Source organism: Rhodococcus sp. SJ-2, from assembly GCF_053750035.1.
In genome coordinates, this window is the sequence record NZ_CM132340.1 from 4,574,187 (window position 1) to 4,630,815 (window position 56,629).

Sequence of the window (56,629 nt, forward strand, 5' to 3'; positions counted from 1 at the left end):
TCACCGATCTCGCCGGGTTCTCACGTCTCGGCGACGAGGGCGTCGACCTGTTCCTCGTCGACTCCACCAACGCCGAGGTTCCCGGGTTCGTGACCCCGGAACGCGAGATCGGCGGCGTGCTCGACAATGTCATCGGCAAAGCGAAGAACCGTGTCATTGTCGCGTCGTTCGCGAGTCATGTTCACCGAATCCAGCAGGTCGTCGACGTTGCGCATCGCTACAACCGGCGGGTCGCGTTCGTCGGGCGTTCGATGGTGCGCAACATGCAGATCGCGCAGGATCTCGGTTACCTCAACGTGCCGGACGGCCTCGAGGTCAACATCGACACAGCGGCTTCGCTACCGGACGATCGGCTCGTGCTGGTCTCGACGGGTTCCCAGGGCGAGCCGTTGTCAGCCCTCTCGCGAATGGCGCGCGGCGAACACCGCCAGATCAACGTCAAGGAAAACGACCTCGTGGTCCTTGCGTCGTCGCTGATCCCTGGCAATGAGAACTCGGTGTTCGCAGTAGTGAACGGGCTCGCGAAGCGCGGCGCCACTGTCGTCACGCAGCAGAACGCGAAAGTGCACGTCTCGGGCCACGCCTCGGCCGGTGAGCTGTTGTACCTGTACAACGCGGTGCGACCCACCAATGCGATGCCGGTGCACGGCGAGTGGCGGCACCTCCGTGCCAATGCGGCGCTCGCGGAAGCGACCGGTGTGCCGAAGGAGCGGATCGTGCTCGCGGAGGACGGCGTTGTCGTCGACATGGTCGACGGACTCGCGGAGATCGTCGGCCGGGTACCGGTCGGCCATGTGTACGTCGACGGCCTCTCCGTCGGCGACGTGGGCGAGTCCACCCTGTCGGACCGGTTGATCCTCGGAGAAGGCGGCTTCATCTCCATTTCCGTCGCCGTCGATGCCACGACCGGTCGTGCGGTGAGCGCACCGGAGGTCTCGGGGCGAGGGTTCTCCGACGATCCGACTGCGCTCAACGAAGCAGCGCAACTGGTGGACAAGGCACTCAACGAACTCGCCTCGGAAGGCGTGACCGAAACTCACCGCATCGCGCAGGGCATCCGTCGTGTCGTCGGTCGGTGGGTTGCCGACACATACCGGCGTCGGCCGATGATCGTTCCCACGGTCATCGCGGTCTCCTGAGACACACGCCGGGATCGGTGGTGCCGTCGGGCGAGTTGCTCGTTAGAGTGGCGGAATGAGCCTTGCTCGACGTGAACGGCACGCCTTGGTCAAGACGATGTCGGAGGTCGGTCCGGAAGCCCGGACGCTTTGTGGTGACTGGACGACACGCGACCTCGCGGCGCATCTGCTGGTGCGCGAACGCCGCATCGATACGATGCCCGGAATCATGATCCCGGCGTTCGCAGCGCACACAGAGAAGGTCCGCCGCGAGGTGACCGACCGTCAGTGGGCGCACCTGCTCGCCGACATCGATTCCGGGCCTCCCAAATGGTCGCCCCTATATCTCGTCGACTCGGTGGCGAATGCCACCGAGATGTTCGTGCACCACGAGGACGTGCGACGGAGCGTTCCGGGATGGGAACCGCGTCCCCTGCCTGCGGACGATGAGGATCAACTCTGGAAGTATGCGCGGACCATCGGTCGCACAAGCTACGGAGGCAGCGACATCACCGTCGTGTTCGAGCGCCCGGGCGGTGAGCGAGTGACCGTGCGCAAGCGAGGGCCGCGCACCGTCGTATTGAGCGGACGGCCGTCCGAATTGCTTCTTCACGCGTTCGGGCGCGACGAGGTGCGCCTCGAACAAGAGGGGGCCGAGGTGGATATCGCTGAGCTCGCAGGTTCGAGAAGGGGGCTCTGAGCAGCACGTATCGCCGCCGGGGAGTAACCTTCCGGTTCCGTGCTGTGACCAGTGCCGCCGTGTGGGCCCCGTGTTGCTGATGGTTCGCCAGTGGCCCATGCGGCTACCCTGGCGGATATGGCAGGAAAGTCGGGTAGCCGCGCATCGTCCGCTGCGACCTCTCGGTCGCGGTCGGGTACGCGCGCGTCGACCTCATCCGGTCGAGCGGAGGCTGCCGCCACCAGATCGACCTCGTCTGCGAGAACACCCGCCGCGCGTTCCGCGAAGGGATCGACTGCGAAGAAATCGGCGCCGAGGAAACCGGCCGCGAAATCCTCGAGTTCCAAGTCGCCCGGCAAACGTCAGCCTCAGGCTTCCGGTGCGCGTGCCTCGTCCGCGGCGCGTCGAACCCCCGCGAGGCGCCCGAGGGGAGGTTCCGCCGCGCCACCTCGCCGAGCATCGGGAGGACTGCTCACAGCGATCGGCAAGAGCGTCGGTGCCACCTGGTTCATGATCGCCCGTGGACTCGGTGCCACCACGCGGACGATGGGACGTGCGACCGATATCGAACATGGTCACCGTCGTGACGGAATCGCACTCGGTCTCGTCGCGTTCGCGGTGGTTGTCGCAGGTTCCGTGTGGTTCGGCGTAGGCGGACCGGTCGGTGAATGGATCGAAACCGGAGTACGGGCGGTCACGGGCGGGGCGAGTGCCGTATTACCTCTCGTCGCCGTCGGTGTGGCGGTGGTTCTCATGCGGACCGAACCCTGGCCCGAAGCTCGCCCACGCCTGGTACTCGGGTCGCTGCTCGTCGCGCTCCCTGCGCTGGGACTCTGGCACATCGCGTCCGGCTCACCCACCGACGCCGACGGGCGCTCGGAGGGCGCGGGCTTCGTGGGTGCAGCCGTCGGCGGTCCGGTCACCGCCGGCCTGACGGTGTGGTTGTCGGTACCGTTGATGTTGATGGCCATGGGTTTCGGGATCCTGCTGATCACCGGCACCACGATCCGTGAACTACCCGAACTCTTCCGCGATTTCTTCGGCCTGCCCTACCGCGATGACGACGGGTACGGGCATTACGACGAGTACGGCGCATACGACCCCGAGCACGACGGCTACTCAGACCATCTCAATCCCTTGCTCCACGAGGACGACACCGAGAAACCGCGGTCGCGCCGTCGTCGGACCCCCAGCGAGAACTACCCGACCGACGAGTTCGACGGCGACGCACGCACCGAGGTCCTGCCGCTGTGGGACGAGCCGGACACGTCGACGGCGCCCGAGCCGGAACCGGAGCCGGAAGCTCCGAAACCGCGAGCCCGCGCCAAGCCGAAGGCGTCCACAGCCGCGGCGGTGGTGCCGACGCCCGCCCCGCCGGAGCCCGCTTCCGACGTCATGGAGCCCCTCGTTCCGGACCGGGTCGTCGAGGGCGACTACACACTCCCGTCCCTGTCCCTGTTGATGGAGGGTGACCCGCCCAAGACTCGCTCGGCGGCCAACGATCAGATGATCGAGGCGATCACCGAGGTCCTGGAGCAGTTCAAGATCGACGCGGCGGTCACCGGTTTCACCCGAGGCCCGACCGTCACGCGATACGAGGTCGAACTCGGGCCCGGTGTGAAGGTCGAGAAGATCACTGCCCTCGCACGCAACATCGCGTACGCAGTCGCGACCGACAACGTCCGGTTGCTCGCACCGATTCCCGGGAAGTCCGCGGTCGGCATCGAGGTACCCAATTCCGATCGCGAACTCGTACGCCTGTCCGACGTGCTGGGGGCTGCCTCCACTCGGCGCGATCACCATCCGCTCGTCATCGGTCTGGGCAAGGACATCGAAGGCGACTTCGTCTCCGCAAACCTTGCGAAGATGCCGCACCTCCTTGTGGCAGGTTCCACCGGCTCCGGAAAGTCCAGTTTCGTCAACTCCATGCTGGTGTCGCTGCTCATTCGTGCGACACCGGAAGAAGTGCGAATGATCCTCATCGACCCGAAGATGGTCGAACTGACGCCGTACGAGGGTATTCCACACCTGATCACACCGATCATCACGCAGCCGAAGAAGGCTGCAGCCGCCCTGGCGTGGCTTGTCGAAGAGATGGAGCAGCGCTACCAGGACATGCAGGCCAACCGGGTACGGCACATCGACGACTTCAATGCGAAGGTGAAGTCGGGTGAGATCACCGCGCCGCTGGGCAGTGAGCGTGTCTACCGCCCGTATCCGTACATTCTGGCCATTGTCGACGAGCTCGCGGACCTCATGATGACCGCGCCGCGCGACGTCGAGGACGCGATCGTGCGGATCACTCAGAAGGCTCGTGCCGCCGGTATCCACCTCGTGCTGGCCACCCAGCGGCCATCCGTCGACGTCGTGACCGGCCTGATCAAGACGAACGTGCCCTCACGACTCGCGTTCGCGACGAGCTCGCTGACCGACTCGAGGGTCATCCTCGATCAGCCCGGCGCCGAGAAGCTCATCGGTATGGGCGACGGACTCTTCCTGCCGATGGGTGCAGGCAAACCGATCCGTATGCAGGGCGCGTTCATCACCGACGAGGAGATCTCGGCGGTGGTCGAGTTCTCGAAAACCCAGGCCGAGCCCGAGTACAACGAGGGCGTCACGGTTCCGAAGGCCGGCGAGAAGAAGGATGTCGATCCCGACATCGGCGACGACCTCGATGTGTTCCTGCAGGCGGTCGAACTCGTGGTCACGAGTCAGTTCGGATCGACCTCGATGCTGCAGCGCAAACTCCGCGTCGGGTTCGCGAAGGCCGGCCGTTTGATGGATCTCATGGAGACCCGAGGCGTGGTGGGACCGAGCGAAGGAAGCAAGGCTCGTGAGGTACTCGTCAAGCCGGATGAACTCGACGGTCTGCTCTATTCGATCCGGGGCGGTGGCGATGCGGCCGAAGGTGACGCCGGCGGCATGTGACGTGTCGCGGCGTGCGCCGCGTAGAAGATGTGGCACAATCGTGACAGCTGTGGAGGGGAGTATCCCCTTATTCGCGGCAGTCTCGTCAACACGTTCGGCACCGCTGTCGCTCCGGGACTGCCGGTCCGGGATTCGTTCCCGGGCGGGAGAGACCTCCGGCAGGTACGCATACCTACCGGAAGGCCGAGGTGCATATGCACGTCACATTGACGACCTGGTTGATCACGATCGCAGTGATCATCGGGCTGTTCGTCTTCGATTTCTTCGCTCACGTCCGCAAACCACACGCGCCGACCCTGCGGGAATCCGGTTTCTGGTCCGCGGTGTTCATCGCCATCGCGATCGTCTTCGGTGTCGTCGTGTTCTTGGTGTGGGGGCCGACGTACGGCGGCGAGTACTTCGCCGGCTACATCACCGAGAAGGCGCTGTCGGTCGACAACCTCTTCGTCTTCGTCATCCTCATGGCGACCTTCGCGGTACCGCGTGAATTTCAGCAGAAGGTCCTCACGATCGGGATCGTGCTGGCGCTGGTGATGCGCGGCATCTTCATCGCGGTCGGAGCAGCCGCGATCAACGCCTACAGCTGGGTGTTCTACCTGTTCGGATTCTTCCTGATCTACACGGCCGTCAAGCTCATCCGCGACCACGGCGATGAAACCGAGAGTGTGTCCGAGAACAAGATGGTCGTTCTCGCCCGCAAGTTCCTGCCGGTCCACGACGAATACGACGGCGACAAGCTGGTTACCCGCATCGACGGCAAGAAGATGGTCACCCCGATGCTGCTCGCGTTGCTCGCGATCGGCTTCACCGACATCCTCTTCGCGCTCGATTCGATCCCCGCGATCTACGGACTGACCAGCGAGCCGTACCTGGTGTTCACTGCCAACGCCTTCGCTCTGATGGGGCTACGTCAGCTGTTCTTCCTCATCGGTGGTTTGCTCGAGCGCCTTGTCTTTCTCTCGTACGGCCTATCGGTGATTCTCGGCTTCATCGGCGTCAAGCTGATCCTCCACGCGCTGCACGAGAACACACTCGGATTCATCAACGGTGGCGAACACGTGATGGTCCCGGAGATCTCGACTGCAGTGTCGCTGATCGTGATCGTCGGGGTGCTCATCGTCACCACGGTCGCGAGCTTGATCAAGTCTCGAAACGACGACAAGAGGCAGGACGACGAGCCCGGTGACAACACGACCGGGGCGAAGGGTCTCAGTCGTTGAACACACCCATCACCGGATTCCAGCCGGTGATCCGGACGGCGTCGATCAGCGTCAGCTGAGCGAACGGATCCTGCGCCATCAGGTCGTGCGCTGATGCCTCGTCGGCGACGTCGATGAGGATCAGCGCGCCGGAACCGTCGGCCCACGGCCCAGTCGCCCGCACCGTGCCTTTCTCGACCAGATCTCCGAGCCAGGCACGGTGCTTCGGGCGGTGCTCGTCGCGGGCTGCGGTGGTGGCATCGGAGTAGGTGTATTCGACAGCGAACAGGGCCATGGGTTCTCACTTCCGTACAGGATCGAGCGTTCGGGATTCTCGGATCGCGGGAGCTGAACTCACAGGGTGAGCAACATCCGGGTGTTGCCGAGCGTGTTGGGCTTCACGTAGCTCAAGTCCAGGAATTCCGCAACGCCCGTATCGTACGACCGGCACATCTCTGCGAAGACCTCGGAGGTCACCGGCGTTCCGTCGATCTCCGCGAACCCGTGGCGTGCGAAGAACGAGACCTCGAAAGTCAGGACGAAAAGCCGTTCGAGTTCGAGTTCACGCGCGACCTCGATCAAGCGCGAGACGATGAGGTGCCCTGTGCCGCGTCCTGTGACCTGGGGGTCTACCGCGATGGTGCGAATCTCGCCGAGGTCCGACCACAGAACGTGGAGGGCCCCGCACCCGACCAGTTTGCCTCCGAGTTCGGCGATCCAGAACTCCTGAACGGATTCGTACAAGGTCACGAGATTCTTTTCGAGAAGAATCTTCCCGGCGTAGATGTCGATCAGCTGTTTTATTCCCGGCACGTCGGAGGTTCGGGCGCGCCGCACGACAATCCGGTCGTTCGTGTCCTGTTCGTGGGCCGGTGAAGTCATGCGGTGAACAGTAGCGCGTGAATGTACCGATATTGTGGGCGCATGAGCACGCCCCGCCAGTCCGTTGCCGCATCGGGCGGGAGCGGCGCCGCACCGGGACCGAATGCCGGTTCCGCGCACGACCCGGTCCCGCTGTGGAATATCGCCAACATACTCACGGTGCTGCGCATTGCACTGGTACCGGTGTTCCTCGTCTTCTTGTTCATCGGCGATGGGCAGGAGACTCTCTGGCGGCTCGCGGCAGCAGCGGTCTTCGCGATCGCCGCGATCACCGACCGTATCGACGGTCAGCTCGCCCGCAGGCTCGGGCTCGTCACGGACTTCGGCAAAATGGCCGATCCGATCGCGGACAAGGCGCTCATCGGGGCCGCCCTGGTCGGGCTGTCGCTGCTCGGAGATCTGTCGTGGTGGATAACCGGCATCATCGCCGTGCGCGAGCTCGGTATCACCGCACTGCGCTTCGCAGTACTACGGCACGCAGTGATACCCGCCAGTCGTGGCGGCAAACTCAAAACGTTGGTACAGACCGTCGCGATCGGCGTGTATCTGCTTCCGCTGCCCGACGTCGTGGCACCGTTCGCTATGGCTTTGATCGTGCTGGCGGTAGTGCTCACGGTCGTCACCGGGCTCGATTACGTCGTCCAGGCGGCGAGGCTGCGCGCCGGAGTACGTCGCGCCGAACAGGAGCACCTGAACGGTGATCCCGCGTGAGAGCACGTCATGCTCCGGCCGAGGACACTGCGACGTGAGCTGCCTGATGACGAAGCGAACTGGGCATGTTCATGTTTGCTCACCAGAAGGTATGGCTACTCACGCGCTGGGGTTCCCAGGCGGCGTTGTAATGTCTGTGCACCGCGGTATTCGAAGTCCGGTGGATGCCCGGGAACCTCGCGACCGTGTCGCGCGTTGTCGAGGTATAGGCACGACGGACGAAGGAGGATGCGATGGCGCTGTTGTTGCGTGAGGCACTCGGTGACAGCCTTCGGCGCACCCGTGTTTCGCAGAGCCGCACCCTGCGTGAAGTCTCCAGCAGCGCCAGGGTCAGTCTCGGTTACCTCTCGGAGGTCGAACGAGGGCGGAAGGAAGCATCGAGCGAACTGCTCGCCGCGATCTGCGACGCACTCGACGTGCCCCTGTCCGATGTGCTTTTCGACGTCAGTGAGTCGCTTGCCGACCGGGCTCTGCAGGGTACCGGCGCGGACGTGATGATGCCGGGTGGCTACGCAGGCCCGGACGCGGCGCACCCCGAGTCGGGTGTCGAAACAGTCGACGCAGCCCTTCTGAACTCGGACTCGCTGCTTGCCCAGGAGTCGCTCATCACGCAGGAGACTCGCGTGGTGATTCCGGCACCGGCGGCACGGGCGCTCGCTGCGGCATAACATGGATCGCGACCGTGTCGGCCTCGCCGAATACGGACGAAAGCGACACAGCGTGGGTCACCGTCCCGGGGGGTGGCTCGAGTCGCCAGGTGGGATCGCCGGATCGGTCGAGTCGAAGGTGACCGGCACGGCGAACCGGAACCGGTGTGCGAGGGTCGCGCACCGGGTCGCGTTCGGCGCGGCGTACAGATGGAGGCGGGATCACACCCATGGCTAATCCGTTCGTCAAGGGTTGGAAGTACCTCATGGCGCTCTTCAACTCCAAGATCGATGAGAAGGCCGATCCGAAGGTTCAGATTCAGCAGGCGATCGAGGATGCGCAGCGTCAGCACCAGGCGTTGTCGCAGCAGGCAGCATCAGTGATCGGCAACCAGCGCCAGCTGGAGATGAAGCTGAACCGGCAGCTGGACGAGGTCGAGAAGCTCAATGCGAGCGCTCGTCAAGCCGTTATGATGGCCGACCAGGCCAGCAACGCCGGCGACACGGAGAAGGCGATCCAGTACACGAATGCAGCCGAGGCGTTCGCCGCGCAGCTTGTCACCGCCGAACAGTCGGTCGAGGATCTGAAGGTCCTGCACGACCAGTCGCTGCAAGCGGCGGCTCAGGCCAAGAAGGCCGTCGAGCAGAACGCCATGGCGCTACAGCAGAAGGTGGCCGAGCGCACCAAGCTGCTCAGCCAGCTTGAGCAGGCCAAGATGCAAGAACGCGTCAGCGAATCGCTGCGGTCCATGGACTCGACACTCTCAGCTCCGGGCACCACGCCGAGCCTGGATGCCGTGCGCGAGAAGATCGAGCAGCGCTACGCCACCGCACTCGGCTCGGCCGAGCTCGCCCAGAACTCGGTACAGGGACGCATGCTCGAAGTGCAGCAGGCCACTGTTCAGATGGCCGGTCACAGCCGTCTCGAACAGATCCGTGCTTCGATGAAGGGCGACGCACTGCCGGGCGGCGCACCGGCGAATCCCGCCGTCAATACTGCAAAGGAACCTCCGAACGCTGCTGGCTCTGCAGGGTCCCAGTAGTCGCGCAACCTCCATCGAGCGGAACTCGACAACCATGAGCACACCCGACGACGGCCGGACCGGAATGACGCCCGGTCCGGCCGTCGCCGCGCTCAGGGAGGTGACCGACGCTGCGGTGGACGTCGCGCGCCGATGGCGTGATCCGGCGGCGAAACTTCGACGAAAGAAGCGCCGTGCACGTCGTCGTGCCGGATTCTTCGGTATGACCGCCGGAACGTGGGGTATCGGCACTGCAACTCTGGTCGCGGCGTCGGCGCCCGAGTGGACGGTGGTCGCTACCGGCGGTGCAACCGCCGTGTTCGCGGTACCGGCGATCTTTGCGTTGCGCACCTTCCGTCGTCTCGACGCGGTTCCACTCCCACCCGCCGCTCCGGCGCGCAGGTCCTTGCCGCCGACCGGATCGGTGGCCCGAGCTGCAATGCAACGGCTGTCGAGTAACGAGCAGGGCCTCGAGCGATTACTCGCCGTCGTCTCCAAGTCCGGTGCAGTGGCGGGTGACGACCTCGAGGAGATCGGAGAGGCCGCCCGGTCGGCGTCGTCGGCGCTCGACAGCGTCGTCGAGGACATCGTGGCGCTCGAATCGGCTGCCCGAGCCAGCGAGGCGGCAGGCGTTCACCTGGGTCCTGCCATCATGGCGGCGGGGCAGCGGCTCGACTCGGGCGTCGACCAATACGAACAGCTCGTCTCCGCTGCTGCGAAACTCGCCGCAGCGCCCGAAGGTACACGGTCGATGGCGTTCCTCGACCGGCAGCGGACCGAACTCATCGATGCGTCGGAACGGCTGGAGAGCTGGGCGCAGTCCTGGCGTGAGATCGAGCAGATCCAGGAACGCCACCGACACTGAACCGCTATTGCGTCGGCGAGAAACGGCCGCGTACAGCTGTCAGTCGTCGACCCTGTCAGTCGTCGACACCGCGTGCCGCGAGCGCCTCTCCCATCGCCTCTGCGGTCATGAGCGCGCCCACTACGACGGGCACGACCAGAGCCCGCAATGAGAAGCCCAGCCCGCGTGCTTTACGAGCCTCGGTGACACGCGCGACCATCGATCCCAACAGCGGAATGCAACGGATCGTCATCACGAGCACGAGTCCCACGCGGTCCGGGTCCACTCCCACCCGCCGAAGCGGCCGCACAGCCGCAACGATCGCGTCGAGCATGTCCGTCATGCGGGTGGTCAGTGTGATCAGCAGGGCGAGAGCAATCGCCAGAAACAGCGATCCACAGATCACGACGGCGCGTTCCCATCCCGCCACGATCATCTGGAAAACCGCGATGATCGCGAGCATCCACAGCAGCGGTCGCAATTGCGTTGTGGCGAGCCGTACCGGGATCCGGGCGAGGGTGTAGGCACCTGCCACGGCGACCGCACAGGGCAGGACCTGCCACGGCTGCCGGATCCACAGCGTCATGACAACGATCGTCAGTGACACGACAATGAGCTTGGCTCCGGCAGGCAAGCGGTGCAGCGGGGAGTGCCCAGGGTGGTGCAGGCCGACGATGCTCACCCGATGAGGTCCCGGTAGAACCTGATCGCCGGACCCGGTGCATCGTCGGCAACGATGCGTCCGGCATCGACGACGAGTACCCGATCGAAGTCGCCGAGCAGATCGAGCTGGTGGGTCACGACGATCAGCTGCTGTCGGAGGTTCGAGAAAGTCCGGGCGATCAGTTTGGTGTTGCGTAGGTCGAGGAGAGTGGTCGGTTCGTCCGCGACCAGGATCTGCGGGTCGGTGACCATGATCGCGGCGAGCGCGAGCAACTGTTTCTGCCCCCCGGACAGGAGGTGACTCGGGTGGTCATGATGCGCGGCGAGACCGAAGTCGTCGAGCACCTGCCGGACTCGCTCGTTGCGCTCGGCTTTACCGAGGGAGCTGCGGCGCAGGGAGAATGCGACGTCCTCTGCGACTGTCGGCATCACGATCTGGTGATCCGGGTCGGTGAAGACGAATCCGACGCGTTTACGGACCTCGCGCCCTTTGCGGCCGGTGTCGAGTCCGTCGACGGTCACCGAACCGGAAGTGGGGACGACCAACCCGTTGATCATGCGTGCGAGTGTCGACTTGCCGCTGCCGTTCGCGCCGACGATGCCGATGCGGGGTTCGGTCAGGACGACGTTCACGTCGTCGAGGACCGCACGCTCACCATAGGCGTGGCGGACCTGCTGGAAACGAATCTCGCTCATCGTGTGGTGCAGCGTTCAGTGCGCGGGGTCGGCGTTGGGCGCGTGTCTGATCGGGGACATGAGCAGGGCGGGATAGGCCCGATGCACCTGGGCGGCCACTGCGGCGGCAACGACGGCCTTGAACAGGTCGCCAGGAAGGAACGCGACGTTGGCTGCGAGAGCGGCCCACACGGTCAGATCGGTTCGCAGCACCATGCCGGCAATTCCGAACGCGTACAGCACCACAATGCCGCCGAGTACATTCGCCGCGATACCCGGGAGGACACGATAGCGGGGAAGCATGCGCGCGCTGAGCCACCCGATCACCGCAACTGCCGGAATCCAGCCGAGCAGGAAGCCTGCCGTAGGGCCGGCGAGCGAGGTGAGTGTGGTCCGTCCCCCTGCGAGTACCGGAAGCGCAAGCCCGAGAAGGATCACGGTCGAGACCGACAGCATGCCCTTACGCGCGCCGAGCAGAGCACCGGCGAGCATGACGCCGAGGGTCTGCAGGGTGATCGGGACGCCCGAGGAACCGATCGTGATCTGGCCTGGCAGGCCGAGAGCGATGATGAGGGCGGCGAATACCGCGATCTGCGCCAGATCGCGGGCGGGGGTCAGGCGGCTCGGGGACACGTTCACTCAGCTTCCGACAGTCGACTTCCGAATTTGAGGACCAAACCCGTCGAGCGTAGGCGGGTGCGGAGACCTCCGCACCACCACCCTGGGTGAACGCCGACCCCGAGTGGTCTCCCCGGCTTCTGCGGGTATCCCCTGATTTTTCCCTGATCTATGCTCTGAGCTGGTGTTTTCTCAACGGTGTCGTGTCAGGATCGTGTGAGTACGACACGGAACGTGCTCAGGCACGAGGCGGGAGAAGACGATGTTCTGGAAGATTGTCGGAGTAGTGGTGCTGGTATGGATCGGGCTTGCGGTGATCGGCGCAGTGTTCGACCACCTGTTCGGGATCCTGGTGCTGGGTGCGATCGCATTCGGCGGTTACATGCTGTACAAAGCCATCTCCGGAGGAAATCGGCGCGACGACATCACGCGGGTCTGAGCGAGACCGCATAGTGGACGCATGGAACCTGTGCCGGAGGACTGGACGAGGGGAATCGTCGTCGTTGCTCATCCCGACGACATCGAGTACGGCGCGGCTGCGGCGGTGGCCCGGTGGACTCGGCAGGGCAAAGACATCCGGTATGTTCTTGCCACCAGTGGTGAGGCCGGGATAGCAAGCTTGCCGCCCGCAGAGTGCGGTCCGCTCCGGGAGGAAGAGGAGCGGGCATCAGCGGCGATCGTCGGCGTCGAGACCGTCGAGTTCCTCGGCCACCCGGACGGGCGCCTCGTCGCGGGACCGGACTTGCGGCGTGACGTGGCAGGAGCGATCAGGAGGCACCGGCCCGAGATGGTGGTGACCGCGAATTTCGGCCTCACGTGGTTCCCGGGCGCACTGAACAGCGCCGACCATCGTGCGTTGGGGCTGTGTGTGCTCGATGCCGTCTCCGATGCCGCCAACGAATGGATCTTTCCGGAACTCGGCGTGGAGCAAGGGTTCGCGCCGTGGTCCGGAGTGCGGTGGGCAGCGGTCAATACTCCGGGCGCGTCCCACGCAGTCGATGTCACCGACACGGTCGACGTAGCGGTGGACTCGCTCGCCGCGCACCGTCGGTATCTCGAGGCCCTCTCCGACACAGACGTCCTGGAACAGGCCCGAGCACAGGTCGAGATGGCTACGGGGCCGCTGCCCGGGTTCCCGGCGGCCCGCGCCGTGGGCTTCGATCTGTACACGTTCGCCGGCTAGACCTGGAGTCGGCGCCTGCGTGCGCGGTGACCGGTGTGCTGCGGCGATCACGATCTGTGGCAGTCTGGGCCGATGCGAGTGGCATTGGTGGCCGGGCCCGATGCGGGACACGCGATTCCGGCCATTGCGCTGAGCAGGCGGTTCGTCGATGCCGGTCATGAAGCGGTGCTCTTCACCGGCGAGCGTTGGTTCGGCGTCGATGTACCCGGCGTGACGGTGGCCCCGCTCGACGGACTGACGCCGAGGGGCGACGACGACGACGGCGATGCGGGTGCGAAGATTCACGCGCGGGCCGCGCACATCGCGACTCTTCTGCTCCCCGGTCTCAGCGCGCTTCTGCCTGATCTCGTCGTCTCGGATGTCATCACCGCGGGTGGCGGTATGGCCGCCGAGCGGCTCGGAATTCCGTGGGTCGAGTTGTCTCCCCACCCGCTGTATCTGCCGTCGCGCGGTCTGCCTCCGATCGGCAGTGGACTCGAGCCCGGGACAGGCCTTGGCGGTCGGGCGCGTGACGCCCTGTTACGCCGCCTCACAGCGCGATCCTTACGGCAGGGGGAACATGAACGTTCCGCCGCACGCGTGGGGATCGGTCTCCCTGCGCGAGATCCTGGTCCGCAGGCGAGGCTCGTCGCAACAGTGCCCGCTCTCGAGGTACCGAGACCGGATTGGCCGTCGAACGCTCACGTCGTCGGAGCGCTGCACTGGGAGCCGACCGGCACGGTCCTCGAACCGCCTCCGGGGGACGGGCCTCTCGTGATGGTGGCGCCGTCGACGGCAGCTACCGGGGTCGCGGGGATGCTCGATGCGGTGTGCGAGGGCCTCGACGGGCTGGGGATGCGTGTCGCGGCCACGATGCTCGACCCGCCCGGAAATGTGCTCCCGGAATGGGCGGTGGCAGGGCAGGGGCGTCAGGATGTCCTTCTTCGTGACGTCGATGTCGTTGTCTGTGGCGGCGGCCACGGAATGCTCGCGAAGGCCTTGAGTGCGGGGGTGCCCGCGGTGATCGTGCCGGGCGGAGGCGATCAGTGGGAACTCGCGAACAGGGCTGCGCGACAGGGGAGTGCAGTGGTGGTCCGGCCCCTCGACGCTGCGTCGGTGCGGGATGCGGTTGCGGAGATCCTGGCCGAGCCGAGGTTCACAGAGGCGGCCAGGCGCGCCGCCGCGACAGCGACCGACGTCGAGGACCCGATCGCGGTGTGTGTGGGTGCAGTTCGCTGATCGGATCGTCGCTGCGGGGGATTCGGTTCGGCCGTTACGGTGGTGTCGTGCGATTGACAGAGTTCCACGAGATGGTCCGAGACGAATTCGGACAGGTGTACGGCGATGCCCTTCTGCGTGACCACATTCTGCTCGAGCTGGGTGGACGGACCGCGGAGCAAGCGATCGAAGCAGGTCAGGAGCCTCGCGAGGTATGGCGGGCGCTGTGTGAGGAGTTCGACGTGCCCGCCGTGCGACGTTGATCGAACACATTTGCATGAATTCGAACAGATGTTCCCCTATGCTGGGTATGTTCGATGGTGAAGGGCGTCTGTTCACAGGCGGCGAATTCATCCACAGCTTCGGCGAGTCCGCGGTCATGGCAGCGAAAGATGTCGGTGCCCGGTTGTAGCGTCGTCGACAATCAGGACGGGACACGATGAAGGGGACCAAGATGGCAGCACAGGCACACGATCGCGAAAAGGCGCTCGAGCTTGCCCTGGCGCAGATCGACAAGAATTTCGGCAAGGGCTCCGTGATGCGCCTGGGTGAGGATGCGCGTCCCCCCATTGCAGTGATCCCGACCGGGTCGATCGCGCTCGACGTGGCGCTCGGTATCGGCGGCCTGCCTCGCGGCCGAGTCGTCGAGATCTACGGGCCGGAATCCTCGGGTAAGACCACGGTGGCACTCCATGCGGTGGCCAACGCTCAGGCCGCAGGCGGCATCGCCGCGTTCATCGACGCGGAACACGCCCTCGACCCGGAATATGCGCGCAAACTCGGTGTCGACACCGACGCCCTGCTCGTGTCGCAGCCGGACACCGGCGAGCAGGCGCTCGAGATCGCCGACATGCTGATCCGCTCCGGCGCGCTCGACATCCTCGTCATCGACTCGGTCGCAGCCCTTGTGCCCCGCGCCGAGATCGAAGGGGAGATGGGCGACAGCCACGTCGGACTCCAAGCTCGCCTGATGAGCCAGGCACTCCGCAAGATGACGGGTGCGCTCAACAACTCCGGCACCACCGCAATCTTCATCAACCAGCTCCGAGAGAAGATCGGAGTCATGTTCGGCTGCTTCAACTACTCCACGAGGGTGCAGTTGGCCGACGGCACGACCGAGAAGATCGGCAAGATCGTCAATCAGAAGCTGGATGTCGAGGTCATGTCCTATGACCCCGCCACCGACAAGATCGTTCCCCGTCGCATCGTCAACTGGTTCGACAACGGTCCGGCCGATCATTTCCTGCAGTTCACCGTCGAGAAGTCCGGTGGCAACGGTCGTTCCCAGTTCGCCGCGACGCCGAACCACCTCATCCGCACGCCCGGAGGCTGGGCCCACGCGGGTGAAATCATTGCGGGCGACCGCGTGCTCGCTATGGAGCCGCACCGGCTGAGTGACCAGCAGTTCGAGGTCGTCCTCGGCTCGCTGATGGGCGACGGCAACCTGTCGCCGAACCGTCGAGACCGCAACGGTGTTCGCTTTCGGATGGGTCACGGTGCGCAGCAGCACGAGTACCTCGACTGGAAGTCCGGACTGCTCGGTAACATCGGTCATTCTGTGCGCACCAACGACAAGGGCGCCAAGTTCGTCGACTTCACCCCGTTGCCCGAGCTCGCCGAGCTTCAACGCGCGGTCTACCTGGGCGACGGCAAGAAGTTCCTGTCAGAGGAGTACCTCAAGGCGCTCACGCCGCTGTCGCTGGCCGTCTGGTACATGGACGACGGCTCCTTCAGCGTGCGGTCGCAGGGGCTGCAGCAACGGACCGCGGGTGGGAGCGGCCGCATCGAAATCTGTGTCGAGGCGTTCAGTGTGGGTTCCCGCGAACGGGTGCGAGACTACCTGCGCGACACTCACGGTCTCGACGTGAAGTTGCGGCATGCGGGTGCCCGCGGAGTCGCGGTTCTCACGTTCACCACTGAAGCGAGCGCGAAGTTCCAGGAGATCGTGGCGCCGTACATGGCCCCGTCGATGGAGTACAAGCTCCTGCCGCGGTTCCGCGGTCTCGGCGCGGTGACGCCGCAGTTCGTCGACCCCACACAACATCTGGTTCCTGCACGGGTGCTCGATGTCCACGTCAAGCCCGAGACTCGTTCGATGCATCGTTTCGACATCGAGGTCGAGGGCAATCACAACTACTTCGTTGACGGCGTGATGGTGCACAATTCTCCTGAAACGACCACGGGCGGAAAGGCTTTGAAGTTCTACGCCTCCGTTCGGTTGGACGTCCGGCGCATCGAGACGCTCAAGGACGGCGGCGACGCGGTCGGTAACCGCACCCGCGTCAAGGTCGTCAAGAACAAGGTGTCGCCGCCGTTCAAGCAGGCAGAGTTCGACATTCTGTACGGGCAGGGCATCAGCAAGGAGGGCTCGCTGATCGACATGGGTGTCGATCAGGGCTTCATCCGAAAGTCCGGCTCCTGGTACACGTACGAAGGCGATCAGCTCGGTCAGGGTAAGGAAAACGCCCGCAAGTTCTTGCTCGAGAACACCGACATACGCGACGAGATCGAGAAGAAGATCAAGGAGAAGCTCGGCATCGGTGCAGTTCTGACCGATCCCGAAGCCGAGGCGGAAGCCGACTTCTAGTCGCAGACTCGAACATCGACGGAGGCACAGACCCCGCGGGTCTGTGCCTCCGTCCATATCCGATACAAGGGCGTGGCCGGGCAACCCTGACAGTTCGGACAAGCTCTGCGGTGGTCGGTCTCGAAAAGTAGTGTCACGCCTTGTGACCACACGACTTTCAGCAAGGATTGCGGTGCTGGCCGGGCTGGGCGCCGCCGCCATGTTCGGTGCCACCGGCACTGCAGCCGCCGACCACACCGAGTACCTGATCGTCCCCGGCCACACCTACACCCTCGGCGAGGGCAATGATCCGCTTTGCGCCGGCCAGATCACCACCTCCATCCGATCACCTCACGATCGTCCCGCCACCGCGCTGGTGTCGATGACGTTCGCGCCCTACCTCGGTACGGCGAGCGGAGGCAAGCCGACGTGCGCTGTGACCGCGTTGGTGAACTGGCACAACCTCGAGACCGGTGCCTCGGGATCCGTACCCGCGTCCATGTCGCACACTTCGCGGGGGCTCGCACCGAGTCTTCAGGAGGGCGGATACCTGGAGATCCACACGGGGCGAGGACGGGTCGTCTTCACCATCGGCACGACGAGTCTGCACCACATCGGAGCGGCACCGCTCGAAGTGTTCGTCCCCTGAGCGCACCGCCGGTCGTCTGGCAGCATCTGTGGAATGACGGTGCGTCCCCTACGGGTGTGTGTCTTCGGTGATTCCTTCGTCGCGGGGGTCGGAGACCCCGCGCATCGCGGTTGGGTGGGTCGAGTCGCGGAGCGTGCACTCGCCGAGTTGCCCGTCGACCTCACGGTCTACAACCTCGGTATCAGGCGCGACACGTCTTCCGATGTGCGGGCGCGTTGGCCGAGCGAAGCGCTCGCCAGGTTTTCCCGCGAGTACGACAACCGGATGATCGTGTCGTTCGGTGTGAACGACACGACTTTGCAGAACGGCACACTTCGCGTCGAACCAGCGGAGTCCGAATCCAATCTCGGCGCGACTTCGTGGATGAGGGAAGCAGATCGGGGCGATGGTGCGCATCCAGGTGCGCAAGGTTACACGGACCTCGCCGACCTCGTGTGCGCGGACATCACCGCCTGGCTCGGGACGTCCGCCGACTCGGTCGGTGGCCGCGTCTAGGGTTCTCATCATGGACGATCCCGAAGATGTCGGACCATCCGAGAACGACGCGCGCACCGCACCCGGTGGCCGTCGGCGTCGGGCCCGCCCCGAACCTGGCGGCGGCACCGAAGCACAGGCCAAGGATGTGTGTCTGAGGCTCCTCACCGATAGGGCCCGGAGTCGCTCGGAACTCGCCACCAAACTCGAGCAGAAGGGCTTTACAGCGGAGATCTCCGAGCGCACCCTCGATCGCCTCACCGAGGTCGGGTTGATCGACGACGCAGACTTCGCCCAGCAGTGGGTGCGCTCTCGGCACCTGTACTCGGGGAAAGGCAAGCGTGCGATAGCACTGGAGTTGCGCCGCAAGGGCATCGACCAGCAGGACGCGGCCGATGCCCTCGACACGATCGACAGTGATTCAGAACGCGAACGGGCCGTAGAACTGGTCAGAAAGAAACTCCGCACCCAGGCGCCGTTGCCCACGGAGGGCGACCGGCGTGAGATCGCGACCGAACGCGACAAGCTGGTTCGACGCCTCGTCGGGATGCTTGCCCGTCGCGGCTACGCGCAGGGGATGGCCTTCGATGTGGTTCGCGACGAAGTGACGGCTTTCGAAGTCGATACTGGCGAACCGCTCGACTGAACTATCCGCTCGTCACCTCACCGAGCGGGGACCGGTGATGTCCATCCCGGGTACTGCCGTCACGGGCACCGGGGCATCCGGCTCACCGTCGGTGGTCGAACCCCGGCGCCTGCTGGACCGCAACCGCTTCTCGAGCCATGTTGCGAAGCGCGTCAGAGCGCTGTTGAGGATGATCATGATGGCGGCTACCACCAGCAGCGACGGAAGGTAGTTCTGGAAGTAGGCACCGAGCTGCTGCCCCGACCGCACCACTTCGACGTAGCCGATGAGGTAGCCGAGTGCCGAGTCCTTGAGCGCGATCACCATCTGCGACACGATCGCAGGCAGCATTACCGTCACGGCCTGCGGCAGGAGAATCAGACGCATGGTCTGGCCCTTGCGTAGACCGATGGCAGAGGCCGCTTCGGTCTGGCCCTTCGGGAGTGAGTTGATGCCTGCGCGCACGATCTCGGCGATCACGGACCCGTTGTAGAGCGTCAGACCGGTCACGACCGCGGCGAGCGCAAGGTAGTCGGACTTGAACAGTCGATACTCCGCGAACACCTGGTACGCGAAGATCATCAGGATGAGGACGGGGATCGCGCGGAACAGCTCGACGATGAACCCGGACACCATCCGAATGGAACGATGCTCCGACAGTCGGCCGATGCCCAGAACCGCCCCCAATACCAAGGCCAGCACGATCGACAGGGCGGCGGCAATCAGCGTGCCCCGGATACCGGGGATCAGGTACGTCGTCCAGCTCGACGACTCGAGGAACGGGTCCCATTTCGCTGCGGTGAGCTGCCCTTGCGAATCCAGGGCGCGGTACACCACGTATGCGATGATGACGAGAACGATGCCCACGAGGACCGACAGCACGCGGTAGAGCGCGCGGGCCTTCGGGCCGGGAGCGTCGTAGAGAACAGTGCCTTCCGAACTCATCGCGCTACCTCGAATCGCTTGCTGAGCCAGCCGAACAGCAGGCCGGTCGGGAGGGTCAGGATCACGAAGCCCACGGCGAAGATCCCACCGATGACAAAGATGGCCGCCTCGTTCTCGATCATCGTCTTCATCAGCAGCGACGCCTCCGCTACACCGATCACCGACGCGATTGTCGAGTTCTTGGTGAGGGCGATGAGTACGGAACCCAGAGGTGCGATGACCGCGCGGAAAGCCTGCGGCAGCACGATGAACCGGAGGTTCTGGCCGAACGTCAAGCCAAGGGAGCGGCCTGCTTCGGACTGCCCGAGGTGGACGGTGTTGATTCCGGAGCGCAGAGACTCGCACACGAAGGCGGCGGTGTAGACGGTCAAGCCGAGGACCGCGAGACGGAAGTTGTTGTCCACCAAGAATGTCGGAGACGACTGCGGTGCGAGATGGATCTGGAGAGTCTGTGACAGTCCGAACAGGCAGAAGATGATGATCAGGGTCAGTGGTGTGTTTCGGAAGATGGTCACATACACCGTTCCGACCGCCCGGGCGACAGGGATCGGGGACACCCGCATGGCCGCGAGGATCGTTCCGAGGATCAGCGAACCGATAGCGGACAACACCGTCAGCTGGATCGTCGTCCAGAACGCTTCGAGCAGCTGACTTCCGTACTTGCTGAACAGATCCACAGGTCAACTCCGGGATCGAGGGGACGGGACACTGGGGGGCAGAACCGGCCGGTCCGTGAACCCGTCACGAACCGGCCGTTCGTACCTCGAACGCTGCGTCGGATCAGTACCGATCGACGGTCGGCGGTTCCGGCAGCGGGTATCCGGACGCGCCGACGGTTGCCTCGAAGGCCTCCGCCCAGGCTCCGCTGTCGATCATCTCCTGGATTGCATCGTTGATGGCAGTTCGCGAAGCGTCGTCGCCCTTGGCCAGGCCGATGCCGTACCGCTCCTCGGTGAACGGTTCACCGACCACCTTGAACGAGCCGGGACTCTGGGCTGCGTAACCGGCGAGGATGATGTCGTCGGTGGTCACCGCATCGACCGCGCCGTTCCGCAGAGCTTCGACACATGCGGAGTAGGTGTCGAACTCCTGTAGCTGCACATCCTGCGCATAGGTGTCCTTGACGTTCTGTGCGGGCGTCGACCCCGTCACCGAACACAGGCGCTTGCCGCCGTTGAGCGATTCCGGGCCGGTGATCTCGGTGTCATCGGCGCGCACCAGCAGCGACTGGCCCGCGATGAAGTACGGACCTGCGAAATCGACCTTCTCCTTGCGAGAATCGGTGATCGAATAGGTTGCGACGATGTAGTCGACCTCGCCGTTCTGGATAAGAGTTTCGCGCTGAGCCGACGGCGACTCCTTGAACTCGATGTTCTCCTCGGGCACGCCGAGCTGGCCGGCCACGTACTTGGCCACCTCGACATCGAACCCGCTGAACGTGCCGTCGGGGTTGCGGAGGCCGAGTCCGGGCTGGTCGAACTTGATACCCACCACGAGGCTGCCGTTCTCGGCCGAGGATGTGACACTACGAGATTCGTCGCCGCCGCACGCTGTTGCGGCGAGGGCGACGGCGATCACGCCGATGCCCAGGCGGATCGAGCGAGACATTTTCATCGAGTACCTCCGGTTGTGGTGTTCGATCGGGCTGTCGTGAACAGGGCTAATGGCTCAGGATCTTGCCGAGGAAATCCTTGGCCCGATCGGATGACGGAGAGGTGAAGAAGGTGGTGGGGTCGGTGTCTTCGACGATGCGGCCGTCGGCCATGAACAACACCCGGTCTCCCGCCTTGCGGGCGAAGCCCATCTCGTGGGTGACGACGACCATCGTCATCCCCTCCTTGGCGAGTGAGGTCATCACGTCGAGAACCTCCTGGACCATCTCGGGATCGAGCGCGGAGGTGGGCTCGTCGAACAGCATCACCTTCGGATTCATTGCCAGGGCGCGGGCAATCGCGACGCGCTGCTGCTGACCGCCGGACAACTGCGCGGGGTACTTGTCGGCCTGGTTCGCGATGCCCACGCGGTCGAGCAAGCGCAGCGCGTTCTCCCGTGCGGTCTCCTTCTTCTGCTTGCGGACCTTGAGTGGGCCCAGCATTACATTCTCGAGGATCGTCTTGTGCGCGAAGAGGTTGAACGACTGGAACACCATGCCGACGTCGGCGCGCAGTGCCGCCAAGGCTTTGCCTTCGGCGGGAAGGGCCTTGCCGTCGACCCGGATCTCACCCGAGTCGATCGGCTCGAGCCTGTTGATGGTCCGGCACAGGGTGGACTTCCCGGACCCCGACGGACCGACCACGATGACCACCTGGCCACTCGGGACCTCGATATCGATGTCCTGGAGGACGTGCAGAGCACCGAAGTGCTTGTTCACGTTCGTCATCGTGATCATCGGAGTGGAGCTGCTCGATCCCTCCGAGGGCTTCGCCGAACCCGCATCCGCTGATGTCATGATCAAGACCCTATGCGGTCGCTGTCCGGAACCTCCACATTTCGTCCCATCGACATTCAACTTTTACAGCGGCAGTGGGGCGAGGCCCGACCGTAGCCGTCCTCGACATCGGTGCGGCGCGGCGGACACCGTCACCGCCGGGGCGGTCGGTTATTCTCGTGAGCTACCCTGAGACGTGTCATTGATCGACGATGTTGCCCCGAACACAGGTGCCCGAACCTATGAGGTCCGCACCTACGGCTGCCAGATGAACGTGCACGATTCGGAGCGTTTGTCCGGCCTGCTGGAAGACGCCGGATTCACCCGCGCCGATGCAGGTGCGGCGCCCGACCTGGTCGTCTTCAACACGTGCGCGGTGCGCGAGAACGCCGACAACAAGCTGTACGGCAACCTGAGCCATCTCAGGCCGGTCAAGGACGAGAACCCGAACATGCAGATCGCGGTCGGGGGGTGTCTCGCGCAGAAGGATCGCGCCACCGTCGTCAAGAAGGCACCGTGGGTCGATGTCGTGTTCGGTACACACAACATCGGTAATCTCCCTGCTCTCCTCGATCGCGCGCGGCACAATCGCAAGGCCGAGGTCGAGATCCTCGAGTCGCTCGAAGCATTCCCCTCGACACTCCCTGCCAAGCGTGAGTCACCCTATGCGGGCTGGGTGTCGATCTCGGTCGGATGCAACAACACGTGCACTTTCTGCATCGTGCCTGCCCTGCGTGGCAAAGAGGTCGACCGCCGGCCCGGCGACATCCTTGCCGAAGTGCAGGCACTCGTCGACGAAGGCGTTCTCGAGGTGACACTGCTCGGGCAGAACGTCAACTCGTACGGGCGGTCCTTCGCCGACCCGGAACAGCCTCGCGACCGCGGCGCGTTCGCGTCGTTGCTCCGCGCGTGCGGCGACATCGACGGTCTCGAGCGTGTGCGGTTCACCTCGCCGCATCCCGCAGAGTTCACCGACGACGTCATTGAAGCGATGGCGTCGACGCCCAACGTATGCCCCCAACTCCATATGCCGCTGCAGTCCGGTAGCGACCGGGTCCTGCGTGCGATGCGTCGTTCGTACCGCAAGGAGAAGTTTCTCGGCATCATCGAGCGAGTCCGTGCGGCGATGCCGCACGCGGCCATCACCACCGACATCATCGTCGGATTCCCCGGTGAGACCGAAGAGGACTTCCAGGACACCCTCGATGTCGTCGAGAAAGCTCGCTTCACCAGCGCTTTCACGTTCCAGTATTCCAAGCGCCCCGGCACACCCGCCGCCGAGATGGACGAACAGCTCCCGAAGGCCGTCGTGCAGGAACGGTACGAGCGGTTGATCGCGCTGCAGGAGAGCATCACGCTGGAGGAGAACTGCAAGCTCGTCGGTACCGAGGTCGAGCTGCTCGTCGCGGCAGGTGAAGGTCGCAAGAACGCCGAAACCGCCCGGATGAGCGGTCGCGCACGGGACGGACGTCTCGTGCATTTCCGGCCCGAAGGCAACATCGACACCGCGGTGCGGCCCGGCGATATCGTCACGATCGTCGTCAGTGATGCCGCGCCGCATCATCTCGTGGCCGATACCCCGATCCTCACTCACCGCCGCACCCGCGCGGGCGACCACTTCGAACAGGGGCGCTTGCCCAAGACGAAACCGATCGGTGTGGGCCTCGGCCTGCCGAGCATCGGTGCCCCTGAACCCCTACCGACACAGATGGGATGCAACGCATGACCACGGGCGAGAACAGTCCGAACATCGACGGGGGCGGGCACGGGGACACAGACCGGCTGAGCGACCACGGGCTCAGAGGCGCCCGCGCCGATCTGGAGGCGGCGGAACGCCGGATCGCCGGTGAGATCGACCCGGGGACTCGCGCGATGTTCGTTGCCGTCGCGGTGCTCGTGCTGCTCGGCTCGTTCAGCCTCCCGCACGCCGGTACAGCCAATGGGTGGGAGGTGCTCTCGTTCGCGTCCGACGCGACAGCCGAATCGATCGCACTTCCGTCCCGCATCTTCACGTGGCTCGTCCTCGTGTTCGGCGCGGTCGCCTCGATTCTCGCGCTCGTGACTCGCAAATGGTTTCTGGCGTGGGTCGCAGCTGCAGGCTCCGCGGTGTCGATCATCTTCGGGTTGCTCACGGTGTGGTCACGCCAGACGCTTCCGGTCGACTCCGACGCGTCGGGCCCCGGAATCGGCCTGTTCCTCGGCTGGCTCGCCGTGATGGTGCTGACCTTCCACTGGGTCCGCGTGGTCTGGTCCCGTACATCGGCGCAGCTCGAGGCCGAGGCCGAGTTGCGGCGTGTTGCCGAAGAAGACGACCGTCGGGGAATGTTCGGCGGCCACCTGAAGTAGTTCGCTCACAGACGACGCGAGCCCCGTCCGGGCCGGAAATCCTGCCGGCACGAACGAGGCTCGCTTTGTTTCGGAGGTGCGGTCAGCGTTCGCCGACGGCGCTTTCCGCAGCTTCCGCCCACTCGCGCCACTGTGCGGCCTGGGCGAGCGCCGCGTCGGCATCCTTGGTGCGGCCCTTCGCCTGTGCCTTCTCCGCTTGTTCCTCGAACTGCTGGACCCGCTCGCGGAACTGGGCAGCGCGGGCAAGGGCTTCGGGGTCGGTCCGACGCCACTCGCTGTCGGACGCTTCACGGACGCGCTTCTCGATCGCCCGGAGACGACCCTCGAGATCGTGCATCCGGTCGCGGGGAACCTTGCCGATCGCCTCCCACTGTTCCTGAAGTTCGCGAAGCCGGGTACGCGCGGCCTCCAGATCGGCCGCGGGGTCGATGCTCGACGCCGACTCGAGCAGCGTCTCCTTGGCGCGGGCGTTCTCCTCGAACTCGGCGTCGCGTTCCGCGGATGCGGCGTTGCGCGCGGCGAAGAAGACGTCCTGTGCGCCCTTGAAGCGCTTCCACAGCTGGTCGTCGGCCTCGCGCGGGGCGCGCCCCGATGCCTTCCACTCAGCAAGCAGATCCCGGAATGCTGCGGCGGTGGCGCCCCAGTCGGTGGAGTCCTGCAGTGCTTCGGCGCGTGCGACCAGCTCTTCCTTCTTGGTCTTCGAGGAGGCACGTTCACGATCGAGTTCGGCGAAGTGAGCGCCGCGACGACGATTGAAGGCCTCTCGTGCCTTCGAATACCGGCGCCACAGCACGTCGTCGGTCTTACGGTCGACACCGCGGATCGACTTCCACTCGTCGAGGATCTCCCGCAGACGATCGCCTGCGGCCTTCCAATGAGTCGAGTCGGCGCCGATCTCCTCGGCCTCGGCCGCCAGCGCTTCCTTGCGGGCAGTGGATTCCGCGCGGTGCTGCTCCTTCTCCTGTTTCTGGACGACCGCTGCCTTCTCCGACTCCTCGATCACACCCGTGAGCCGTGCCGAGAGCGCGTCCAGGTCGCCGATCACCGCCGCGGTCGGCAACGACTCGAGGATCGCTTCGGCCGCCGCACGGGTCTTCTTGACGTCACCGGAGCCCGATGTCAGACGGGTCTCCAACAGTGCGACCTCGGTGGCGAGATCGTCGTAACGCCGACCGAAATGCTCGAGGCCTTCGGCGGCGTCGCCTGCTTGCCACGAACCGATGCAACGCTCACCGTCGGCGGTCAGAACCCACGCGGTGCCGTCATCGTCGACTCGTCCGAACCGGCTCGGGTCGCTTGCCGGTACCGCAGGGGCGTGCGGATGCGTCTGTCCAGGGACCGGATGAGGCTTGGGGGCGTGCTCCGACTCGGTCGGGGCGGGCTTCGGCGCGCCGGGGCGTGGGCCTCCCGGCTTCGGGGGACCAGGACGCGGCGGTGTGCCGGACACCTGCTCGGGCGTCGGGTCCTGTGCGTTCGGGTCGGTCATCGCTACCTCATCTCTGCCGCGCGGCACGGCTGCCTGATCGCATCGCTTACCGCAGGTCCGGTCACGGCATCCGTGATCACGTCCGCCCCCTATTGAAACAGGTCGCGCGCCTGCGGGGTTCCCGGTCCGGTCGACTACCGTTGCCGATGTGTTGATTGCCGCGGTGTTCGTGCCTTCCCCGCCTCTTCTCGTGCCCGAATTGGTCGGACTCGATTCCCCCGAGGCCGACGAGTTGCGACACGCCGTACTCGCCGCGGCGCGTGCGGTCGGCGACGTCGACGAGTGGATCGTGGTGGGTACGGGGACCGAGAGCGAGGAAGTCCCGTCCGACGCCGTCGGCACCTTCCGCGGATTCGGTGCCGACGTCCGGGTTGAGCTCGGTCCCGCAGTGGTTCCGGCCTCAGGGCCTCCGGACGTCGACATGCCGCTTCCTGCGTTGATCGCCGGATGGCTGCGCGAGCGTACAGCGCGGGAAGTTCGCGCCGAGGTACACGTCCTCGCCCGCGACACCGACCCAGGCGCGTGCGCACAGCTGGGCAAGACACTGCGAGCGCATCTCGAGGAAGGCGCCACGCGGCGCGGGCTGCTCATCGTCGCCGACGGCGCTGCAACCCTGACATCCAAGGCTCCTGGCGCGTTCGACGAGAGGTCTGCTGCAGTCGAGCAGAGTCTGGGCGACGCCCTCGCGGCCGGTAGTCCCCAGATCCTGGCTGCGCTCGACGCCGGACTGTGCGCGGACATCGCACTCGAAGGTCGTGCTGCATGGCAGGTCCTGGCAGCGGCGTTCGCCCAGCCTCCGTCCGAGGCCACGATCGAATACAGCGCGGCACCCTACGGTGTGGGATACCACGTGGGGGCATGGCGTCCATGAGCAAGACGGGACATCGTCGTCCGATCGCCGTGGTAGGTCCGACCGCAACGGGTAAGTCGGATCTCGGGCTGGACCTCGCTGAGGCCGTCGGGGGTGAAATCGTCAACATCGACGCGATGCAGCAGTACCGCGGGATGGACATCGGCACCGCGAAACTTCCGGTCGACGAGCGACGCGGGATCACGCACCACCAACTCGATGTCCTCGACGTCACAGAGACTGCGACGGTCGCGCGCTACCAGGAGGCCGCCACCGCCGACGTCGAACGCATCCTCGCGTCGGGCCGGGTGCCGATCGTCGTGGGCGGATCGATGATGTACGTGCAGTCCCTGCTCGACGACTGGCAGTTCCCCGCGACCGACCCCGACGTCCGCGCGAAATGGGAAGCGGTTCTCGCCGACGGGGGAGTGGCCGCAGTGCACGAAGCCTTGCGCCGTGCCGACCCTGCCGCGGCCGCCACGATCCTGCCCACGGACGGGCGGCGCATGGTCCGTGCGCTGGAAGTGGTCGAGCTGACCGGGCTTCCCTTTGCAGCATCACAGCCGGTCGTCGGCGATCCACGCTGGGGCACGGTCATCCTCGGCGTCGACCGCGACACGGCGGATCTGGACGAGCGCATCGAGAAACGCACCGATCTCATGTTCGAACTCGGCCTCGTCGACGAGGTACATGCACTGATCGCGCGTGGACTGCGCGACGGCGTGACTGCACCCCGTGCGATTGGATACTCCCAGGTCCTCGAGTACCTGGAAGGGAAGTGCGACCTCGACTATGCGCGGGAACGGACCTTCATCGGAACCCGACGGTACGTCCGTCGGCAGCGCTCATGGTTTCGCCGCGATCATCGGATCCGCTGGTTCGACGGCGCCGACCCGAATGTGGCTGCCGATGCGCTGCGAGTCGTCGACTCCGAAGCACTGTGAGTCGTCGACTCCGATGCGCTGCGAGTCGTCGACTCCTGGAGCTGAGAACAGCGAAGCTCTCGCTAAGGTTGACGGCATGGAGTTCAGCAAAGGTCACGGCACCGAGAACGATTTCGTCATCCTTCCCGATCCCGATGCCCGGCTGACTCTCACATCCGACCGCATCACGGCCCTGTGCGACCGACGACGCGGTCTCGGAGCCGACGGCGTCTTACGTGTAGCGCGCACCGGAGCGTTGGTCGAGTCGGGTCTGCTCGATGCGGTCCCCGACGGGGCGAGCGCCGGCGACTGGTTCATGGACTACCGCAACGCCGACGGATCGATCGCCGAGATGTGCGGCAACGGGGTGCGGGTCTTCGCGCACTACCTCACCGCGGAAAGGCTGGAAACTCGGAAGAGCTTCGTCGTGGGATCGAGAGCCGGCGGCAAGCCCGTGCGGGTCCACTCTGCCGGAGCGGTCAGGGGCGAGGTCACCGTGGAAATGGGACGGGTTGCACAGCTCGGCGAGTCGTCCGCCACGATCGATGGCCGCGTGTATCCGGGGATCGGCATCGACGTCGGAAACCCGCATCTGGCCTGTGTCGATCCGAATCTCACGGGCGCGAGCCTCGCCGCACTCGACCTCACGTCGCCCGGTTACGACCCCGGCTTCTTCCCTCAAGGCGTCAACATCGAGTTTCTGACCCCGATCGAATCGGGAGCCGTCCAGATGCGCGTGCACGAGCGGGGGGTCGGCGAGACACGCTCGTGTGGAACGGGCACGGTCGCGGCCGCCGCAGCGGCGCTGCGGTACGACGGGGCCGACGCCGGTGTCGTCCGGGTACGGATTCCCGGCGGTGCAGTGGAGGTGCGGATCGAGGACGAGCATGCCTGGTTGAGAGGGCCCTCGGTGCTCGTTGCGCACGGCACCATCAGCGACGACTGGTGGTCTTCGCTCGAGTGAGCGCGTACCTTCACGGGGTCGTCCGAAAAACTCGAATGCACCGAATCGGACTTCGTGGGACGATGGACCCTGTATGACGAACACATCGCGCACTCGCAACACGACAGACGACACCGATCGCACCGGATACGACGGGCCAGAAGGCTGGGCTCACGACGATCCATCGGTGGGCGAGATGCAGCTCGAAGACCGCAGCGCTCTTCGGCGCGTTGCGGGTCTGTCCACTGAACTCGAAGACATCACCGAAGTCGAATATCGACAGCTTCGCCTCGAACGAGTTGTGCTGGTCGGCGTATGGACGGGAGGCACCGCCGCTCAGGCCGACGCGAGCCTCGCCGAACTTGCCGCACTTGCCGAAACTGCCGGCTCCGAGGTGCTCGAGGGGATGGTGCAGCGCCGCGACAAGCCGGACGCCGCCACCTATATCGGCTCGGGTAAGGCCGACGAGCTCCGCGAGATCGTGCTCGCTACCGGTGCCGATACCGTGATCTGCGATGGCGAACTCACTCCTGCTCAGCTCACAGCGCTGGAGAAGGTAGTCAAGGTCAAGGTCATCGACCGGACGGCGCTCATCCTCGACATCTTCGCGCAGCACGCGACCTCACGTGAGGGCAAGGCGCAGGTCTCCCTCGCGCAGATGGAGTACATGTTGCCGCGACTGCGTGGCTGGGGTGAGTCGATGTCCCGTCAGGCAGGTGGCCGTGCCGGTAGCAACGGCGGTGTGGGACTCCGCGGACCCGGCGAAACCAAGATCGAAACCGACCGTCGTCGGATCCGTGAACGGATGGCGAAGCTGCGCCGCGAGATCAAAGGGATGAAGGCAGCGCGAGACACGAAGCGGACTCGCCGGCTGCGCAACCGGATCCCGTCCGTCGCGATCGTCGGCTACACCAACGCAGGCAAATCGAGCCTGCTCAATCGGCTCACCGGCTCCGGGGTCCTGGTGGAGAACGCTCTGTTCGCGACCCTGGACCCGACGACACGACGCGCAGCGCTACCCGACGGCCGGGAGTTGGTTCTGACCGACACGGTCGGATTCGTACGTCACCTGCCGACTCAGCTCGTCGAGGCATTCCGGTCGACCCTCGAGGAGGTCGCCGATGCCGATCTTCTGCTGCACGTGGTCGATGGATCCGACCCGCTCCCGACCGAACAGATCAAAGCGGTTCGCGAGGTTCTGACGGACGTATTACGTGAGTCCGACGGACCGCCGCCGCCCGAATTGATCGTTGTCAACAAGGTCGATGCGGCCGATCCGGTCACCCTGACCCAACTCCGCGGGCTCCTGACCGATTCGGTGTTCGTCTCGGCGCATACCGGTGAGGGCATCGACGAGCTGCGCGAGCGGCTCGGGCGCATGCTCGAGGACCCGGACGTAGAGGTAAAGGTACTTGTGCCGTACACCCGCGGCGACCTGTTGTCCCGAATCCACTCGGACGGCCAGATCCTCCATTCCGCGCACGAGGCGGACGGAACACGCGTGCATGCCAGAGTTCCGCGGGCGCTCGCCTCCGTGTTGGACGAGTACGCCGTCTGATGAGTCCGCTCCGCGGCGCCGGGGTCGCCGCCGTCCTCGCGCTCGCCTGTGTTCTGCCGGGTGCGGCGCGCGCCGAGGCGGACACCGCGGACATCCCCGTCGTGGACTTTCCATCGGAAAACCTGTGCACACCGGACGATCCCTCCCTCGACGAGCTGTCGGGCCTGGCCGTGGTCGGTGGGCGGCTGTTCGCGACCCCCGACGCGGGTGTCGACGAGTCAGTGGTCGAACTCGACCCGGATTGCGCAGTGGTGCAACGGTTCCCGGTTCCAGTCGACCCCTATGACATCGAAGACATGACGGCAGGTCCCGACGGCAGACTGTGGCTCGCGGACATCGGCGACAACACCTCCGCACGACAGACGGTGGCACTGATCTCGCTCGACCCCGCCAGCGGAGCCGGTGATCTGCACCGCTTGACCTACCCTGACGGTCCTCGTGACGCCGAGGCCGTGCTGGTATCGGCGACCGGAGAGCCGGTGATCGTCACCAAGACGCTGTTCGGTGCGAGCGGTATCTATCGGCCGGTTCGCGGTCGAGCACTCGAGCAGCTCGCAACACCAGGACCGACACCGCTGGAAAAGGCCGGGTCGCTCGCTCTCGGTCCTACCGACACACCCGGCGGACCGCTTCCGGGTGCGTCGTCCACGTTGATCACCGGTGGCGCGGTGAGCCCGGACGGAACTGTCGCGGCGGTCCGCACCTACACGGACATCTACCTGTTCCATGCGCCCGACACCGACCTGGTAGCAGCGTTGATTGCGGGCCCAGTGCTGCGAATCCCGGTTCCCGACGAACCGCAGGGGGAGGCGGTGGCCTTCACCTCGGCAGGCGATCTGGTGACGGGCTCCGAAGCGGTCGTTCAGGGCGGCACCCTTACCGATGCGCGACCTCCTCTCCGGGTGTGGCGTGGTGTGACCGAGCATTTCGCTGCGGAGACGGTGTCGGACTCAGAATCGAACTCGGACCCGTACGCCGCCGGGCCGATCGGAGTCGCGGCAGCAGCTGCCGTGCTCGTGGTGGTTGGCGCCGTGATCGTGCGGCGTCTACGGACGCGACGTGCCTGAATCACCTCTGCCGTGCGGAGTCAGGCGTCGAGGTCTGCCGCAACCAGGTCGCTGACCTGCGCAAGAACGGTCTCGTCCTCGCAGCTGACGGTCACCGCGACCCCTTGTGAGGCTCCGAGGGTCATAATCATCAGCGCGGAACCCGCGTCGACGGGTTCACCGCCCTCGACCGACAGCGTCACCGGAACTCCCGCGGCGACGACGGCTTCGGCGATGATCCCTGCGGGGCGTGCGTGTAGGCCGATGGACGAGCCGACCTCGACGGTGTTGACGGGCATGAGAACTCCTTCTGGTGATGGATGATCAGGACCGGGCCGGGGCTGGTTGCGGCCCGGTTACGACGGGTGCCGAGGTGCGTGTGGAATCGGTGCGAATCAACTCCTTTGCCAGGGTGACGCAGAGCGCAGCGATGACGGTGCCCACAGCGAGTGCGATGAAGAACCACAGCACACGATCCATCGCGAAGATGACGAAGATACCGCCGTGTGGTGCGCTCAACGTGACGTCGGTGGCCATGATGATGCCGCCGGTGACTGCTCCGCCGACCATCATCGACGGGATCACCCGGAACGGATCGGCGGCGGCGAAGGGGATGGCCCCTTCGGAGATGAAGGACGCGCCGAGCAGCCATGCAGCCTTGCCGTTCTCGCGTTCCGCCGCGCTGTAGAGACGCGGTCGCACCAGTGAGGACAGCGCCATGGCGAGCGGAGGTACCATACCTGCCGCCATGACAGCCGCCATGATCTGCAGCGATGCGTGATTGCTCACGTCGAGGCCTGCGACGGCAAACGCGTACGCGGCTTTGTTGACGGGGCCTCCGAGGTCGAAACACATCATGATTCCGAGGATCACCCCGAGTGCGACCGCAGAACCGCCGGACAGGCCATTGAGCCAGTCGGTGAGACCGGTGGTGATCGCGGCGAGCGGCCTGCCCAGCACGAGGAACATCGCGGCGCCGACGATCAGGCTTGCGAGCAGCGGGATGATCACCACCGGCATCAGGCCTCGGGCCCACGCGGGCAGTGGTATCCGTCCGACCCACAGTGCGGCGAAGCCGGCAATGATGCCGCCGACCAGACCGCCGATGAAGCCGGCCCCGACGAACACCGCGACCGCGCCCGCGGTGAAGCCGGGCGCGAGACCGGGACGGTCGGCGATCGCGTAGGCGATGTATCCGGCAAGCGCGGGCACGAGGAACGAGAACGCGAGCGAACCGATTTGATACAGAACCGCGCCGAGATAGATGGTCAGTCCACCGTCGGGCAGGTTCGTCAGCGAATTGTCCACGACGATGAGCGCTGCGGAGTCGGAGATGTCGTAACCGCCGAGCAGGAACCCGAGTGCGATGAGAAGACCACCGGCTGCCACGAAGGGAATCATGTAGCTGACGCCGGTGAGCAGAATCTGTCTCAGGCGGGTACCCCATCCGACGTCGGCCGCGGTGCTCTCACCGGTGGTGTCGGCTGTGCCCGCTTCGACTCGCGCGGCCTTCGGATCAGCGGCGGCGTGCAGCGCCTCGGTGATCATGGCGTCAGGCTCGTTGATTGCACGTTTGACGCCCGAGGCGATCACCGGTTTCCCGGCGAAGCGCTCACGGCCCTTGACTCCGACGTCGGTTGCGAAGATCACGGCGTCGGCGGCTGCGATGACGGACGGAGGAATCGGGGTGCTTCCGCTCGACCCCTGAGTCTCGACCTGCAGTGTGACGCCGGCCCGCTCGGCGGCAGCGGTGAGCGCGTCGGCCGCCATGTAGGTGTGGGCGATCCCGGTGGGACACGCGGTGATTGCGACCACCGACCGCTCCGACGGTTCCGATGCCGCGGGTTTCGTGTCCTCCGTGACCTGCTCGGGTGCGGTGGCCGGCGCGGTGTCGGCGGGTGCAGCGGGGAGGACACCCTCGACCAGAGCGATGATCTCGTCGGAGTCGCGCGCTGCTCGGAGCGCCGCCACGAAATCGGGACGGACGAGGGCGCGGGCCAGAGCGGTCAGGAGTCTCATGTGGTCTGCGCCGGCGCCCTCGGGCGCGGCGATCAGGAACACGAGATCGGCCGGACCGTCCGGGGCACCGAAGTCGACCTTCGGTGACAGTCGGGCGAATCCGAGCGATGCGGTGGTGATCGCAGCGTGGCGGCAGTGGGGGATTGCGATCCCGCCGGGTAGGCCGGTCGCCGACTTTGCCTCGCGGTCGAGGACCGCGGCCGCGAGTGCGTCTCGGTCGGTCGTGCGACCGGCGGCAGTGAGTCGCCCGGCCAGCGCCGTGATCACCGAGTCCTTGTCGGCGCCGAGGTCGGTGTCGAGCGCAATGAGGTCGGCGTCGATGATCCTACGGGTGGGGCCGGAAGCGCTGTCTGACATCACGTGTCCTTACGGGAGAGTGGGCGGTTCGTACGGTCCGGGTGATCGGGTACCGGTTCGGTGCGAGTTGCGGAGGGGTCGACGGAGTCGGGTCCGGGGATGCGGGTTCCGGGGAGGGCAACGGCGGCGCTGCCGTATGCGACGGCGTGACGCAGGCGGTCCGGCGGGGCGGCGCCTGCCTGCTCGGCGATGAGATAGCCGGCGAGAGACGAATCACCGGCACCGACGGTGCTGCGGGCGATGACCGGCGGGGCCGCGGCCCGCCAGACGCCCTCGGCCGTGATCAGTACGGCACCGGCGGATCCGAGAGTGACGAGCACTGCCCCCACACCCTGTGCGACGAGCATCCGGCCGGCGTCTGCGACCGATCCGACGTCGCCGCACGCGGCGTCGGCCTCGAGTGTTCTCGCGTCGGCTCCAGTGAGCTGGGCGAGTTCGTCGGAATTCGGTTTGATGAGGTCGGGTGCGGCGTGGGGGAATCCTGCCGCGAGGGCGAGCAGTGGCGCTTCCGAGGTGTCGACGGCGACGCGGCACCCGGTGGGCCGGAGGGTGCGCACGAGATCGGCGTAGAAGTCGCTCGGCATACCCGGCGGAAGCGATCCGGACAGCACGACCCATCCGTCACCGGGAGCGTGACCGAGCACGGCGGAATGCAACCCCGCGCGGGTGGTGTCGGAGCACGGCGTGCCGGGTTCGTTGAGTTTCGTGGTGGTGCCGTCGGGTTCGGCGATGGTGACATTGGTGCGGGCGTGCCCCGAGGTTGCGATTGCGTGGTACGGGATTCCCCGTGTGTCGAGGGCGCCGAGCAGAGGATCGTCGGGGTTTCCGGGAAGTACTGCCAGTACGTCCTGACCTGCGCGATGCAAGACACGTGCGACGTTGATGCCCTTGCCTCCGGGGTCGACCGTTGTTCCTGTGGCTCGGTGCACGGCACCGCGCATGAGCGGTGCGTCCAGATCGACGGTGCGGTCCAGGCTGGGATTTGCAGTCAGAGTGACGATCATGCCGTCACCACCTCGATTCCATGGTCGGTCAGGCGGGCATGGTCTGCGTCGTCGAGGTCGGTGTCGGTGACGAGGACATCGACCGCATCGATCGGAGCGAATCGCAGCAGGTGCCGCCGGCCGATCTTCGACGAATCCGCCACGACGACCACACGCTCGGCGGAATGCACCATCGCGCTCTTGACCGCCGCCTCGTCGGCGTCGGGGGTGGACAGCCCATGTTCGATAGTGAGCGCGTTGGTGCCGATGAATGCCACATCCACGTTGAGGATGTCCAGGAACCGGAGAGCTTCGGGCCCCACCGCGGCCTGGGTGGTGCCGCGGACGCGTCCCCCGATCAGGTGCAGGTTCACGGAGTTCGCTCCCGCGAGTCGTGACGCGATGGGAACCGAATTCGTCGCGACGGTGATCTCGGAGTCGCTCGGCAGGACGGCGGCGATCCGGCTGGTGGTGGTGCCCGCATCGAGGATCACACTGCCGCCCGCGCCGGGGAGGAATCGTGCCGCTGCGGCCGCGATCCGATCCTTGTGGGCGGCGCGAGTGTTCTCACGTTCGGACAGACCCGGTTCGGTCGCGGTGAGTGCTGTGGTGGGGACGGCTCCGCCGTGGACCCGCCGGACGTGGCCCAGACGTTCGAGGAGTGCGAGGTCGCGGCGCACCGTCTCCGAGGTGACGTCGTAGCGGTCGGCGAGATCCGCCACGGACACGCGTCCGTGGCGACCGACCAGATCAGCGATTGCTTGCTGACGTTCCTCTGCGTACACCAGAACCCCTTGGAATCGATGTTGGATAATGTTGTTTTACGCCCGTATGTGTTGACATGTCAATGCCTACGGGTAATCTGGATCACAGAATCTGGTAGTGGTGAGGAGACGGAATGACGAACGAGGCGCCAGTACTGCACGGCACACCGGTGGTGCCCGGGGTCGGATACGGTCCGGTCATCCGGCCGGCACCGCGCCCGCAGATCACCACGACGACGACCACCGTTCCGGATACTGCGCGCGAAGCGGAATCCGCCCGGTTCGATGCTGCAGTCGAGGTGGTCGCAGATCGTCTGAAGTCACGAGCCGTACACGCCTCGGGGGCCGCCGCCGAAGTGCTGCAGGCCAACGCGGTACTGGCGCAGGACCGTGCGTGGCGCGCCGCCGCCGACGGAAAGATCCGATCCGGATCCGACGCGGCCGCCGCCACGATCGGCGCGACCGACCAATTCGTCACGATCTTCGAGAAGATCGGCGGTCTGCAGGCGGAACGGGTCACCGACCTGATCGACATCCGCGACCGCGTCCTCGCCGAACTGAACGGCGATCCCGAACCGGGCATCGAACTACCCGACGTTCCCTCGGTTCTGCTCGCCGACGACCTCGCACCCGCCGACACGGCCGGGCTCGACCCCGCGCGCATCCTCGGACTCGCAACCTCCCTCGGAGGCCCGACCAGCCACACCGCCATCATTGCCAGGCAGCTGGGGATTCCGTGCATCGTCGCCACAGCGGGGCTCGACGACGTCGCCGCGGGCACGACGGTCCTGATCGACGGCGGTACCGGACGTATCGTCGTCGACCCCGATCACGATGCCGCCGAGGCGGCCGTCGAACAGGACCGCACCGACCGCGCCCGTATCGGTGCGTGGACGGGCCCGGGAGCGACCTCCGACGGCCATCCCGTCGCCGTCCTCGCCAATGTCCAGGACGGGTCCGGTGCGCGCGCTGCTCGCCTGACCCAAGCCGAAGGCGTAGGACTGTTCCGCACCGAACTGTGCTTCCTCGATCGCGACACCGAACCGACCGTGTCCGAACAGGCCGACATCTACGCCGAGGTCTTCGACGCGTATCAGGGCCGAAAGGTCGTGCTCCGCACGCTCGATGCCGGTTCCGACAAGCCGTTGCGATTCGCAGAACATCCGCAGGAGCACAACCCCGCGCTCGGCGTCCGGGGCATCCGGGTGGCGGCCGCCGCACCCGGAATCCTCGAACGGCAACTCGACGCGGTGGCTGCCGCCGCTGAGCGCACTGGCACGGCGCCGTGGGTCATGGCCCCCATGATCGCCACGGTGGCCGAAGCAGCCGCATTCGCCGACCGGGTCCGGTCGCGGAACATGGTGCCCGGCGTGATGGTCGAGGTGCCGTCCGCGGCGCTCCTCGCAGACCGCCTGCTCGAACACGTCGACTTCCTGTCCATCGGAACGAACGACCTCGCGCAGTACACGATGGCGGCAGATCGGATGTCGCCGGAACTGGCGTCGCTGACCGATGCCTGGCAGCCGGCAGTGCTGGCACTGGTCGCGCGGACCGCCGCGGCCGGCGTGGCGGCAGGCAAACCCGTCGGAGTCTGCGGCGAGGCCGCGGCAGATCCTCTTCTCGCGTGCGTTCTCGCGGGAATGGGTGTGACTTCGCTGTCCTGCGCGGCATCGGCCGTCGCCGCTGTCGGCGCGCGACTGTCTGCGGTCACGATGCAGCAATGCCGCGACGCCGCGCATGCGGTGTCGTCCGCTGTCGATCCTGTGGAGGCGCGCGCCGCGGCCGCCCGCATCCTCGTCTGAGAATCGCAGAAGTCCGCGAATTGCCGGGCCGGAGAATTGCGGAGCGACGCGGATCATCTTTCGGCCGGTGCCCGGCGGAGCGCGTCCGGGTCATACGATCTGCGTCGTGAATGAACGCGTGCGGCCGACGAGTCGCAACATGGGATTCGGCTGGGAACTGCACGGTGACGGGCGGCAGATCAATGCCGGTGCGGTCGTCGCTCCCGACGAGCGGCTTTCTTGGCCGCGAACCATCGGCATCGGGATGCAGCATGTGGTCGCGATGTTCGGTGCCACGCTGCTCGTGCCCACGATCACCGGCTTCCCGGTGACCACCACATTGCTGTTCTCCGGCATCGGCACCGTGTTGTTCCTACTCATCACCCGCGGGCGCGTACCGAGCTATCTGGGCTCGTCCTTCGCGTTCATCGCGCCCTTGACGGCCTCGGCCGGGAGCGGTCCGGCTGCGCAGCTCGGCGGTATCGTGGCGGCAGGCGCCGTGCTCGCGATCATCGGACTGATCGTCAAGGCGCTCGGCTCGCGGGTGATCGACGCCGTGATGCCTCCCGTCGTGACCGGCGCGGTGGTCGCGCTGATCGGGCTCAATCTTGCCCCGACTGCTGTCGGATCGTTCGAAGCCCAACCGTTGATCGGTGCGGTGACGCTGATCGCGATCCTTATGGTGACAGTGCTCGGCCGCGGCCTCCTCGGCCGGCTCGGCATCCTCGTCGGCGTGGTCATCGGATGGCTCTTCGCATGGATCACCGGAGGTCTGGCGCCCGACCGTGTCGACGCGCTGAAGGAAGCAGCCTGGTTCGGCTTGCCCGAGTTGCGCGTCCCGACCTTCGAGTTGTCGGTCATTCTGCTGGCCCTGCCGGTGGTCATCGTCCTGGTCGCAGAGAACGTGGGTCACGTCAAGGCTGTTGCCGCGATGACGGGCCGCAATCTCGACAGTGTCGCAGGCGACGCGCTGCTCGCCGACGGTCTGGCCACCACGCTTGCGGGCGCAGGCGGAGGATCGGGAACCACCACATACGCCGAGAACATCGGTGTGATGGCTGCTACCCGGGTGTACTCGACCGCTGCATACTGGGTGGCGGCGGTGACTGCAGTGGTGCTCGCGTTCTCCCCGAAGTTCGGGGCGCTCGTGTTCACGGTGCCCGAGGGCGTTCTGGGTGGAGCCACTCTCGTCCTCTACGGGTTGATCGGCCTTCTGGGCGTGCGGATTTGGATGGACGCGAAGATCGACTTCACCGACCCTGTGAATCTCACGGTGGTTGCAGCAGCACTCGTTGCAGGGATCGGCGACCTCACCCTGTCGATCGGATCGGTGGAGTTGGGCGGCATCGCGTGGGGGTCGATAGGAATACTCGTCGCCTATCCACTGCTGCGCCGATTGGCAGAACTGCGCCACTGATTCGCGGTTGTCGCGGTCACAAAATCTGCTCGCTCCTGTCAGCGCCATCGTTCGCCGGCGTGCATACCGTGGGTATGTCCACGTCGTCACTGACAGGAGCGCAGATGGAACGCACCCTTTTCGAGCCCGAACACGACCTGTTCCGTGAGTCGTACCGGAAGTTCCTCGAACAGGAGGTGGCCCCTTTCCACGAGCAGTGGGAGAAGGACAAGATTGTCGACCGCGAAGTGTGGAAGAAGGCCGGTGCACAGGGCTTTCTGGGCATGGCAGTGCCTGAGGAGTTCGGTGGCGGAGGCGTCGACGACTTTCGCTACAACGTTGTCCTGACCGAGGAAACCACCCGCGGCGGATACAGCGGTGTCGGTTTCATGCTGCACAACGATGTCGTAGCGCCGTACCTGCTGAACCTCGCGAACGAGGAACAGAAGAAGCGGTGGCTTCCCGGTTTCTGTTCCGGTGAGATCATCACCGCCATCGCGATGACCGAGCCGGGCACCGGCAGCGATCTCCAGGGCATCAAGACCCGGGCGGCTCGTGACGGTGACGACTGGGTCCTCAATGGGTCCAAGACGTTCATCACCAACGGAATCAACGCCGACCTGGTGATCGTGGTTGCCTGCACCGACCCGGAGAAGGGCGCCCAGGGATTCTCCCTGCTCGTCGTCGAGCGCGGTATGCCCGGCTTCGAGCGTGGCCGCAATCTCGACAAGATCGGTCTCGATGCACAGGATACCGCCGAGCTGAGCTTCAACGACGTGCGTGTTCCCGCCGCCAACATGCTCGGTGAAGAGGGAATGGGCTTCATCTACCTGATGCAGAACCTTCCGCAGGAGAGGCTCTCGATCGCGGTCGTCGCGGCCGCCGCAATGGAGCAGGTCCTCGAGGACACCATCCAGTACTGCCGCGACCGCAAGGCCTTCGGCAAGTCGATCGGACGTTTTCAGAACAGCCGATTCGAACTCGCCGAACTGTCGACGGAAACCCTGCTTGCTCGGGTGTTCGTGGACAAATGCGTCGAGTTGCTCAATGCCGGTGCGCTCACCGTCCAGGAGGCCGCGATGGCCAAGTACTGGACCACGGACAAGCAGGTCGAACTCATCGACCGCTGCCTCCAGTTGCACGGCGGCTACGGATACATGCGCGAATACCCGATCGCCAAGGCGTACCTCGACTCTCGGGTCCAGAAGATCTACGGCGGTACCAACGAGATCATGAAGGAGGTCATCGGCCGCGGGCTGAACCTCTGATCGCTGCGCATTCATGCGGGCGCACTACATGAGGCCGGTGGGGCTCCGTATCGATGGAGCCTCACCGGCCTCGCTGTGTAGGGAGGTGCGGACGCCGGTCTCTGAGGCGCGACGGAAGTGTGCGGTCAGAGCTTGCGGATGACCGTGACCACCTTGCCGAGAATGACCGCGTCGTTACCCGGAATCGGCTCGAACACGGGGTTGTGTGGCATGAGCCAGACGTCGTTCTTCACGCGCTTGAAGGTCTTGACCGTGGCTTCCCCGTCGAGCATGGCGGCAACGATATCGCCGCTCTCGGCCACATTCTGCTGACGAACCACGACCCAGTCTCCGTCGCAGATCGCTGCGTTGATCATCGATTCGCCCACGACCTTCAGCAGGAACAACGATCCCTGGCCCACGACCTCCCTGGGTAGCGGGAAGATATCTTCGATGGCTTCTTCGGCGAGAATCGGGCCGCCTGCTGCGATTCGCCCGACCACGGGAACCAGGGCAGCCGAGGGGATGTCGTCGGAGGACGCCGCCGGGAGCACCTCCCCGACGACGTCGGGCGCGACCTGTGGGTCGTCGAATCCACGTACATCCACCGCGCGGGGACGGTTCGGATCGCGGCGCAGCAGGCCTTTGCGCTCGAGGGTGCGAAGTTGGTGCGCGACCGAAGAGGTGCTGTTGAGGCCGACCGCGTCTCCGATCTCTCGGATGCTCGGTGGGTAGCCTCGCTCGGCCACCGAGGTACGAATCACCTCGAGGACGCGGCGTTGACGCTCGGTGAGCGTGGTGCCGTCGGTGCCGGACGACTTCTTCCGGCTGGTCGCGGAGTTGGCGTCCGTCATGCTCGTGACCTCCGTGCGTCGAGTTTCTGATGTGTTGTGTGTGATCTTTCGAATCTATCCGCATCGGTGCCGTATATCAAACATCTGTTCGAGATCGTTTCGAACAAACGGACGACACGAACGCCGAAGCGTGATAGAAAGTTCGAACAGGCATTCGTTCGAATGAATGGGCGAACCCACCCGGCTCATGACTGCCACGGAGGACCCGATGGGCACAACATTGTTGACGGAATTCCGAACGACCCATGCGGCCGAGGCTGTTGCTCATCCGCGGAGAGCGTCCACACTGCCGGCCGGAGTCGACGGGCACCCGCCGCGGAGCGGGGGGAGGTCCTGCGCCCACCCGCCTGCACCTCGAATCGGTCTCGGGTACTTGCTGGTACAGATGCTCGCCACGGTGATATTCACAGCCGCCGCGGTGACGGCGATCCTGTGTGTGGCACACGTTCGTACGAGCCAGGTCGCGGCGGAAGCCGGCCGCACGATACCGGTGATGACCGACTCGGCACCGCGTGCGGAGGGAGTAGGGGTGGTCACCGATGGAAGATGACGACGCGGTGCCGACCCACCCGGACTCCGGGAGCGCACTACACGTGCGGGTATTGTCTGAATCTGTCAGTCACACCACCCCGTGTGGTCGCGTCGGGAAGACCCTGCCCCCGGGCAGGATCGATCCTTCGAACACGACATCGTTTCGTCGGCGACGTTGCGGCCACCACGGCAGCGACGAAGGAATCGACATGTACTGCCCGTATTGCCGGCACCCCGACTCCAGGGTCGTCGATTCGCGTGAAGCCGACGAGGGCGCCGCGATTCGTCGCCGTCGGGCATGTCCGGAGTGCGGTCGCCGATTCACCACGGTCGAAGCCGCGGTGTTGTCCGTGGTCAAGCGCAGCGGCGTAACCGAGCCCTTCAGTCGTGAGAAGGTCGTGCGCGGTGTCGCGCGAGCCTGCCAAGGCCGCGATGTCGACAACGACGCCCTGAACAAGCTGGCGCAGCAGGTCGAAGACGCAGTGCGGGCGAAGGGCGCACCCGAGGTCCCCAGCCACGAGGTCGGGCTTGCGATTCTCGGGCCGCTTCGCGACCTCGATGAGGTCGCTTACCTCCGATTCGCCTCGGTGTATCGGTCATTCAGCTCTGCTGAAGATTTCGAACGCGAGATCACGGAACTGCGCGAACACCAACGTACCCGCGACGTCGCCGCCGACGCGGACTGATCCGTCAGGGTCGGGCCGGTCATGACGTCAGCGGATCGAACCGATGGCCTTGAGTATCCGTTTTTCCGACACCGGAACCCGTGTACCCATCCCTTGGGCGAACAGGCTCACGCGTAGTTCCTCGATCATCCAGTAGACATCCACGACGTCGCGTGCGTCTCGGCGTTCCTCCGGCAACCGCGCGAGCAGCTTGTCGTAGGACGCATACACCCGATCGAGGACATCCATTGCCTGGGCATCGCGATTTGCACTTGCCGGGAGTGATTCGAGACGCTGAGCTGCAGCGGCGAGATACCGAGGAAGATCGGCCAGCCGACGATAACCCAGGTCGGTGACGAACCCGGCGAAGAGCAACGAAGACAGCTGCTCACGGACGTCGTCCGCCGCCTCGCCGCGAACCCGATCCAATTGCACGCCCACCTCGTGAGCCTTGCTCAATACAGGCACAACGGACTTCAGCAGGTGCGCGACGCGCCGGGGAAGCTCGCTGCGCACTACCACCGCGAGTGCTTCGAATTCCTCGGGTGTCCGTACCGGCTTCCCGTGGGCTGCGATCAATTCGTCGACCGCGCATGCCCGGCAGTCCTCGATGAGTGCGTCGAACGAGCCATCCGGGTTACGCCCGAGTGTCAGCCGTTCCGAGTTCGTCAACCCTGAGGTGACGACCTTCGCCTTGGTCGGGGCGGCAGCGAGAAGGAGCGCTCGCACTCCGGCGCGGGTGGCGGAACGTTGCGCCTGCGGAGTGCTCAGAACGCGTACCGCCACACCCTCGTTCTCGGGCACCAAGGCGGGATAACCGGTCACCTGCTGGCCACCGACTTCGCGCGTGACCGTCTGCGGAAGGGTGCCGAGGGTCTCCGCCGTCCATGCGAGGGCAGGTGCGCGTTCAGTGCCCGAGGCCGCGCGCGCGACCTCGGCGTCGACTCGGGTAGCGAGTTGCTTTCGCAGTGCGGTGAGACTCTTGCTGCGGCCCAGCACCTTTCCTTGCTCGTCGATCGCTGCGAAGGTCATTTTCAAGTGATCGGGCAGCATCGCTGGAGTGAAGTCACCCGGTTCGATCTTGCAGTTCCCGAGCCGCGACAGTTCACGGGCGAGTGCGTTGACGAGAGGTTCGCTGCGTGCGGTCACCGAGGCGAGGACGGCTTTCGCGAAGTCCGGGGCCGGAACCACCTGGCGTCGAATCTGCTTCGGCAGGCTCTTGATCAGCGCAGTGACGAGTTCGTGTCGCAAGCCCGGAACGAGCCAGTCGAATCCTACGGGTCGTACTCCTGCGAGCAGCGCCAATGGGATTCTGGCGGTGACGCCGTCGTCCTCGGTGCCCGGCTCGAACTGGTAGGTCAGGGGAAATTGCAGCTCGCCTTGTCGCCACGCATCCGGATAGTCACCCTCGAGGACCGCTGCCGCGTCCTGATTGACGACCGTCTCGGGTGTGAAGGTCAGTAGGTCCGGCTCGTTGTGCCGGACCTTCTTCCACCAGGTGTCGAAATGCCTGGCCGACACGACTTCAGGGCCGACACGCCGATCGTAGAACTCGAACAGGGTGTCGTCGTCGACGGCCAGGTCGCGTCGCCGCGCGCGATGCTCGAGTTCTTCCACGTCGTCGAGCAATGCCCGGTTGTCGTGGAAGAACTTGTGGCGGGTCTGCCACTCACCCTGTACGAGCGCGTGTCTGATGAACAGCTCTCGTGAGGCTTCGGGGTCTATTCGGCCGTACTGCACCCGGCGTTGGGCGATGAGGGGGATGCCGTAGAGGGTGACACGCTCATACGCCATCGCTGCTTGCTGCTTCGTCGACCAGTGCGGCTCCGAGTAAGCGCGCTTGACCAGGTGGGGCGCAAGTTTCTCTGCCCACTCGGGCTCGATCCGCGCTGCCATCCTGCCCCACAGCCGCGAGGTTTCGACCAGCTCACCCGCCATCACCCATCGAGGGGGCTTCTTGAACAAGGACGAGCCGGGGAAGAGCGCGAAGCGTGCGCCTCGCGCGCCGAGGAAGTCGCGTTTGTCGCCCTCGCGCAATCCGATATGCGAGAGCAGGCCTGCAAGCAGCGATTGATGGATCGCGTCGTCGCCGACCTGCTGGTGCGCGGTCTCCCAACCGAGGTTCAAGGTGATCTGACGGAGTTGCCCTTGCAGATCCTGCCACTCTCGGATACGCATCCAGTGTAGAAACTCGCTGCGGCACAGTTTTCGGAACTGGTTGGACGACAGCTCTTTCCGCTGTTGCTTCAGGTAGTCCCACAAGCGGAGGAAAGCGAGGAAGTCCGATCCGTCGACGTTGAATCGAGCGTGCTTCTCGTCGGCGGCCTGCTGGTGCTCGGTGGGGCGCTCTCGGACATCTTGGATCGACAGCGCGGATACGATGATGAGGACCTCGCGCAGACACCCGTTGCGGTGCCCCTCGACGATCATGCGAGCCATGCGGGGGTCGACGGGGAGCCGTGCGAGCTCCCGCCCGATGCCGGTCAACCTCAGCGTTTCGTCTTTGCCTGCGGGTTCGACCGCACCGAGTTCGTGCAGTAGCGCGATACCATCGCGGATCGCGCGAGCGTCGGGCGGCTCGACGAACGGGAACGAAGCAATGTCGCCGAGACCGAGTGCCGTCATCTGCAGGACCACCGACGCGAGGTTCGTGCGCAAGATCTCGGGCTCGGTGAACTCGGGGCGCGACTCGAAATCGTCCTGCGAATAAAGGCGGATGCAGATGCCGTCGGCGACGCGACCGCAACGACCGGCGCGCTGCCGCGCGGACGCTTGGCTGATCTCTTCGATGGGTAGTCGTTGGACCTTCGTCCGCACCGAGTACCGCGAGATACGGGCGGTGCCGGGGTCGACGACGTAGCGGATGCCGGGCACCGTCAACGAGGTCTCGGCGACGTTGGTCGACAGTACGACGCGCCGTCCGGTGTGCCCGGTGAAGACGCGATGCTGTTCGGCAGCCGACAGTCGGCCGTACAGGGGGAGGATCTCGGTGTTGCGCAACTTGCGGTCGCGCAGTGCGTCCGCAGTGTCTCGGATTTCGCGCTCGCCCGAGAGGAACACGAGGATGTCGCCGTCGCCGGCCGACTGCAGTTCCTCGACTGCCTCGCACACGGCGTCGACGGGGTCGCGGTCGACGAGTTCGTCGCCTCGCTCGACGGTCAGCGGTCGGTACCGCACCTCAACCGGGTAGGTGCGTCCCGAGACCTCGACGATCGGAGCCGGCGTCCCCTCCGCATCGGCGAAGTGCTTCGCGAATCGCTCGGGGTCGATCGTGGCCGAGGTGATGATCACCTTCAGGTCGGGCCGGCGGGGGAGCAGTTGCTCGAGATACCCGAGAAGGAAGTCGATGTTGAGGCTGCGTTCGTGCGCCTCATCGATGATCAGGGTGTCGTAGCGGCGGAGCATACGGTCGCGCTGGATCTCGGCGAGCAGAATGCCGTCGGTCATCAGTTTGACCAGAGTGCGCTCGGACACCTGATCGGTGAAACGCACCGTGTAGCCGACGGTGTCGCCGAGTTCGGAATCGAGTTCGTCGGAAAGACGCTCGGCCACCGCACGCGCCGCGATACGGCGGGGCTGGGTGTGCCCGATGAGGCCGCGCACACCGCGACCCAGTTCGAGACAGATCTTCGGGATCTGGGTGGTCTTGCCGGACCCGGTCTCGCCGGCCACCACGACGACCTGGTGGTCGCGGATCGCGTCCGCGATGTCGTTCTTGCGCTGGGATACCGGAAGATCTTCCGGGTACCGAATCTGTGGAATCGACTCGATGCGTCGCGCGAGGCGCGAACGCGCGGAGTCGATGTCGTGGGCGATCTTGGTGAGCGCGTCGTCGCCGCGCGCTCGATCGAGGCGGCGGCGGAACCGATGTTCGTCGCTGAGCGACACCTCGGTCAGCGACGCGCGAAGTGCGCGACGGTTCGGGGCAGGAGAGATGGACATGCTGGTCACACAGCCTAGCGACTGTCGGTGCTCTCGTGCGACACCGGTGTGGAGCAGGCCGATCTGCCTGAGAGCAGTGTCACTGCCGCGCAGGAGTGGTGCGGATGGTGTGTCGGTAGCAGGCGAGCACTGTGTAGTGCGGCAACCCGGGCAGAACTCGGGTGAGGATCCCCCGTGCCGGATTCTCGGCCGACGGATCGCAACCGATCCCCCGCCGCTTTCGTGCCCTGCCGAACCGGAAGCCGCCGCGCTCGCCCGGAACCCATACGATGGCTGGGACCGGTAGTCGTGGACAGGAGCTGACTGTGGGTGCGTTGTGGCACGGATTCGCCGACATGGGCGTCGTGGAGCGGGACGGGGCCTTCGTCGTGGCTCGTGGAGAAGGCGCATACATCTGGGACGATGCAGGTACTCGCTATCTCGACGCGACGGCGGGACTGTGGTTTGCCAACGTCGGTCACGGTCGCACCGAGATCGGTGAGGCAGTCGCCGCGCAACTGGCGAAAGTTGCGCACTTCTCGAATTTCGGTGATTTCGCAGCAGAACCCACGATCGCGCTTGCGGAGAGGCTCGCGGAGATTGCGCCGATTCCCGGTAGCAAGATCTTCTTCACCTCGGGCGGCTCTGACTCGATCGATACGGCAGCGAAGCTTGCCCGCCGCTACTGGCAAGAGGTCGGCCGATCGACCAAGACCATGATCGTCAGCCGCGAGAAGGCCTATCACGGGATGCATGTCGGCGGGACGTCGATGGCGGGTATCGCCGTCAACTCAGAGGGCTACGGCGCGCTGTGGACCGACACCGCCACCGTTCCCTGGGACGACGCCAAAGCCCTGCTCGAGCTCATCGAGAAAGTCGGGGCCGACAACATCGCTGCTTTCTTCTGCGAACCGATCATCGGTGCCGGGGGCGTGTACCTGCCGCCCGACGGCTATCTCGCTGAGATCCGAGACATCTGCCGAGATCACGACATCCTGTTCGTCCTCGACGAGGTGGTCACCGGGTTCGGGAGGATCGGCGGGTCGTGGTTCGCGGCGACGAGGTTCGACCTTCAGCCCGACATTGTGACAACAGCCAAGGGCCTGACGTCGGGGTATCTGCCGATGGGCGCGGTGTTCGTGGCACCGCCTGTGGCCGAACCGTTCTTCGCCGGGGGTGTGTGGTGGCGTCACGGTTACACCTACGGAGGTCACGCGGCAGCAGCGGCGGCCGCACACGCCAACCTCGATATCTTCGAACGCGAGAACCTGCTCGACGAATCCGCACGCCTCGAGAAGACGCTCCACGAGAAGCTCGCCCCGCTCGCGGATCATCCGCGTGTCGCGGAAGTGCGGAGCGGTCTGGGGGCGGTCGCGGCAGTGCAGCTCGCCGATCCCGGCGAGGCCCTCGGCTTCGTCAAGACCCTGCGGGAGCACGGCATCTCGGGCCGCGCTGCAGGTCAGGGCGCGATGCAGATCTCCCCGTCGTTCGTCATGACGGACGAGCAGGTGCAAGAACTCGCTGACGGTTTCGCTGCGGCATTGGGCTGACCGAATCACTCATGGCCGACGCCGGACCCGGCGCATCAGGCGGCGGATCCGGGTTGTCGGGCTCACCGGCACCTGGGTGAGCGGTACCTCCTCGGTGCCGTCCTGCGCTGCCACCGCTCGTGCGTACCGCTCATGAAGGACCGACCGGATCTCGTCGGGGGTGTAGTCGCGGCGTCTGCGTTCGTTGCGCAGGGTGATCGCACCGGTCGCTGCAACTCCCGCTATTCCGGCAAGTCCGAGCAGCTTCCACAGGGTGCTGGTGCGAAGGGCCATGCACCGACCCTAGCTGGGAGCGGTCCGTGGCAGGCTTTCCCTATGCACCCCGTGAGCCCTGTACCGTCCGGCCCGACACCGTCACGAGTCTCGCTCGACGAGGCCGTGGATCTGACTCGAACGGGGGACATCTGGGTCTTCCGCGGCACCAGTGGCGCGGACCGGGCCATCCAGACGTTGACCAACGCTCCGGTCAATCACGTCGGTATGACGGTGGCATTCGAGGATCTGCCTCCGCTGATGTGGCATGCCGAGCTGGGGCGCAGTCTGCCGGACATGTGGACAGGCCGGCATCAGCGTGGTGTCCAGCTGCACGATCTGCGCAGCGCGGTCCAGGTCTGGGGTGCGCGCTACGGGCAGCGTGGTTGGTTGCGTCAGCTCTCGATTCGGATCACCGCGGAACAGGAAGACCAGCTGCTGCGTACCATCGCCCGCCTCGACGGAACGCCGTTCCCCTCGACGGCGAAGCTCGCGGGGCGGTGGTTCGCCGGCCGCGTTCCTCGCCTGAAGCGGAGCGAGGGCGGTCTCGAATCCGCGTATTGCGCTGAGGTCGTGGCCGTGACGATGGAGGAGATGGGACTACTCGAACAGAGGCGCCGAGGGAGCAGTTGGTACGACCCGGGGCGTTTCTGGAGCGGTGACCGGTTGCCGCTCGCGCCCGGCGTGGCGCTCGGTGGCGAGATCGAAGTAGCCCTCGACGCATGCGACATCGCTGCGGGGGAGGCGCTCGGCGGGACTCCGCCGAGTTCGAACGCATAGCCACCTGTTCGGGTAGGCCGGAGAACGCGAGAAGGGACCCCTCCGCGGAGGGATCCCTTCTCGGTGATGCAGTAGATCAGGCGTTGGCGCCGGCGAGGATCTCGCTGGCGGTGATCGCCTGGGCCACGCCCTGGAGGGTCGCGGCGACCTTGACGGCCTCCCAGACCTGCTCCTTGGTGAGACCCTCCTTGCGGACGACGTTGTCGTGCGCTGCGGTGCAGTCGTGGCATCCGTTGATCGTGGACACTGCCAGCGACCACAGCTCGAAGTCGGACTTCTCCACTCCGGGGCTGCCGATGATGTTCATCCGCAGGCCCATGCGCACCTGGGTGTACTCGTCGCCCAGGAAGCCCTTGGCCCGGTAGGCGACGTTGTTCATGCCCATGATCGACGCTGCGCCGAGCGCGGCGTTGTACGCCTCCGCAGACAGGACGTCGGCGGCTTCCTCCGAGATCTCGGTGAGCACGGTCGCGGACTTGGTCGCGGCCGCGGCGGCGAGGAACGTGCCCCACAGCTGCTGCTCGTTGAGCTCGGTCGAGCGTGCGAGCGAACTCAGGTTGAGCTTGAGGTCCTTCGCGTACTCGGGGAGAGCGTTCTTCAGGTTGTCGACACTCACTGCAGCGCCGCCTTGACGAGCTCACCTGCATTGAGGGTCGGGTCGTTCTTCTTCCAGTTGCACGCGCACAGTTCGTCGGACTGCAGGGCGTCGAGGACTCGGAGGACCTCGTCGACGTTGCGGCCGACGGAACCGGCGGTGACCGACACGAACTGGATCTCGTTGTTCGGGTCGATGATGAAGGTGGCGCGATCGGCAACGCCATCCGAGTTCAGGACGCCGGTGGCCGAGACGAGCTCACGGTTGAGGTCCGAGAGCATCGGGAAGGGGAGGGTCTTGAGATCCTCGTGCTGTGCACGCCACTGGAAGTGCACGAATTCGTTGTCGACGGAGGCGCCGAGGACCTGCGTGTCGCGGTCCGCGAACTCCTCGTTCAGCTTGCCGAACGCGGCGATCTCGGTGGGGCAGATGAAGGTGAAGTCCTTCGGCCAGAAGAAGACGACCTTCCACTTGCCTGCGTAGTCATCGCTGGTGATGGTGGTGAAGTAGTCGTCGGGCTGGGCGGCGTCGACCTGCGACAGGTCGCCGCCGATGAGGGCCTTCAGGTTGAAAGCGGGGAACTGATCGCCGATGGTCAGCAATGCCATTTTCGGTCCTCTCGTTGGTGTCTCGTGAACAAGCGAGTCGATCACGCACACCACGCCCGATGACGTGGGTCTGTGCGCTACCGGACGTTCCCGAGGGATCGTTCTCCGGTACGAGATTCATCCTGCCGGAAAAATTTCAAAAGGTAAAGGTGATGGCTCGCACTATACTGATAGGCGTGTCCGATCAGACTTATCACCCGACCCTGTCACAGCTGCGTGCGTTCGTGGCCGTCGCCACATATAAGCACTTCGGCACGGCCGCAGCGCGTTTGAATGTGAGCCAACCCACACTGTCGCAGGGTCTCGCCTCGCTCGAGAACGGTCTCGGGGTGCAACTGATCGAGAGGAGCACGCGTCGTGTGCTTGTGACCCCCGCGGGCGCGAGACTGCTCGCCCAGGCCAAAGCGATTCTCGACGCCGCGGATGGATTCGTCGCCGCGGCTGCGGGCGTCTCCGACGGGTTCTCGGGCCCGCTGAGGATCGGGCTGATTCCCACGGTTGCGCCCTACTTTCTCCCCGGCCTGTTGCCCGAACTTCGCACGCGCATGCCCAATCTCGCAGTGCACGTGATCGAGGATCAGACGGCCCGGCTCCTCGGTTCGCTCCGTTCGGGCACACTGGACGTCGCAGTGCTCGCTCTGCCGTCCGAAGTGGCGGGAGTCGTGGAGATCCCTTTGTACATCGAGGATTTCATCCTGGTTGTTCCCGCTGATCATCACCTCGCAGGCAGAACCGATCTTCCACTGTCTATCCTCGACGAGCTTCCACTCCTGCTTCTCGACGAAGGTCACTGCCTCCGGAACCAGACCCTGGATCTGTGCCGATCGGTCGATGCCCGGCCTGATGCCGGAGACACACGGGCAACGTCGCTTGCCACTGTCGTGCGGTGCGTCGCAGGTGGTCTCGGCGTTACGCTCGTGCCCGCCTCGGCGGTGCCGGTGGAAACGGCGGGCGGGGACCTGGCCGTGGCCCACTTCGCCGCCCCCGAACCGGGACGCACCGTCGGACTGGTCTTCCGGGCGTCGAGCGCGCGCGCAGACGACTACCGGGCATTGGCAGATGTGTTGCGGTCGCAGGCCCCGCCGCAGTCCCGGGTCATCGGCTGATCGGCTGCGCTGCGGAGAAATCTGATCAGCCGCGTCGGCGGTTGGGACGGCCTGTGTTCTTGCCGCGTCCGGTGGCGCCGCGGCGCGACCTGGGTTTCTTGTCGCCGACAATCTTCCTCGGTTGTGAACCCTGACGCTCGCCGCGACGCTTACCCGAGGCATTGGATGCGGCGTCGGTTCCGGAAGGATCCTGCCTCCCACGGGAACTGTTCGCGGTGCGGCCCCGGACGATACCGACGAACTCGTCTACGTGCTCGGTAGTGCGGTCGGTGAGCCATACGAGACCCACCTGCGACTGAGGGGCATCGGCGACCGGACGATACGTCAGATCCTTACGATGATGCAGACGAGCGAGCGACTGCGGTGTCACGAGTACCCCTACCTCCGACGCGACATGCGATATCGCGTCCTCGGTGGTTGCGGGGCGCTCGAACGCCTCCTCCCCGGGCAGGCTCACCCAATCGAGCACGTCGTCGAGGGGATGCAACACGGTCTCGTCTGCAAGGTCGGACACCGACACCTCGTCGACGACGGCTATCGCGTGCTCCTTCGGCACGACCACCACGGAGGTTTCCGTGTAGAGGGTGATCACCGAAAGTCCGTCACGTTCGAGCGGCAACCGCAGTAGCGCGATGTCCGCCGTCCCGTCCCGCACACACTCCGCCCCCGAGGTCGAATCGACGGGAACCAGCTCGATCGGTACGTCCGGAATCCGTTCCTTCCACACCCGAACCCATTTGGCCGGGGTCACGCCGGGGACGTAGGACAGGCGAAACGCCGCAGCGGGCTCATCGTTCACCGGAACCAGGGTACCGGTCCCGTCCCCCGCTCTCAGCCTTCGACGATCTCGAACTCGTCGAAGACGACCTCACCGGCGGCATCCGACTCGGCGAGGTTGACTTCCCCGATCAGTGCCCAACCGTGATCACCTTGCGGATCCGCAAGCGTCTGGCGCACGCGCCACACTTCGGAGCCCATCTCGGACGAGAACAACAACGGTCCGCGCGCATCGGGGCCGGTGCCGATCTCGTCGTACTCGTCGAAGTAGAGCTCGAGCAGGTCCGACCAGTCTTCCGCGTCGAGGCCGTCACCGAGTTCGGCAAGATCGTTCCAGCGACGTCGTGATGCGAGTTCGACGCGCTTGAACATCGCGTTGCGCACCATCACCCGGAACGCGCGAGTGTTCGCCGAGAGCGGTCGCGGTGTATCGGCACCGAACGCGATCTGCTGATCGTCGGATTCTGCGCCGGGGTTGGTGAGCGACTCCCATTCGTCGAGCAGTGACGAATCGACCTGCCGGATCAGCTCGCCGAGCCACTCCGCGATGTCCTCGAGTTCCTCGGTGCGCGCGGAATCGGGAACTGTCTGCCGCAGCGCCCGGTACGCGTCGGCGAGATACCGGAGTACCAGGCCTTCCGACCGCGCCAGTCCGTAGTGGCTGACCAGCTCCGCGAATGTCATCGCGCGCTCGATCATGTCGCGCACGACGGACTTCGGGGACAAGGGGAACTCGGAGACCCATGGGTGGCCACCACGGTAGGTTTCGAATGCGGGCTCGAGGAGCTCAACGAGGGGCTTGGGCCAGGTGACCTCCTCGAGCAGTTCCATCCGCTCGTCGTACTCGATGCCGTCGGCCTTCATCTCGGCGACCGCTTCGCCACGTGCCGCATGCTGCTGAGCCATCAGGATCTGACGGGGGTTGTCGAGGGTCGATTCGATCACCGACACCACGTCGAGCGCGTACGTGGTCGATTCCATGTCGAGCAGCTCGATCGCAGCCAGTGCAAACGGGGACAGCGGCTGATTCAGTGCGAAGTCGCGTTGCAGATCGACCGTCAGGCGCGCCATGCGTCCGTCTTTATCAGGCTCGTCGAGCTGCTGCACGACCCCTGCCTGCAACAGACCGCGGTACAGCGATATCGCTTTGAGAATGTGTTTTCGTTGCGCGGGCCGCTGTTCGTGATTGTCCTCGAGGAGGTGACGCATCGCGTCGAAGCAGTTGCCGGGTCGCGCAATGACGTTGAGAAGCATCGAGTTGCTCACCGCGAACCGGGACTGCAAGGGCTCCGGCGACGCGGCGATGAGCTTGTCGAAGGTGCCCTGTCCCCAGGATACGAAACCCTCGGGTGCTTTCTTGCGCTGCACCTTGCGTCGTTTCTTGGGATCCTCACCGGCTTTGGCGAGTGCGCGGATGTTCTCGATCTCGTGCTCGGGTGCCTGGACTACGACGCTTCCCATAGTGTCGTAGCCTGCGCGTCCGGCACGCCCCGCGATCTGGTGGAACTCCCGTGCCTTGAGCTGCCGCGTGCGGGTGCCGTCGTACTTGGTCAGCCCTGTCAGCAGAACCGTGCGGATCGGCACGTTGATGCCGACGCCGAGAGTGTCGGTGCCGCAGATCACCTTGAGGAGGCCGTCCTGCGCGAGCTTCTCGATCAATCGCCGGTACTTGGGCAGCATGCCCGCGTGGTGAACGCCGATTCCGTGCCGGACCAACCGTGAGAGTGTCTTGCCGAAACCGGTGGTGAACCGGAATCCGCCCAGGGCATCGGCGATGGCTGATTTCTCGTCCTTGGAACACATGTTGACGCTGGTGAGGGCTTGTGCCCGCTCGAGTGCGGCGGCCTGTGTGAAGTGCACCACGTAGACCGGGGCCTGATGGGTGGAGACCAGTTCTTCGATGGCCTCGCCGATCGGTACCTGAGAGTACGAGAAGGTCAGGGGAACAGGGCGTTCCGAACCCGAAACTTCAACGGTGGGCCGCCCGGTTCGCCGCGTGAGATCGTTCTTCAGGAACGTGACGTCGCCGAGTGTCGCCGACATGAGCAGGAACTGCGCATTCGGAAGTTCGACGAGCGGTACCTGCCATGCCCAGCCGCGTTCGGGCTCCGAATAGAAATGGAACTCGTCCATGACCACCTGGCCGATGTCGGAGTTCGCTCCCTCGCGCAACGCGAGATTGGCGACGATCTCGGCGGTCGCGCAGATGATCGGAGCTCCAGCGTTGACGGACGCGTCGCCGGTCATCATCCCGACGAGGTCGGCACCGAACACATCGCACAATGCGAAGAACTTCTCGCTCACGAGCGCCTTGATCGGTGCGGTGTAGAAGGTCCGCTTTCCGGTGGCCAATGCGTGGAAATGAGCGCCGAGCGCGACCATCGACTTCCCCGAGCCGGTGGGGGTCGCAAGGATCACGTTGGCGCCGGAGACGAGCTCCATCAACGCTTCCTCCTGCGCCGGATAGAGCGTGATACCCCGGTCCGTCGTCCAGGAGGTGAACGCGTCGAAAAGGGAGTCGTCGTCGACAGTGTCGGGTATCAGATCCGGAAGCAGCACCGTTCCAGGCTAGTCGGAACGCCGGCCGGCTCTACGTCGCGCTGCGTTCGTCCGATCCCATTGCGCCGAGGACGGCTGTGCGTGTCGCCGGGCCACCGGTGATGCGGGATTCGCGCAGTCCCGTGAGCAGCAGCTGCCGCCACTGCTCCTCGTCGAACTTCAGCGGCGTTGTGGAATCGAGGAAGTCCTCGATCACCCGCAGGAACCGGATCGGGTCGTCTCGGAACGGAAAATGCCCCGAACCGTGGAATATCTCGAGTCGCGACCCGGGCATGGCCGAGTGCGCGAGGTGTGCGTGTCCGACGGGGATCACACCATCTTGATCACCCCAGATCAACTGCACCGGGACATCCTCGGTGAGATAGCAACGATCGAGCATCGTCACCACCTGACCACGCCAGTCGACCACCGCACGCAAAGTGCGCAGATATGCCTCGTATGCGGTCGGGTCCGGCAGACCGGACAGGATCCGCACGAGATCGCTCGTGTCGTGGAGTAGAGCTCCGGGCCGTAGCGGCGAGCCGTGGATATGACCGAGGACGGTGCCCACGATCCTGACCGCCGGCACTGCCCCGGGAATTCTGAGCAGTCTGAGTAGTTCACTCACCCCGGGCAGGGACGCGAGCCGCAGTGCCGGATGGACGTCCTTGGTTACGCCACCGGACGACACGAGCACGAGCCGTTCCACCATCTCGGGAAACTGGTAGCCGAACTGCATTGCAACCCCGCCACCGAGGGAGTGACCGATGATCGTGGCCCGTTCGACACCGAGAACCGAGAGCAGGTCGCGAATACCGTTGGCGTATGCGGCGACGGAATAGTCGGCGCGAGGCTTGTCGGAACGGCCGTGGCCGAGCAGGTCGGGGGCGATGACCGTGTACTTCTTCGCAAGATGGGGAATGACGTCGAGCCAGGTGGACGAATTGTCGCCGATACCGTGGATCAACACCAGGGCCGGACCGTTGCCTGCGAGGTGGAAGGCGCGCCGGTATCCGTGAACGGTCCGGAAGACCATCCGTGGTTCCGTATCGGGAACCGGGCGCAATGTACGCGGTCGCGATGTAGCCATCAGTCTCTCCTGCCGTGTCCACGGGTTGCAGCCGGCCGGTCTCCGATCTGGCTCGGGAGTTGATCCTTGCTTGCCTACCCTTGCATGCCGGGCGAGCATACTTTCTGTATGTGACGTCGGCAATGAGGATCGTGACCGGTATGTAACGCGGCTGCAGCGCTACCGAGCCGTACCCGAACCGGCCGTACCGAATTCCTACCGAGTCGATTCCTATCGAGTCGATTCCTGCAGAGTCTCGGAGCCGCAGGTCAGGACTCGCAGGTCAGGACTCGGAGTCCGTGTCACCGTCCTTGCGCTCGTACTCGGCGAGGAATCGTTCGAACTCGGCCCCCAGCTCGTCCCCGCTGGGCAGGCTTTCATCGGTCGGCAGGGGAGTGGACTGCTGCTCCTGGGCAGCCACGTAGCTGTCGTACTGGCGTTCGAGCGCGCGCACGACGGACAGCACCTCCTCGTTGCCTTCGATGTGCTCGTCGACCTGCTCGCGAACGCGCGCGGCAGCCTCCCCCAACGCTCCGAGCGGAAGATCGAGATTCCCGACCTCCGCGACGTTGATCAACAGCGACTCGGCGGCAGCGGGGTAGTCGGTCTGCGCCAGATAGTGCGGAACATGCACCGAGAATCCGACAGCCTCGTGTCCGTGCTGAGCCATCCTGAACTCGAGCAAAGACGACGCGCCCGCCGGAACCTGCAGCTGACCGGACCACCGGTGATGATCAGCGATGAGATCCTTGTTCGTCGAATGGGCGGTCACACCCAGCGGGCGGGTGTGGGGAATCGCCATGGGTATCGAATTCAGGCCGATCGTGCGTCGGACCCCGAATCGCTCCGCCAGAATGCGGAGCGCCGTGATGAAGCGCTCCCATTTCAGGTCCGGCTCGGTACCTGCGAGCAACAGGAACGGAGTGCCCGCATTGTCGACGAGCGCATACAGGTTGAGTTCGGGTGCCGCGTACTCGGAGAAGTGATCTGATTCGAACGTCATCATGGGCCGCCGCGAACGGTAGTCGACAAGTTCATCGATGGCGAAGGAAGCGACGACCTCCGTCTCGAGCTGCTCCCGGAGGTGGGTGGTGGCCAGATGCACAGCGTGTCCCGCATCGGAGAAGCCCTCCAGCCCGTGCACCAACACGGGCCCTTGCCCGTCGGCCGAGGTCAATCGAGGCGCGGGAAACTCCAGCTCGTACATCCGGGACTGTTCGTCCATTTCCGAACCACTCCGATCACGTCGTCATAGCCTTCTGCCCGGTGGCGCACCGGCGTGGCATGGTGGTGTTCGAGTCTAATTGAACCGAGAACAGCGCTCGACGGGGTGTTCTGCCCCGATGAACGGGAACAGCGGAGGTTCGGGTGGCCGTGAACGCAGTTCGTCGGCGGCGCGACCGGTACGTCGGTCGCGTGGTCATGTGCGCGGCGCTGATCGCCACCGCGGCAGGGTGCTCGACGACGGTGGCAGGCACCGCGATGCCCGAAACCGCCTCGCGGGCGATCGACGTGTCCGGGATCTCCGACCCCGCGCTGGACCGGTCCTTGCCTACTGCGCTTCTGCTGCCCCCGGGGGAGTTCCCCGCCTCGTACCGGGCGGTGACGCTGCCTCCCTCTGCAGTGGCGCA

General features: G+C 65.3%; 54 protein-coding genes (2 of these 54 only partly in view). 31 read left to right on the forward strand and 23 right to left on the reverse strand.

The features are described from left to right. From ACSYG9_RS21450 to ACSYG9_RS21465, 4 genes are all read left to right on the forward strand, one after another. Window positions 1-1,139: the 3' portion of an RNase J family beta-CASP ribonuclease gene (locus ACSYG9_RS21450; RefSeq protein WP_440127753.1), read on the forward strand. 577 nt of this gene lie to the left of the window's left edge; only the last 1,139 of its 1,716 coding nucleotides appear in the window; the start codon falls outside the window, past its left edge; its stop codon occupies window positions 1,137-1,139. Between the two features lie 55 nt (window positions 1,140-1,194). Further along, the gene (locus ACSYG9_RS21455) at window positions 1,195-1,818 is read left to right on the forward strand and encodes a TIGR03085 family metal-binding protein (protein WP_440124388.1); all 624 of its coding nucleotides are present in this window, start codon (window positions 1,195-1,197) and stop codon (window positions 1,816-1,818) included. A gap of 117 nt (window positions 1,819-1,935) precedes the next feature. Further along, complete coding sequence (locus tag ACSYG9_RS21460; protein WP_440124389.1) at window positions 1,936-4,725, forward strand: DNA translocase FtsK; 2,790 nt, start codon at window positions 1,936-1,938, stop codon at window positions 4,723-4,725. Between the two features lie 194 nt (window positions 4,726-4,919). Beyond that, window positions 4,920-5,945: a TerC/Alx family metal homeostasis membrane protein gene (locus ACSYG9_RS21465; RefSeq protein WP_440124390.1), complete on the forward strand. Its 1,026-nt coding sequence runs from the start codon at window positions 4,920-4,922 to the stop codon at window positions 5,943-5,945. Here ACSYG9_RS21465 and ACSYG9_RS21470 read toward each other — a convergent pair. Beyond that, window positions 5,935-6,219 (reverse strand): YciI family protein, encoded by a 285-nt coding sequence (locus tag ACSYG9_RS21470; protein WP_440124391.1) that lies wholly within the window; start codon window positions 6,217-6,219, stop codon window positions 5,935-5,937. The genes ACSYG9_RS21465 and ACSYG9_RS21470 overlap by 11 nt on opposite strands. 59 nt (window positions 6,220-6,278) lie before the next feature. Continuing rightward, window positions 6,279-6,806 carry an amino-acid N-acetyltransferase gene (locus tag ACSYG9_RS21475; RefSeq protein WP_440124392.1) on the reverse strand — a complete coding sequence of 176 codons (528 nt, stop codon included), beginning with the start codon at window positions 6,804-6,806 and terminating at the stop codon, window positions 6,279-6,281. A 42-nt stretch (window positions 6,807-6,848) separates the two neighbouring features. On the opposite strand from ACSYG9_RS21475, the gene pgsA reads away from it, so the two are divergent. The 4 genes from pgsA (at window position 6,849) to pspM (ending at window position 10,051) form a co-directional block, all read left to right on the forward strand. Then, window positions 6,849-7,517, forward strand: coding sequence for a CDP-diacylglycerol--glycerol-3-phosphate 3-phosphatidyltransferase (gene pgsA, locus ACSYG9_RS21480; protein WP_440124393.1), 669 nt, complete (start codon window positions 6,849-6,851; stop codon window positions 7,515-7,517). Window positions 7,518-7,750: 233 nt separating this feature from the next. Further along, window positions 7,751-8,185: a helix-turn-helix domain-containing protein gene (locus ACSYG9_RS21485; RefSeq protein WP_440124394.1), complete on the forward strand. Its 435-nt coding sequence runs from the start codon at window positions 7,751-7,753 to the stop codon at window positions 8,183-8,185. 209 nt (window positions 8,186-8,394) lie between these two features. After that, entirely contained in the window at window positions 8,395-9,207 is an 813-nt protein-coding gene (locus ACSYG9_RS21490) for a PspA/IM30 family protein (protein WP_330131668.1), read from the forward strand. A gap of 34 nt (window positions 9,208-9,241) precedes the next feature. Continuing rightward, window positions 9,242-10,051: a phage shock envelope stress response protein PspM gene (gene pspM, locus ACSYG9_RS21495; protein WP_440124395.1), complete on the forward strand. Its 810-nt coding sequence runs from the start codon at window positions 9,242-9,244 to the stop codon at window positions 10,049-10,051. A 55-nt stretch (window positions 10,052-10,106) separates the two neighbouring features. Here the strand turns inward: pspM and ACSYG9_RS21500 are convergent, their stop codons facing one another. From ACSYG9_RS21500 to ACSYG9_RS21510, 3 genes are read right to left on the reverse strand one after another with little or no spacing between them, the layout of a single operon-like run. Further along, on the reverse strand, window positions 10,107-10,712 hold the full coding sequence (locus ACSYG9_RS21500) for a CbiQ family ECF transporter T component (RefSeq protein ID WP_440124396.1): 606 nt from the start codon (window positions 10,710-10,712) through the stop codon (window positions 10,107-10,109). Continuing rightward, window positions 10,709-11,389 (reverse strand): ATP-binding cassette domain-containing protein, encoded by a 681-nt coding sequence (locus tag ACSYG9_RS21505; RefSeq protein ID WP_440124397.1) that lies wholly within the window; start codon window positions 11,387-11,389, stop codon window positions 10,709-10,711. The genes ACSYG9_RS21500 and ACSYG9_RS21505 overlap by 4 nt, the downstream gene beginning before the upstream one ends. Before the next feature lie 15 nt (window positions 11,390-11,404). Further along, window positions 11,405-12,001: a biotin transporter BioY gene (locus tag ACSYG9_RS21510; RefSeq protein WP_440127754.1), complete on the reverse strand. Its 597-nt coding sequence runs from the start codon at window positions 11,999-12,001 to the stop codon at window positions 11,405-11,407. Window positions 12,002-12,248: 247 nt separating this feature from the next. On the opposite strand from ACSYG9_RS21510, the gene ACSYG9_RS21515 reads away from it, so the two are divergent. The 8 genes from ACSYG9_RS21515 to recX all read left to right on the forward strand — a co-directional run bounded on the left by ACSYG9_RS21515 (window position 12,249) and on the right by recX (window position 18,701). Further along, a complete protein-coding gene (locus ACSYG9_RS21515) occupies window positions 12,249-12,425 on the forward strand; it encodes a hypothetical protein (RefSeq protein ID WP_169688772.1) in 177 nt (58 codons plus the stop codon). Between the two features lie 21 nt (window positions 12,426-12,446). Continuing rightward, window positions 12,447-13,169 (forward strand): PIG-L family deacetylase, encoded by a 723-nt coding sequence (locus ACSYG9_RS21520; protein ID WP_440124398.1) that lies wholly within the window; start codon window positions 12,447-12,449, stop codon window positions 13,167-13,169. Between the two features lie 72 nt (window positions 13,170-13,241). Beyond that, window positions 13,242-14,387, forward strand: coding sequence for a nucleotide disphospho-sugar-binding domain-containing protein (locus tag ACSYG9_RS21525; RefSeq protein ID WP_440124399.1), 1,146 nt, complete (start codon window positions 13,242-13,244; stop codon window positions 14,385-14,387). Between the two features lie 47 nt (window positions 14,388-14,434). After that, entirely contained in the window at window positions 14,435-14,629 is a 195-nt protein-coding gene (locus ACSYG9_RS21530; RefSeq protein ID WP_440124400.1) for a DUF3046 domain-containing protein, read from the forward strand. 191 nt (window positions 14,630-14,820) lie between these two features. After that, on the forward strand, window positions 14,821-16,953 hold the full coding sequence (gene recA, locus ACSYG9_RS21535; RefSeq protein WP_440127755.1) for an intein-containing recombinase RecA: 2,133 nt from the start codon (window positions 14,821-14,823) through the stop codon (window positions 16,951-16,953). Window positions 16,954-17,095: 142 nt separating this feature from the next. Next, complete coding sequence (locus ACSYG9_RS21540; protein ID WP_440124401.1) at window positions 17,096-17,581, forward strand: hypothetical protein; 486 nt, start codon at window positions 17,096-17,098, stop codon at window positions 17,579-17,581. A gap of 33 nt (window positions 17,582-17,614) precedes the next feature. Continuing rightward, window positions 17,615-18,076 carry a GDSL-type esterase/lipase family protein gene (locus ACSYG9_RS21545; protein WP_454839850.1) on the forward strand — a complete coding sequence of 154 codons (462 nt, stop codon included), beginning with the start codon at window positions 17,615-17,617 and terminating at the stop codon, window positions 18,074-18,076. Then, complete coding sequence (gene recX / locus ACSYG9_RS21550) at window positions 18,063-18,701, forward strand: recombination regulator RecX (RefSeq protein ID WP_454839852.1); 639 nt, start codon at window positions 18,063-18,065, stop codon at window positions 18,699-18,701. Before ACSYG9_RS21545 ends, recX begins: the two co-directional genes overlap by 14 nt. 12 nt (window positions 18,702-18,713) lie before the next feature. Here recX and ACSYG9_RS21555 read toward each other — a convergent pair whose 3' ends face one another. The 4 genes from ACSYG9_RS21555 to ACSYG9_RS21570 form a co-directional block, all read right to left on the reverse strand. Continuing rightward, the gene (locus tag ACSYG9_RS21555; protein WP_440124404.1) at window positions 18,714-19,625 is read right to left on the reverse strand and encodes an ABC transporter permease subunit; all 912 of its coding nucleotides are present in this window, start codon (window positions 19,623-19,625) and stop codon (window positions 18,714-18,716) included. Then, a complete protein-coding gene (locus tag ACSYG9_RS21560) occupies window positions 19,622-20,302 on the reverse strand; it encodes an ABC transporter permease subunit (RefSeq protein ID WP_440124405.1) in 681 nt (226 codons plus the stop codon). The genes ACSYG9_RS21555 and ACSYG9_RS21560 overlap by 4 nt, the downstream gene beginning before the upstream one ends. Before the next feature lie 103 nt (window positions 20,303-20,405). After that, the gene (locus tag ACSYG9_RS21565; protein WP_454839854.1) at window positions 20,406-21,239 is read right to left on the reverse strand and encodes a glutamate ABC transporter substrate-binding protein; all 834 of its coding nucleotides are present in this window, start codon (window positions 21,237-21,239) and stop codon (window positions 20,406-20,408) included. Window positions 21,240-21,285: 46 nt separating this feature from the next. Continuing rightward, entirely contained in the window at window positions 21,286-22,014 is a 729-nt protein-coding gene (locus ACSYG9_RS21570) for an ATP-binding cassette domain-containing protein (RefSeq protein WP_440127756.1), read from the reverse strand. Between the two features lie 307 nt (window positions 22,015-22,321). On the opposite strand from ACSYG9_RS21570, the gene miaB reads away from it, so the two are divergent. Both miaB and ACSYG9_RS21580 read left to right on the forward strand, forming a co-directional pair. Further along, window positions 22,322-23,779, forward strand: coding sequence for a tRNA (N6-isopentenyl adenosine(37)-C2)-methylthiotransferase MiaB (miaB, locus tag ACSYG9_RS21575; protein ID WP_454843015.1), 1,458 nt, complete (start codon window positions 22,322-22,324; stop codon window positions 23,777-23,779). Continuing rightward, on the forward strand, window positions 23,776-24,399 hold the full coding sequence (locus tag ACSYG9_RS21580; protein ID WP_454839856.1) for an Rv2732c family membrane protein: 624 nt from the start codon (window positions 23,776-23,778) through the stop codon (window positions 24,397-24,399). Before miaB ends, ACSYG9_RS21580 begins: the two co-directional genes overlap by 4 nt. An 82-nt stretch (window positions 24,400-24,481) precedes the next feature. Here the strand turns inward: ACSYG9_RS21580 and ACSYG9_RS21585 are convergent, their stop codons facing one another. Beyond that, window positions 24,482-25,885, reverse strand: coding sequence for a DUF349 domain-containing protein (locus tag ACSYG9_RS21585; protein ID WP_440124409.1), 1,404 nt, complete (start codon window positions 25,883-25,885; stop codon window positions 24,482-24,484). A gap of 148 nt (window positions 25,886-26,033) precedes the next feature. Between ACSYG9_RS21585 and ACSYG9_RS21590 the strand changes: the two genes are divergently transcribed. The 5 genes from ACSYG9_RS21590 to ACSYG9_RS21610 all read left to right on the forward strand — a co-directional run bounded on the left by ACSYG9_RS21590 (window position 26,034) and on the right by ACSYG9_RS21610 (window position 31,226). Further along, window positions 26,034-26,756 (forward strand): hypothetical protein, encoded by a 723-nt coding sequence (locus ACSYG9_RS21590; RefSeq protein ID WP_440124410.1) that lies wholly within the window; start codon window positions 26,034-26,036, stop codon window positions 26,754-26,756. Beyond that, a complete protein-coding gene (gene miaA / locus ACSYG9_RS21595) occupies window positions 26,744-27,679 on the forward strand; it encodes a tRNA (adenosine(37)-N6)-dimethylallyltransferase MiaA (protein ID WP_454839859.1) in 936 nt (311 codons plus the stop codon). The genes ACSYG9_RS21590 and miaA overlap by 13 nt, the downstream gene beginning before the upstream one ends. 76 nt (window positions 27,680-27,755) lie before the next feature. Further along, the gene (gene dapF, locus ACSYG9_RS21600; protein WP_440124412.1) at window positions 27,756-28,622 is read left to right on the forward strand and encodes a diaminopimelate epimerase; all 867 of its coding nucleotides are present in this window, start codon (window positions 27,756-27,758) and stop codon (window positions 28,620-28,622) included. Window positions 28,623-28,695: 73 nt separating this feature from the next. After that, a complete protein-coding gene (hflX, locus tag ACSYG9_RS21605; protein WP_454839861.1) occupies window positions 28,696-30,159 on the forward strand; it encodes a GTPase HflX in 1,464 nt (487 codons plus the stop codon). Beyond that, window positions 30,159-31,226, forward strand: a complete 1,068-nt coding sequence (locus ACSYG9_RS21610) for a hypothetical protein (protein WP_454839863.1) — start codon at window positions 30,159-30,161, stop codon at window positions 31,224-31,226. Before hflX ends, ACSYG9_RS21610 begins: the two co-directional genes overlap by 1 nt. A gap of 20 nt (window positions 31,227-31,246) precedes the next feature. On the opposite strand, the gene ACSYG9_RS21615 is transcribed toward ACSYG9_RS21610, so the two are convergent. Genes ACSYG9_RS21615 through ACSYG9_RS21630 form a run of 4 tightly spaced genes read right to left on the reverse strand, consistent with a single transcriptional unit; the run spans window position 31,247 to window position 35,349 of the window. Beyond that, complete coding sequence (locus tag ACSYG9_RS21615; protein ID WP_440124415.1) at window positions 31,247-31,504, reverse strand: HPr family phosphocarrier protein; 258 nt, start codon at window positions 31,502-31,504, stop codon at window positions 31,247-31,249. Window positions 31,505-31,529: 25 nt separating this feature from the next. Continuing rightward, window positions 31,530-33,581, reverse strand: coding sequence for a PTS fructose transporter subunit IIABC (locus tag ACSYG9_RS21620; RefSeq protein WP_454839866.1), 2,052 nt, complete (start codon window positions 33,579-33,581; stop codon window positions 31,530-31,532). Further along, window positions 33,581-34,585, reverse strand: coding sequence for a hexose kinase (locus ACSYG9_RS21625; protein WP_440124417.1), 1,005 nt, complete (start codon window positions 34,583-34,585; stop codon window positions 33,581-33,583). The genes ACSYG9_RS21620 and ACSYG9_RS21625 overlap by 1 nt, the downstream gene beginning before the upstream one ends. Further along, the gene (locus ACSYG9_RS21630; protein WP_440124418.1) at window positions 34,582-35,349 is read right to left on the reverse strand and encodes a DeoR family transcriptional regulator; all 768 of its coding nucleotides are present in this window, start codon (window positions 35,347-35,349) and stop codon (window positions 34,582-34,584) included. Before ACSYG9_RS21630 ends, ACSYG9_RS21625 begins: the two co-directional genes overlap by 4 nt. A 113-nt stretch (window positions 35,350-35,462) precedes the next feature. Here ACSYG9_RS21630 and ptsP point away from each other — a divergent pair, with 113 nt between their 5' ends. The 3 genes from ptsP (at window position 35,463) to ACSYG9_RS21645 (ending at window position 39,773) form a co-directional block, all read left to right on the forward strand. Continuing rightward, on the forward strand, window positions 35,463-37,130 hold the full coding sequence (gene ptsP / locus ACSYG9_RS21635; RefSeq protein ID WP_454839868.1) for a phosphoenolpyruvate--protein phosphotransferase: 1,668 nt from the start codon (window positions 35,463-35,465) through the stop codon (window positions 37,128-37,130). 139 nt (window positions 37,131-37,269) lie between these two features. Next, the gene (locus ACSYG9_RS21640) at window positions 37,270-38,526 is read left to right on the forward strand and encodes a uracil-xanthine permease family protein (RefSeq protein WP_454843016.1); all 1,257 of its coding nucleotides are present in this window, start codon (window positions 37,270-37,272) and stop codon (window positions 38,524-38,526) included. 104 nt (window positions 38,527-38,630) lie between these two features. Then, complete coding sequence (locus tag ACSYG9_RS21645) at window positions 38,631-39,773, forward strand: acyl-CoA dehydrogenase family protein (RefSeq protein WP_440124420.1); 1,143 nt, start codon at window positions 38,631-38,633, stop codon at window positions 39,771-39,773. 125 nt (window positions 39,774-39,898) lie between these two features. Here the strand turns inward: ACSYG9_RS21645 and lexA are convergent, their stop codons facing one another. Further along, a complete protein-coding gene (gene lexA / locus ACSYG9_RS21650) occupies window positions 39,899-40,606 on the reverse strand; it encodes a transcriptional repressor LexA (protein WP_440124421.1) in 708 nt (235 codons plus the stop codon). Between the two features lie 740 nt (window positions 40,607-41,346). Here lexA and nrdR point away from each other — a divergent pair. After that, window positions 41,347-41,823 (forward strand): transcriptional regulator NrdR, encoded by a 477-nt coding sequence (gene nrdR / locus ACSYG9_RS21655; RefSeq protein ID WP_440124422.1) that lies wholly within the window; start codon window positions 41,347-41,349, stop codon window positions 41,821-41,823. 27 nt (window positions 41,824-41,850) lie between these two features. Here nrdR and hrpA read toward each other — a convergent pair whose 3' ends face one another. Then, on the reverse strand, window positions 41,851-45,744 hold the full coding sequence (gene hrpA / locus ACSYG9_RS21660) for an ATP-dependent RNA helicase HrpA (protein ID WP_454839871.1): 3,894 nt from the start codon (window positions 45,742-45,744) through the stop codon (window positions 41,851-41,853). Between the two features lie 269 nt (window positions 45,745-46,013). Between hrpA and ACSYG9_RS21665 the strand changes: the two genes are divergently transcribed. After that, window positions 46,014-47,273, forward strand: coding sequence for an aminotransferase family protein (locus tag ACSYG9_RS21665; protein ID WP_454839873.1), 1,260 nt, complete (start codon window positions 46,014-46,016; stop codon window positions 47,271-47,273). Between the two features lie 9 nt (window positions 47,274-47,282). Here the strand turns inward: ACSYG9_RS21665 and ACSYG9_RS21670 are convergent, their stop codons facing one another. Further along, window positions 47,283-47,546 carry a hypothetical protein gene (locus ACSYG9_RS21670; protein ID WP_440124425.1) on the reverse strand — a complete coding sequence of 88 codons (264 nt, stop codon included), beginning with the start codon at window positions 47,544-47,546 and terminating at the stop codon, window positions 47,283-47,285. Between the two features lie 51 nt (window positions 47,547-47,597). Between ACSYG9_RS21670 and ACSYG9_RS21675 the strand changes: the two genes are divergently transcribed. Further along, the gene (locus ACSYG9_RS21675) at window positions 47,598-48,305 is read left to right on the forward strand and encodes a hypothetical protein (protein ID WP_454839875.1); all 708 of its coding nucleotides are present in this window, start codon (window positions 47,598-47,600) and stop codon (window positions 48,303-48,305) included. 76 nt (window positions 48,306-48,381) lie between these two features. Here the strand turns inward: ACSYG9_RS21675 and ACSYG9_RS21680 are convergent, their stop codons facing one another. Both ACSYG9_RS21680 and ACSYG9_RS21685 read right to left on the reverse strand, forming a co-directional pair. Further along, on the reverse strand, window positions 48,382-48,921 hold the full coding sequence (locus ACSYG9_RS21680; RefSeq protein WP_440124427.1) for a carboxymuconolactone decarboxylase family protein: 540 nt from the start codon (window positions 48,919-48,921) through the stop codon (window positions 48,382-48,384). Then, window positions 48,918-49,508 carry a peroxiredoxin gene (locus ACSYG9_RS21685; protein ID WP_169688797.1) on the reverse strand — a complete coding sequence of 197 codons (591 nt, stop codon included), beginning with the start codon at window positions 49,506-49,508 and terminating at the stop codon, window positions 48,918-48,920. Before ACSYG9_RS21685 ends, ACSYG9_RS21680 begins: the two co-directional genes overlap by 4 nt. A gap of 176 nt (window positions 49,509-49,684) precedes the next feature. On the opposite strand from ACSYG9_RS21685, the gene ACSYG9_RS21690 reads away from it, so the two are divergent. Beyond that, window positions 49,685-50,614: a LysR substrate-binding domain-containing protein gene (locus ACSYG9_RS21690; protein ID WP_440124428.1), complete on the forward strand. Its 930-nt coding sequence runs from the start codon at window positions 49,685-49,687 to the stop codon at window positions 50,612-50,614. Window positions 50,615-50,639: 25 nt separating this feature from the next. Here ACSYG9_RS21690 and ACSYG9_RS21695 read toward each other — a convergent pair whose 3' ends face one another. From ACSYG9_RS21695 to ACSYG9_RS21710, 4 genes are all read right to left on the reverse strand, one after another. After that, on the reverse strand, window positions 50,640-51,413 hold the full coding sequence (locus ACSYG9_RS21695) for a LysR substrate-binding domain-containing protein (RefSeq protein WP_440124429.1): 774 nt from the start codon (window positions 51,411-51,413) through the stop codon (window positions 50,640-50,642). Between the two features lie 32 nt (window positions 51,414-51,445). Then, on the reverse strand, window positions 51,446-53,950 hold the full coding sequence (locus ACSYG9_RS21700; protein WP_440124430.1) for a DUF3516 domain-containing protein: 2,505 nt from the start codon (window positions 53,948-53,950) through the stop codon (window positions 51,446-51,448). A gap of 31 nt (window positions 53,951-53,981) precedes the next feature. Next, complete coding sequence (locus tag ACSYG9_RS21705) at window positions 53,982-55,019, reverse strand: alpha/beta fold hydrolase (RefSeq protein ID WP_454839879.1); 1,038 nt, start codon at window positions 55,017-55,019, stop codon at window positions 53,982-53,984. Between the two features lie 262 nt (window positions 55,020-55,281). Further along, window positions 55,282-56,223: a proteasome assembly chaperone family protein gene (locus tag ACSYG9_RS21710; RefSeq protein ID WP_440124432.1), complete on the reverse strand. Its 942-nt coding sequence runs from the start codon at window positions 56,221-56,223 to the stop codon at window positions 55,282-55,284. Window positions 56,224-56,366: 143 nt separating this feature from the next. Between ACSYG9_RS21710 and ACSYG9_RS21715 the strand changes: the two genes are divergently transcribed. Then, window positions 56,367-56,629: the 5' end (the start) of a DUF5642 family protein gene (locus ACSYG9_RS21715; protein WP_454839881.1), read on the forward strand. Its footprint extends 481 nt past the window's final position; 263 of the gene's 744 nt are visible here — the first part of the coding sequence; its start codon is at window positions 56,367-56,369; the stop codon falls past the right edge of the window.

Bases quoted from the DNA above. Each gene is read 5' to 3' on its own strand.
- ACSYG9_RS21565 (WP_454839854.1), bottom strand. From the start codon at position 21,239: ATGAAAATGTCTCGCTCGATCCGCCTGGGCATCGGCGTGATCGCCGTC.
- ACSYG9_RS21520 (WP_440124398.1), top strand. From the start codon at position 12,447: ATGGAACCTGTGCCGGAGGACTGGACGAGGGGAATCGTCGTCGTTGCT.
- ACSYG9_RS21640 (WP_454843016.1), top strand. From the start codon at position 37,270: ATGGGATTCGGCTGGGAACTGCACGGTGACGGGCGGCAGATCAATGCC.
- pgsA (WP_440124393.1), top strand. From the start codon at position 6,849: ATGAGCACGCCCCGCCAGTCCGTTGCCGCATCGGGCGGGAGCGGCGCC.
- ACSYG9_RS21585 (WP_440124409.1), bottom strand. From the start codon at position 25,885: ATGACCGACCCGAACGCACAGGACCCGACGCCCGAGCAGGTGTCCGGC.
- ACSYG9_RS21610 (WP_454839863.1), top strand. From the start codon at position 30,159: ATGAGTCCGCTCCGCGGCGCCGGGGTCGCCGCCGTCCTCGCGCTCGCC.
- ACSYG9_RS21625 (WP_440124417.1), bottom strand. From the start codon at position 34,585: ATGATCGTCACTCTGACTGCAAATCCCAGCCTGGACCGCACCGTCGAT.
- ACSYG9_RS21615 (WP_440124415.1), bottom strand. From the start codon at position 31,504: ATGCCCGTCAACACCGTCGAGGTCGGCTCGTCCATCGGCCTACACGCA.
- ACSYG9_RS21545 (WP_454839850.1), top strand. From the start codon at position 17,615: ATGACGGTGCGTCCCCTACGGGTGTGTGTCTTCGGTGATTCCTTCGTC.
- miaA (WP_454839859.1), top strand. From the start codon at position 26,744: ATGGCGTCCATGAGCAAGACGGGACATCGTCGTCCGATCGCCGTGGTA.
- ACSYG9_RS21710 (WP_440124432.1), bottom strand. From the start codon at position 56,223: ATGGACGAACAGTCCCGGATGTACGAGCTGGAGTTTCCCGCGCCTCGA.
- ACSYG9_RS21555 (WP_440124404.1), bottom strand. From the start codon at position 19,625: ATGAGTTCGGAAGGCACTGTTCTCTACGACGCTCCCGGCCCGAAGGCC.
- ACSYG9_RS21505 (WP_440124397.1), bottom strand. From the start codon at position 11,389: ATGAGCGAGATTCGTTTCCAGCAGGTCCGCCACGCCTATGGTGAGCGT.
- ACSYG9_RS21620 (WP_454839866.1), bottom strand. From the start codon at position 33,581: ATGTCAGACAGCGCTTCCGGCCCCACCCGTAGGATCATCGACGCCGAC.
- ACSYG9_RS21460 (WP_440124389.1), top strand. From the start codon at position 1,936: ATGGCAGGAAAGTCGGGTAGCCGCGCATCGTCCGCTGCGACCTCTCGG.
- miaB (WP_454843015.1), top strand. From the start codon at position 22,322: ATGAACGTGCACGATTCGGAGCGTTTGTCCGGCCTGCTGGAAGACGCC.
- ACSYG9_RS21515 (WP_169688772.1), top strand. From the start codon at position 12,249: ATGTTCTGGAAGATTGTCGGAGTAGTGGTGCTGGTATGGATCGGGCTT.
- ACSYG9_RS21665 (WP_454839873.1), top strand. From the start codon at position 46,014: ATGGCTGGGACCGGTAGTCGTGGACAGGAGCTGACTGTGGGTGCGTTG.
- ACSYG9_RS21470 (WP_440124391.1), bottom strand. From the start codon at position 6,219: ATGGCCCTGTTCGCTGTCGAATACACCTACTCCGATGCCACCACCGCA.
- ACSYG9_RS21670 (WP_440124425.1), bottom strand. From the start codon at position 47,546: ATGGCCCTTCGCACCAGCACCCTGTGGAAGCTGCTCGGACTTGCCGGA.
- ptsP (WP_454839868.1), top strand. From the start codon at position 35,463: ATGACGAACGAGGCGCCAGTACTGCACGGCACACCGGTGGTGCCCGGG.
- ACSYG9_RS21475 (WP_440124392.1), bottom strand. From the start codon at position 6,806: ATGACTTCACCGGCCCACGAACAGGACACGAACGACCGGATTGTCGTG.
- hrpA (WP_454839871.1), bottom strand. From the start codon at position 45,744: ATGTCCATCTCTCCTGCCCCGAACCGTCGCGCACTTCGCGCGTCGCTG.
- hflX (WP_454839861.1), top strand. From the start codon at position 28,696: ATGACGAACACATCGCGCACTCGCAACACGACAGACGACACCGATCGC.
- ACSYG9_RS21525 (WP_440124399.1), top strand. From the start codon at position 13,242: ATGCGAGTGGCATTGGTGGCCGGGCCCGATGCGGGACACGCGATTCCG.
- ACSYG9_RS21465 (WP_440124390.1), top strand. From the start codon at position 4,920: ATGCACGTCACATTGACGACCTGGTTGATCACGATCGCAGTGATCATC.
- dapF (WP_440124412.1), top strand. From the start codon at position 27,756: ATGGAGTTCAGCAAAGGTCACGGCACCGAGAACGATTTCGTCATCCTT.
- ACSYG9_RS21705 (WP_454839879.1), bottom strand. From the start codon at position 55,019: ATGGCTACATCGCGACCGCGTACATTGCGCCCGGTTCCCGATACGGAA.
- lexA (WP_440124421.1), bottom strand. From the start codon at position 40,606: ATGACGGACGCCAACTCCGCGACCAGCCGGAAGAAGTCGTCCGGCACC.
- nrdR (WP_440124422.1), top strand. From the start codon at position 41,347: ATGTACTGCCCGTATTGCCGGCACCCCGACTCCAGGGTCGTCGATTCG.
- ACSYG9_RS21490 (WP_330131668.1), top strand. From the start codon at position 8,395: ATGGCTAATCCGTTCGTCAAGGGTTGGAAGTACCTCATGGCGCTCTTC.
- pspM (WP_440124395.1), top strand. From the start codon at position 9,242: ATGAGCACACCCGACGACGGCCGGACCGGAATGACGCCCGGTCCGGCC.
- ACSYG9_RS21485 (WP_440124394.1), top strand. From the start codon at position 7,751: ATGGCGCTGTTGTTGCGTGAGGCACTCGGTGACAGCCTTCGGCGCACC.
- ACSYG9_RS21570 (WP_440127756.1), bottom strand. From the start codon at position 22,014: ATGATCACGATGACGAACGTGAACAAGCACTTCGGTGCTCTGCACGTC.
- ACSYG9_RS21645 (WP_440124420.1), top strand. From the start codon at position 38,631: ATGGAACGCACCCTTTTCGAGCCCGAACACGACCTGTTCCGTGAGTCG.
- ACSYG9_RS21685 (WP_169688797.1), bottom strand. From the start codon at position 49,508: ATGGCATTGCTGACCATCGGCGATCAGTTCCCCGCTTTCAACCTGAAG.
- recA (WP_440127755.1), top strand. From the start codon at position 14,821: ATGGCAGCACAGGCACACGATCGCGAAAAGGCGCTCGAGCTTGCCCTG.
- ACSYG9_RS21580 (WP_454839856.1), top strand. From the start codon at position 23,776: ATGACCACGGGCGAGAACAGTCCGAACATCGACGGGGGCGGGCACGGG.
- ACSYG9_RS21455 (WP_440124388.1), top strand. From the start codon at position 1,195: ATGAGCCTTGCTCGACGTGAACGGCACGCCTTGGTCAAGACGATGTCG.